Origin of the sequence: Novosphingobium aquimarinum (assembly GCF_009746585.1) — a bacterium.
GTDB classification, from domain to species: domain Bacteria; phylum Pseudomonadota; class Alphaproteobacteria; order Sphingomonadales; family Sphingomonadaceae; genus Novosphingobium; species Novosphingobium aquimarinum.
Map to the genome: position 1 here is coordinate 56,330 of NZ_WRPO01000011.1, position 56,219 is coordinate 112,548.

56 protein-coding genes and 1 tRNA gene (2 of these 57 running past the window's edge) are annotated in these 56,219 nt (G+C 65.5%); 18 read left to right on the forward strand and 39 right to left on the reverse strand.

Translation table 11 applies throughout. The annotated features are described in order from the left end of the window. On the reverse strand, positions 1-1,579 hold the 5' portion of the coding sequence (polA, locus tag GQO94_RS12260) for a DNA polymerase I (protein ID WP_156841851.1). Its footprint begins 1,277 nt before the window's first position; 1,579 of the gene's 2,856 nt are visible here — the first part of the coding sequence; its start codon is at positions 1,577-1,579; the stop codon falls past the left edge of the window. 307 nt (positions 1,580-1,886) lie between these two features. Here polA and GQO94_RS12265 point away from each other — a divergent pair, with 307 nt between their 5' ends. After that, positions 1,887-2,186 carry a hypothetical protein gene (locus GQO94_RS12265; RefSeq protein ID WP_156841853.1) on the forward strand — a complete coding sequence of 100 codons (300 nt, stop codon included), beginning with the start codon at positions 1,887-1,889 and terminating at the stop codon, positions 2,184-2,186. Between the two features lie 99 nt (positions 2,187-2,285). Beyond that, the gene (locus GQO94_RS12270) at positions 2,286-2,561 is read left to right on the forward strand and encodes a nuclear transport factor 2 family protein (RefSeq protein ID WP_156841904.1); all 276 of its coding nucleotides are present in this window, start codon (positions 2,286-2,288) and stop codon (positions 2,559-2,561) included. Here GQO94_RS12270 and GQO94_RS12275 read toward each other — a convergent pair. The 5 genes from GQO94_RS12275 to GQO94_RS12295 all read right to left on the reverse strand — a co-directional run bounded on the left by GQO94_RS12275 (position 2,496) and on the right by GQO94_RS12295 (position 8,891). Further along, the gene (locus tag GQO94_RS12275) at positions 2,496-3,593 is read right to left on the reverse strand and encodes an acyltransferase family protein (protein ID WP_156841854.1); all 1,098 of its coding nucleotides are present in this window, start codon (positions 3,591-3,593) and stop codon (positions 2,496-2,498) included. The genes GQO94_RS12270 and GQO94_RS12275 overlap by 66 nt on opposite strands. 319 nt (positions 3,594-3,912) lie before the next feature. Continuing rightward, on the reverse strand, positions 3,913-4,926 hold the full coding sequence (locus GQO94_RS12280) for a serine hydrolase (protein ID WP_156841855.1): 1,014 nt from the start codon (positions 4,924-4,926) through the stop codon (positions 3,913-3,915). 343 nt (positions 4,927-5,269) lie between these two features. Continuing rightward, positions 5,270-6,916, reverse strand: coding sequence for a chaperonin GroEL (gene groL / locus GQO94_RS12285; protein WP_156841856.1), 1,647 nt, complete (start codon positions 6,914-6,916; stop codon positions 5,270-5,272). Between the two features lie 49 nt (positions 6,917-6,965). Beyond that, positions 6,966-7,271 carry a co-chaperone GroES gene (gene groES / locus GQO94_RS12290; protein WP_156841857.1) on the reverse strand — a complete coding sequence of 102 codons (306 nt, stop codon included), beginning with the start codon at positions 7,269-7,271 and terminating at the stop codon, positions 6,966-6,968. Positions 7,272-7,472: 201 nt separating this feature from the next. Beyond that, the gene (locus GQO94_RS12295; protein ID WP_156841858.1) at positions 7,473-8,891 is read right to left on the reverse strand and encodes an MATE family efflux transporter; all 1,419 of its coding nucleotides are present in this window, start codon (positions 8,889-8,891) and stop codon (positions 7,473-7,475) included. Positions 8,892-9,029: 138 nt separating this feature from the next. Between GQO94_RS12295 and GQO94_RS12300 the strand changes: the two genes are divergently transcribed. Further along, a complete protein-coding gene (locus tag GQO94_RS12300; protein ID WP_198045941.1) occupies positions 9,030-9,569 on the forward strand; it encodes an acyloxyacyl hydrolase in 540 nt (179 codons plus the stop codon). 59 nt (positions 9,570-9,628) lie between these two features. Further along, positions 9,629-10,087: a c-type cytochrome gene (locus tag GQO94_RS12305; RefSeq protein ID WP_156841860.1), complete on the forward strand. Its 459-nt coding sequence runs from the start codon at positions 9,629-9,631 to the stop codon at positions 10,085-10,087. Between the two features lie 55 nt (positions 10,088-10,142). Here GQO94_RS12305 and GQO94_RS12310 read toward each other — a convergent pair whose 3' ends face one another. The 10 genes from GQO94_RS12310 to GQO94_RS12355 form a co-directional block, all read right to left on the reverse strand. After that, the gene (locus GQO94_RS12310; RefSeq protein WP_156841861.1) at positions 10,143-10,604 is read right to left on the reverse strand and encodes a CYTH domain-containing protein; all 462 of its coding nucleotides are present in this window, start codon (positions 10,602-10,604) and stop codon (positions 10,143-10,145) included. A gap of 4 nt (positions 10,605-10,608) precedes the next feature. After that, positions 10,609-11,514, reverse strand: coding sequence for a CHAD domain-containing protein (locus tag GQO94_RS12315; protein WP_156841862.1), 906 nt, complete (start codon positions 11,512-11,514; stop codon positions 10,609-10,611). A gap of 74 nt (positions 11,515-11,588) precedes the next feature. Beyond that, entirely contained in the window at positions 11,589-12,359 is a 771-nt protein-coding gene (locus tag GQO94_RS12320; RefSeq protein ID WP_156841863.1) for a MerR family transcriptional regulator, read from the reverse strand. 58 nt (positions 12,360-12,417) lie between these two features. After that, positions 12,418-13,380 (reverse strand): bifunctional helix-turn-helix transcriptional regulator/GNAT family N-acetyltransferase, encoded by a 963-nt coding sequence (locus GQO94_RS12325; RefSeq protein ID WP_232332911.1) that lies wholly within the window; start codon positions 13,378-13,380, stop codon positions 12,418-12,420. Between the two features lie 138 nt (positions 13,381-13,518). Further along, positions 13,519-13,899 (reverse strand): 50S ribosomal protein L7/L12, encoded by a 381-nt coding sequence (gene rplL / locus GQO94_RS12330; RefSeq protein ID WP_156841865.1) that lies wholly within the window; start codon positions 13,897-13,899, stop codon positions 13,519-13,521. A gap of 66 nt (positions 13,900-13,965) precedes the next feature. Next, positions 13,966-14,481: a 50S ribosomal protein L10 gene (gene rplJ / locus GQO94_RS12335; protein WP_156841866.1), complete on the reverse strand. Its 516-nt coding sequence runs from the start codon at positions 14,479-14,481 to the stop codon at positions 13,966-13,968. A gap of 391 nt (positions 14,482-14,872) precedes the next feature. Beyond that, the gene (locus tag GQO94_RS12340) at positions 14,873-15,142 is read right to left on the reverse strand and encodes a helix-turn-helix domain-containing protein (RefSeq protein WP_232332912.1); all 270 of its coding nucleotides are present in this window, start codon (positions 15,140-15,142) and stop codon (positions 14,873-14,875) included. Further along, entirely contained in the window at positions 15,142-15,699 is a 558-nt protein-coding gene (locus tag GQO94_RS12345; RefSeq protein WP_156841867.1) for a DUF2975 domain-containing protein, read from the reverse strand. The genes GQO94_RS12340 and GQO94_RS12345 overlap by 1 nt, the downstream gene beginning before the upstream one ends. Positions 15,700-15,725: 26 nt before the next feature. Then, positions 15,726-15,887, reverse strand: a complete 162-nt coding sequence (locus tag GQO94_RS12350; RefSeq protein WP_156841868.1) for a hypothetical protein — start codon at positions 15,885-15,887, stop codon at positions 15,726-15,728. A gap of 357 nt (positions 15,888-16,244) precedes the next feature. Further along, a complete protein-coding gene (locus GQO94_RS12355; protein ID WP_156841869.1) occupies positions 16,245-16,919 on the reverse strand; it encodes a hypothetical protein in 675 nt (224 codons plus the stop codon). A 55-nt stretch (positions 16,920-16,974) separates the two neighbouring features. On the opposite strand from GQO94_RS12355, the gene GQO94_RS12360 reads away from it, so the two are divergent. The 4 genes from GQO94_RS12360 (at position 16,975) to GQO94_RS21395 (ending at position 27,133) form a co-directional block, all read left to right on the forward strand. Beyond that, the gene (locus tag GQO94_RS12360) at positions 16,975-17,640 is read left to right on the forward strand and encodes a hypothetical protein (RefSeq protein WP_156841870.1); all 666 of its coding nucleotides are present in this window, start codon (positions 16,975-16,977) and stop codon (positions 17,638-17,640) included. 460 nt (positions 17,641-18,100) lie between these two features. Next, positions 18,101-22,282 carry a DNA-directed RNA polymerase subunit beta gene (gene rpoB, locus GQO94_RS12365; RefSeq protein ID WP_156841871.1) on the forward strand — a complete coding sequence of 1,394 codons (4,182 nt, stop codon included), beginning with the start codon at positions 18,101-18,103 and terminating at the stop codon, positions 22,280-22,282. Positions 22,283-22,419: 137 nt separating this feature from the next. Next, positions 22,420-26,706, forward strand: a complete 4,287-nt coding sequence (gene rpoC, locus GQO94_RS12370; protein WP_156841872.1) for a DNA-directed RNA polymerase subunit beta' — start codon at positions 22,420-22,422, stop codon at positions 26,704-26,706. A gap of 220 nt (positions 26,707-26,926) precedes the next feature. Further along, on the forward strand, positions 26,927-27,133 hold the full coding sequence (locus GQO94_RS21395; RefSeq protein ID WP_408636625.1) for a DUF6980 family protein: 207 nt from the start codon (positions 26,927-26,929) through the stop codon (positions 27,131-27,133). A gap of 275 nt (positions 27,134-27,408) precedes the next feature. Here GQO94_RS21395 and GQO94_RS21260 read toward each other — a convergent pair whose 3' ends face one another. The 7 genes from GQO94_RS21260 to ispG all read right to left on the reverse strand — a co-directional run bounded on the left by GQO94_RS21260 (position 27,409) and on the right by ispG (position 32,699). Continuing rightward, on the reverse strand, positions 27,409-27,543 hold the full coding sequence (locus tag GQO94_RS21260) for a hypothetical protein (protein WP_269748767.1): 135 nt from the start codon (positions 27,541-27,543) through the stop codon (positions 27,409-27,411). Positions 27,544-27,643: 100 nt separating this feature from the next. Next, complete coding sequence (locus GQO94_RS12375) at positions 27,644-28,603, reverse strand: glutaminase (RefSeq protein WP_269748768.1); 960 nt, start codon at positions 28,601-28,603, stop codon at positions 27,644-27,646. Positions 28,604-28,733: 130 nt separating this feature from the next. Beyond that, entirely contained in the window at positions 28,734-29,759 is a 1,026-nt protein-coding gene (locus tag GQO94_RS12380) for a hypothetical protein (RefSeq protein WP_156841874.1), read from the reverse strand. 38 nt (positions 29,760-29,797) lie between these two features. Further along, complete coding sequence (locus GQO94_RS12385; protein WP_156841875.1) at positions 29,798-30,070, reverse strand: hypothetical protein; 273 nt, start codon at positions 30,068-30,070, stop codon at positions 29,798-29,800. Between the two features lie 169 nt (positions 30,071-30,239). Continuing rightward, on the reverse strand, positions 30,240-30,773 hold the full coding sequence (locus tag GQO94_RS12390) for a retropepsin-like aspartic protease family protein (protein WP_156841876.1): 534 nt from the start codon (positions 30,771-30,773) through the stop codon (positions 30,240-30,242). Positions 30,774-30,798: 25 nt separating this feature from the next. Then, the gene (locus GQO94_RS12395) at positions 30,799-31,533 is read right to left on the reverse strand and encodes a hypothetical protein (RefSeq protein ID WP_156841877.1); all 735 of its coding nucleotides are present in this window, start codon (positions 31,531-31,533) and stop codon (positions 30,799-30,801) included. Beyond that, positions 31,530-32,699 carry a flavodoxin-dependent (E)-4-hydroxy-3-methylbut-2-enyl-diphosphate synthase gene (gene ispG / locus GQO94_RS12400; protein WP_156841878.1) on the reverse strand — a complete coding sequence of 390 codons (1,170 nt, stop codon included), beginning with the start codon at positions 32,697-32,699 and terminating at the stop codon, positions 31,530-31,532. Before ispG ends, GQO94_RS12395 begins: the two co-directional genes overlap by 4 nt. A 189-nt stretch (positions 32,700-32,888) precedes the next feature. Between ispG and GQO94_RS12405 the strand changes: the two genes are divergently transcribed. Together GQO94_RS12405 and GQO94_RS12410 are read left to right on the forward strand one after the other, a co-directional pair. Continuing rightward, positions 32,889-33,998 (forward strand): S41 family peptidase, encoded by a 1,110-nt coding sequence (locus tag GQO94_RS12405; RefSeq protein WP_232332918.1) that lies wholly within the window; start codon positions 32,889-32,891, stop codon positions 33,996-33,998. 99 nt (positions 33,999-34,097) lie between these two features. Next, a complete protein-coding gene (locus GQO94_RS12410; protein WP_156841880.1) occupies positions 34,098-35,108 on the forward strand; it encodes a zinc transporter ZntB in 1,011 nt (336 codons plus the stop codon). 4 nt (positions 35,109-35,112) lie between these two features. Here the strand turns inward: GQO94_RS12410 and GQO94_RS12415 are convergent, their stop codons facing one another. The 9 genes from GQO94_RS12415 to GQO94_RS12455 form a co-directional block, all read right to left on the reverse strand. Beyond that, positions 35,113-35,628: a GNAT family N-acetyltransferase gene (locus GQO94_RS12415; RefSeq protein ID WP_156841881.1), complete on the reverse strand. Its 516-nt coding sequence runs from the start codon at positions 35,626-35,628 to the stop codon at positions 35,113-35,115. Between the two features lie 76 nt (positions 35,629-35,704). Continuing rightward, complete coding sequence (locus tag GQO94_RS12420) at positions 35,705-36,181, reverse strand: GNAT family N-acetyltransferase (protein ID WP_198045942.1); 477 nt, start codon at positions 36,179-36,181, stop codon at positions 35,705-35,707. Between the two features lie 2 nt (positions 36,182-36,183). Beyond that, a complete protein-coding gene (locus GQO94_RS12425) occupies positions 36,184-37,113 on the reverse strand; it encodes an RDD family protein (RefSeq protein ID WP_156841882.1) in 930 nt (309 codons plus the stop codon). Beyond that, positions 37,113-38,138, reverse strand: a complete 1,026-nt coding sequence (locus GQO94_RS12430; protein ID WP_156841883.1) for a stage II sporulation protein M — start codon at positions 38,136-38,138, stop codon at positions 37,113-37,115. Before GQO94_RS12430 ends, GQO94_RS12425 begins: the two co-directional genes overlap by 1 nt. Beyond that, a complete protein-coding gene (locus GQO94_RS12435; RefSeq protein ID WP_156841884.1) occupies positions 38,135-39,478 on the reverse strand; it encodes a DUF58 domain-containing protein in 1,344 nt (447 codons plus the stop codon). Before GQO94_RS12435 ends, GQO94_RS12430 begins: the two co-directional genes overlap by 4 nt. 2 nt (positions 39,479-39,480) lie before the next feature. Beyond that, entirely contained in the window at positions 39,481-40,455 is a 975-nt protein-coding gene (locus GQO94_RS12440) for an AAA family ATPase (RefSeq protein WP_156841885.1), read from the reverse strand. Beyond that, positions 40,452-41,753 (reverse strand): DUF4350 domain-containing protein, encoded by a 1,302-nt coding sequence (locus GQO94_RS12445; RefSeq protein WP_156841886.1) that lies wholly within the window; start codon positions 41,751-41,753, stop codon positions 40,452-40,454. Before GQO94_RS12445 ends, GQO94_RS12440 begins: the two co-directional genes overlap by 4 nt. 13 nt (positions 41,754-41,766) lie before the next feature. Continuing rightward, entirely contained in the window at positions 41,767-42,435 is a 669-nt protein-coding gene (locus GQO94_RS12450; RefSeq protein ID WP_232332913.1) for a hypothetical protein, read from the reverse strand. Positions 42,436-42,505: 70 nt separating this feature from the next. Beyond that, positions 42,506-43,399 carry a prephenate dehydratase gene (locus GQO94_RS12455; RefSeq protein ID WP_156841887.1) on the reverse strand — a complete coding sequence of 298 codons (894 nt, stop codon included), beginning with the start codon at positions 43,397-43,399 and terminating at the stop codon, positions 42,506-42,508. A gap of 119 nt (positions 43,400-43,518) precedes the next feature. On the opposite strand from GQO94_RS12455, the gene GQO94_RS12460 reads away from it, so the two are divergent. Continuing rightward, entirely contained in the window at positions 43,519-44,211 is a 693-nt protein-coding gene (locus GQO94_RS12460; RefSeq protein WP_156841888.1) for a c-type cytochrome, read from the forward strand. 31 nt (positions 44,212-44,242) lie between these two features. Here GQO94_RS12460 and GQO94_RS12465 read toward each other — a convergent pair whose 3' ends face one another. After that, positions 44,243-44,905 (reverse strand): RlmE family RNA methyltransferase, encoded by a 663-nt coding sequence (locus tag GQO94_RS12465; protein WP_156841889.1) that lies wholly within the window; start codon positions 44,903-44,905, stop codon positions 44,243-44,245. After that, positions 44,902-46,125, reverse strand: a complete 1,224-nt coding sequence (locus GQO94_RS12470; protein ID WP_232332914.1) for a Ppx/GppA phosphatase family protein — start codon at positions 46,123-46,125, stop codon at positions 44,902-44,904. Before GQO94_RS12470 ends, GQO94_RS12465 begins: the two co-directional genes overlap by 4 nt. A gap of 138 nt (positions 46,126-46,263) precedes the next feature. Here GQO94_RS12470 and GQO94_RS12475 point away from each other — a divergent pair. Together GQO94_RS12475 and GQO94_RS12480 are read left to right on the forward strand one after the other, a co-directional pair. Further along, a tRNA-Gln gene (locus tag GQO94_RS12475) sits at positions 46,264-46,337 on the forward strand. A gap of 439 nt (positions 46,338-46,776) precedes the next feature. Continuing rightward, positions 46,777-47,460, forward strand: a complete 684-nt coding sequence (locus tag GQO94_RS12480; RefSeq protein WP_156841891.1) for a DUF4396 domain-containing protein — start codon at positions 46,777-46,779, stop codon at positions 47,458-47,460. An 8-nt stretch (positions 47,461-47,468) separates the two neighbouring features. Here GQO94_RS12480 and GQO94_RS12485 read toward each other — a convergent pair whose 3' ends face one another. Genes GQO94_RS12485 through GQO94_RS12500 form a run of 4 tightly spaced genes read right to left on the reverse strand, consistent with a single transcriptional unit; the run spans position 47,469 to position 51,551 of the window. Then, positions 47,469-47,849, reverse strand: a complete 381-nt coding sequence (locus GQO94_RS12485) for a cytochrome o ubiquinol oxidase subunit IV (protein WP_198045943.1) — start codon at positions 47,847-47,849, stop codon at positions 47,469-47,471. Continuing rightward, positions 47,846-48,472 (reverse strand): cytochrome c oxidase subunit 3, encoded by a 627-nt coding sequence (locus GQO94_RS12490; protein WP_156841892.1) that lies wholly within the window; start codon positions 48,470-48,472, stop codon positions 47,846-47,848. The genes GQO94_RS12485 and GQO94_RS12490 overlap by 4 nt, the downstream gene beginning before the upstream one ends. Continuing rightward, a complete protein-coding gene (locus GQO94_RS12495; RefSeq protein WP_156841893.1) occupies positions 48,469-50,574 on the reverse strand; it encodes a cbb3-type cytochrome c oxidase subunit I in 2,106 nt (701 codons plus the stop codon). The genes GQO94_RS12490 and GQO94_RS12495 overlap by 4 nt, the downstream gene beginning before the upstream one ends. After that, positions 50,571-51,551 carry a cytochrome ubiquinol oxidase subunit II family protein gene (locus GQO94_RS12500; RefSeq protein ID WP_156841894.1) on the reverse strand — a complete coding sequence of 327 codons (981 nt, stop codon included), beginning with the start codon at positions 51,549-51,551 and terminating at the stop codon, positions 50,571-50,573. Before GQO94_RS12500 ends, GQO94_RS12495 begins: the two co-directional genes overlap by 4 nt. 196 nt (positions 51,552-51,747) lie before the next feature. On the opposite strand from GQO94_RS12500, the gene GQO94_RS12505 reads away from it, so the two are divergent. The 5 genes from GQO94_RS12505 (at position 51,748) to GQO94_RS12525 (ending at position 56,142) form a co-directional block, all read left to right on the forward strand. Then, positions 51,748-52,608 carry a sugar phosphate isomerase/epimerase family protein gene (locus GQO94_RS12505; RefSeq protein ID WP_156841895.1) on the forward strand — a complete coding sequence of 287 codons (861 nt, stop codon included), beginning with the start codon at positions 51,748-51,750 and terminating at the stop codon, positions 52,606-52,608. 264 nt (positions 52,609-52,872) lie between these two features. After that, positions 52,873-54,435 (forward strand): GMC oxidoreductase, encoded by a 1,563-nt coding sequence (locus GQO94_RS12510; RefSeq protein ID WP_156841896.1) that lies wholly within the window; start codon positions 52,873-52,875, stop codon positions 54,433-54,435. Then, positions 54,432-54,890 carry a DoxX family protein gene (locus tag GQO94_RS12515; RefSeq protein WP_156841897.1) on the forward strand — a complete coding sequence of 153 codons (459 nt, stop codon included), beginning with the start codon at positions 54,432-54,434 and terminating at the stop codon, positions 54,888-54,890. The genes GQO94_RS12510 and GQO94_RS12515 overlap by 4 nt, the downstream gene beginning before the upstream one ends. Before the next feature lie 2 nt (positions 54,891-54,892). After that, complete coding sequence (locus tag GQO94_RS12520; RefSeq protein WP_156841898.1) at positions 54,893-55,342, forward strand: cupin domain-containing protein; 450 nt, start codon at positions 54,893-54,895, stop codon at positions 55,340-55,342. After that, positions 55,339-56,142 (forward strand): VOC family protein, encoded by an 804-nt coding sequence (locus GQO94_RS12525; protein WP_156841899.1) that lies wholly within the window; start codon positions 55,339-55,341, stop codon positions 56,140-56,142. Before GQO94_RS12520 ends, GQO94_RS12525 begins: the two co-directional genes overlap by 4 nt. Here the strand turns inward: GQO94_RS12525 and GQO94_RS12530 are convergent. Then, positions 56,132-56,219, reverse strand: the final stretch of a protein-coding gene (locus GQO94_RS12530) for an SMP-30/gluconolactonase/LRE family protein (protein WP_156841900.1). Its footprint extends 920 nt past the window's final position; the window shows 88 of its 1,008 coding nt (coding positions 921-1,008); the start codon falls outside the window, past its right edge; it ends in the stop codon at positions 56,132-56,134. The genes GQO94_RS12525 and GQO94_RS12530 overlap by 11 nt on opposite strands.

Sequence of the window (56,219 nt, forward strand, 5' to 3'; positions counted from 1 at the left end):
TGACGTCGGCATCCTCGGCGGCATATTGCGTCGCGCGATCGAGCGGGACTTCGCCGAAGGGAATCGCCTTCTTGCCGCTGCCGCAGATGTCCTTGAAAGTCAGCGTGGTGTGCGACAAGTGCCGCTCGGACAATTCGTCCATCCCGTGCCCGCCGCCGATGCCTTCGAGCTGGCGGCCTGCATCGAGGCAGAACGAGACGATCATGGTGTCGTCGACCGGCGCCACCTCGATGCCGTGCCGGGCGAGCACGTTGATGTCGTACTTGATGTTCTGCCCGACCTTGAGGATGGCATCGCTTTCCAGCAGCGGTTTCAGCCGCGCGAGCGCTTCGTCCTTCGCAACCTGCTCGGGCTTCTCCGCGAACATGTCGGTCCCGCCATGGCCGAGCGGAATGTAGCAGGCATCGTTGGGGCCGAGCGCCAGGCTGATCCCGGCCAGATCGGCGCGCATCGCATCGAGCGCGGAGGTCTCGGTGTCGATGGCGACCACGCGCGCCGCGGCAGACCGCGCGATCCATTCGTCGAGTTCGCCGACGGTGGTGACGCACTTGTAGGCCTCGCGATCGACCGGCGGCATCTCCGGCAGCGGCTGGCGCGCCGCGCCTTCGGCGGGGGCCGCGCCGGCGGTCACGGCTTTGGCCGGATTGAGCCGAGTCGCCTGTTCGGGGCTGCCCGAGCCGGCATGCAGGCGCTTCAGCAAGCTGGTGAAGCCGTGCGTCTCGAGAAAGGCGCCAAGCGGTTCCGGCGGGATCGCATCGAGCCTGAAGTCCTCGATCGCGATCGGCAGCGAACAATCTTCCTTCAGCGTCACCAGCACGCGCGAGAGGCGCGCCATGTCGGCCTGCTCGATCAAGCGTTCCTGCAGCTTGGACTTCTTCATCTCCGGCGCGGCGGCCAGTGCCGATTCGAGATCGCCGTAGTCCTGGATGAGCTTGGTCGCGGTCTTGGGGCCAACCCCGTAGACGCCGGGGACATTGTCGACCGAATCGCCCATCAGCGCGAGCACGTCGCCCACCTTCTCGGGGGGAACGCCGAACTTCTCGATCACTTCGGGCACGTCGATCCGCGCGTTCTTCATCGTGTCGAGCATGTCGATGCAGCCACCTTCATGGCCGTCGGCGGGATCGCCGCACCGGCCGACGAGCTGCATCAGGTCCTTGTCGGACGAGACGATCGTCACGTCCCAGCCCCGTCGCGTGGCGGCGCGGGCGTAGCTGGCGATGAGATCGTCCGCCTCGAAGCCTTCTTCCTCGATACAGGCCAAGCTGAAAGCGCGGGTCGCGTCGCGAATCAGCGGGAACTGCGGGACGAGGTCCTCAGGCGGCGGCGGGCGATTGGCCTTGTACTGATCGTAGAGCTCGTTGCGGAACGAATGCGACGACTTGTCGAGAATCACTGCGAGATGCGTCGGCCCGTCCGCCTTGTTGAGATCCTCGGCCAGTTTCCACAACATCGTCGTGTAACCGTAGACCGCACCGACCGGGGTGCCTTCCGGGTTCGTCAGCGGCGGGAGGCGATGATAGGCGCGAAAGATATAGGCCGATCCGTCGACCAGGTAGAGATGCTGCTTGGGCTCCATGACCGGTCCCTAGCAGCGCGCGCGCGCAAGGTCATTTCCCATCTGTGGCAATGATCTGGGACAAGAACGACGGGCTCGGAGCGCAATTGGGGCACGTTTCCCGGAAATGGACATATCCTTGCCACAGTTTGCGTTTACTGTCGTAATCTGAGGTGAATTGCGACCGGCTGATGTGCGAATCGTCGGCATGCACTTGCGCCTATGCGACAAGACGTTTATTTCACGCGGCGAAGTCTATCCGATGGGTAGGCTTTCGGGCCGGTCTAAGCCGTGCTCGTTCCAATCGCTGTTCAAGGAATACAACCACATGCGCAAGATCGTTCTCGCCGCTGCCGCTACCATCGGCGCGCTCACTCTCGCTGCTTGCTCGGAAACCACTCAGGACTCCGCTGAAGCCACGGCTTCGTCGGCTGCCGACGACATGGGCATGATGGCGACCGACGCCGCCGACGCCATGGGTGACGCCGCTGCCGACGCTTCGGCCGCCGCCGACGAAATGGGCGAAGCCGCCAAGGACGCTGGCGCCGAAGCCGCCGACGCCGCTGGCGACACCGCCGACGCCGCCGAGAACGCCGCTCGCGACGCCGAAGCTGAGATGAAGCAGTAAGCTTCGATCCGCTTGCAAACGTCGAGGGGCGCTCCGGTCGACCGGAGCGCCCCTCTTCTTTTGTGGGCGCTCCCTGAACCAGAAGGGAGGATCCGAATGATGGCGTCCAAAGCCATCGTCGAAACCTGGGTCGCACGCTATAACGCCAGCGATGCCGAGGGGCTCGCCGCGCTTGACGCGCCGGATGCGGCCAATCACCAGGTCACGCAGGCGCCCGTCCAGGGCCGCGACTTGATCCGCGCGATGTTCGCACGCGAGTTCGCCGACATGACCTGCATTCCCGAAGCGATCCACGAGGCGGGCGACGGCTCACGTTGGCCCGACGCCGAACTCGGCGGTGGCGGGTGCTTGACGGGAACGGCCGAACTGTTCTGAGAGGCGGTGGCCGATGCGGATCCCGGGACGTTCGATAAAGCGGTATGTCCCCCAGGCAAGCAGCGCCGAAATGACGACCGTCGCACCGTAAAGCATTCCCAGCCGGGCGATGGGCGCCAGGTCCTGCGGGACCAGCGCATCCACGTAGTGCAGCACGATGAAGTGCAACAAGTAGATGCTGAAGCTGAGCTCGCCGAGCAGAGACAGCGGTCGGTTGACGATGAGTCTCGGCTCCGTCACGGCAGCCATCCAGGTCAGCGTCCCCAGGATGGGGATCATCAGCAACTGGTCCCCCGGTATCGCGCTGCCCATGGCTCCCAGCGTGACGATCGCCGCGATGATTGCGGCAAGAGCGGCGACGCGCCAGCGCCCGTTCGACGCCGATGCGCCGGTCTTGCGGAGAATGGTGAAGATCAACACCCCGGTCGCGAACGAAGGCAGGTTCGTCAGGAAATTGAAGTGGAAGAAATCCCGCCACATCGGATCCTCGATCCCCATCACGCGCGGGATGGCCGCATTGGCCAGAGCAATGGCGAACGACACCGCGACAATCCCGAGCCATAGCCGAACGCTGCGCGCATGGACCAACACGAGGGGAAACAGCGCGTAGAAGATCGCTTCCGAAGCAATGCTCCAACCACCCGGCACGACATTGTTGATCCCGTGCGGGTTGAAGCCATGCACGAACAAGACGGTCGTGACGGCATCCAGCAGCGTCACCGGAACCGGCGCAAAACTAATGTCGAGTAGCCCGCGGGCGAGCGCATAGAACATCGCCGCGGCGTAGAACATGGGTGCAATGCGGAAGAAGCGTCGCAGATAGAAGCGCCTTAAGTCGAGGCTGTCCGGCTTCGACACGAGGCAGAGCGTGAGCGCGCTGACCATGAAGAACAGCTGCACGCCGCGCAGGCCGCTGCGCGAAAAGGACTCGAGCCCTTGCGGCAGACCTTCGACGGCCAGCCCGGCATGCGTCAGGACGACCCCGAGGATTGCGATCCCGCGCAGACTGTCGAGATATTCATAGCGCTTCATCGCACGGCCCCGGACATCGGATGATCGAAGCGACACCACCCGGCTCCGCCAGGAGCGTGGCTCAAGCCGCGCGCGCCGCTTCGCACTCGACACGGTAGATCGCGACGGGCGGGTCGCTGTAAACCGTCACTCGCGCGGGATCGGAGCGATTCCTGGAATCGCCCGCGCCCTGCTCAGAGGATTCCCGAAGAAATGCGAAGCGATTTGAAAGGGATCGGGGCAGGGTCGAGCGCGCACCCGCGCCGACCAAGGTGGACTGACTCCTTAGGGAGCGCGTCGTGAGCCCGGGCCGCAGCCCGGCGCGGCCAGCGCGCTGGGTTCAGCGCGCCGCGGTGCGGACGACGCCGAATTTGCCTTGTTCGTAGCCGTCGTAGAGCGCGCGGGCGATCGAGGCGATGCGGGCCTCGCGGTTGAGGCGCGTGCCTTGGCCCGTCACATAGATCGCGACTGCGAAGGAACGGCCGTCAGGCGTCTGGATGATGCCGACGTCGCTCGAGGTGTTGAACAGCGATCCAGTCTTGTGCGCGACTCGTGCTTCGCTCGGCAGATTGGCGACGATCCGGCGCTTGCCGGTGACGCAGCGGCCCATGGCGCCGAGAATGACGGCGCGGCTGCGATCGGACAGCCACTTGCCTTCGTGCAGACCTGCGAGCAGCTGAACCATGGCGAGCGGCGTCGCGCTGTCGCGCGTGTCGATCACTTCGGCGGGGTTTATGGCACCGTCGTCGCGCACCAGCGTGGCGATGTCGCGGTCGATCTGCCAGTCCGTAATCCCGGCGCGGCGCGTCCATTCATTGACCGCGCGCGGGCCGCCGACGACGCGCAGCAGGGCGTCGGTGGCGTAATTGTTGCTGCGCGTGAGCATCAGTTCGATCAGGCGCTCGGCCGAATAGTATTCCCCGGCCCGCACCGGCGCGACCGCAGTCGAAAACGGTTCGGAGCGCACCGGCATCATCATCGGGAATTCGCTGGTGAGGCTCCAGCGGCCCTGCTCGACGCCTTCCATGAAGGTTGCGGCGATCGCGATCTTGCTGGTGCTGGCCATCGGAAAGCGCTGGTCGCCCAGTACGTCGACGACCTTGCCGGTCTTGAGATCCATCGCAGCCACGCCGATGCGGCCTTGCGAGGCGTTGGCGAGGCTGGCGATGCGCGCTTCGAACGCAGTGTCGTAGACCCGCGGGCCGCGCTGTTCGGTGCCGAACGTCTTGTCGAACGCGAGCTCGACTTCGCTGCCCGCCGCCTGCGCCGTGCCCAGCGGCGCCAGCGCAGCCGCGCTCAGCGCCAGGGCTGCGACGACGCGTTTGAAAACAGATATGTTGCCTGCCAGTGCCATGCAGGAGTTACCCTATCCTAGGCCACCTGAGGAAAAGCTTAACCGCCGCACCGACGAAAACGCGCATCGGGTTTCGGACGGGGCGGTCGCGGCTTTCACCATGGGTAGCGCGTTGATCCCTCGTGATAAGAGACTACGCACAAAGGCCTTGAGACACAATCCTGCGCCGCCGCGAACGATCGTGGCAGGCGCACCATTCGTCGATGACAAACCACGCTTTGTCGGCGAATGTCGGGCTTATGCCCATCCCGCGCGATGCGAGCAAAACGTTGGAGACACGAAAACGGGCCGGAGAGCGAACTCTCCGACCCGGATTCGGTTTCGGTAGAATGGACGTCGGGACTTAGAAGCCCATGTCGCCCATGCCACCCATGCCACCGCCCGGCATGGCGGGCATGGCGGGCATGTCGTCCGGACGCTCGCTCACCGCCGCTTCGGTGGTGATGAGCAGGCCGGCGACCGAGGCCGCATCCTGCAGCGCGGTGCGCACGACCTTGGTCGGGTCGATCACGCCCGCGGCGACGAGGTCTTCATAGACGTCGGTCGCAGCGTTGAAGCCCTGCTTCTCGTCGTTGCCGTCGATCAGCTTGCCCGCAACGACGGCGCCGTCGAAGCCGGCGTTCTCGGCGATCTGGCGGATCGGGGACTGAAGCGCGCGACGAACGATGTCGATGCCGCGAGTCTGGTCCTCGTTCTCACCGGTCAGGCCTTCGAGCGCCTTGGTGGCGTAGAGCAGCGCGGTACCGCCGCCGGGGACGATGCCTTCTTCAACCGCGGCGCGAGTCGCATGCAGCGCGTCGTCGACGCGATCCTTGCGCTCCTTCACTTCGACTTCAGTGGCACCGCCAACCTTGATCACGGCCACACCGCCGGCGAGCTTGGCGAGGCGCTCCTGGAGCTTCTCGCGGTCGTAGTCGCTCGTGGTGTTCTCGATCTGCGAACGGATCTGCTCGACGCGAGCCTTGATCTCTTCGCTCGAACCGGCGCCGTCGACGATCGTCGTGTTGTCCTTGTCGATCGTGACCTTCTTGGCTTCGCCAAGCATGCCGACGGTAACGCTCTCGAGCTTGATGCCGAGGTCCTCGGAGATCATCTCGCCCTGGGTCAGGGTGGCGATGTCGCCGAGCATGGCCTTGCGACGGTCACCGAAGCCAGGCGCCTTCACGGCCGCGACCTTGAGGCCGCCGCGCAGCTTGTTGACGACGAGCGTGGCCAGAGCCTCGCCCTCGATGTCCTCGGCGATGATGAGGAGCGGACGGCCAGACTGCACCACGGCTTCGAGGATCGGCAGCATCGACTGCAGATTCGAGAGCTTCTTCTCGTGGATCAGGATGTACGGGTTCTCGAGCTCGACCGTCATCTTGTCGGGGTTGGTGACGAAGTAGGGCGAGAGGTAGCCGCGGTCGAACTGCATGCCTTCGACGACGTCGAGTTCGAATTCAAGACCCTTGGCCTCTTCGACGGTGATCACGCCTTCCTTGCCAACCTTTTCCATGGCCTCGGCGATCTTCTCGCCGACTTCACGGTCGCCATTGGCGGAAATCACGCCGACCTGGGCGATCTCGGACGAGCCCGAAACGTCCTTCGAACGGTTCTTGAGGTTCTCGACGACCTTGATCACGGCCTGATCGATGCCGCGCTTGAGGTCCATCGGGTTCATGCCGGCCGAAACCGACTTCATGCCTTCGCGCACGATCGACTGCGCGAGCACGGTCGCCGTGGTGGTGCCGTCACCGGCGGCATCGTTCGCCTTCGAGGCCACTTCGCGCAGCATCTGCGCGCCCATGTTCTCGAACTTGTCCTTGAGCTCGATTTCCTTGGCGACGGTCACGCCGTCCTTGGTGATGCGGGGCGCACCGAAGCTCTTCTCGATGACGACGTTGCGGCCCTTGGGGCCGAGCGTCACTTTTACCGCGTTCGCGAGCGTATCCACGCCGCGCAGGATGCCTTCGCGTGCGTCACGCGAGAACTTGACGTCCTTGGCTGCCATATCTTTGTTCCTCTTGAATTCGTGTTGAGACTGAAGGAGTCGCGGCCGATCAGGCCGGAGCCATCGCCTTCTCGATCACACCGAGAATGTCGCTTTCCTTCATGATCAGCAGGTCTTCACCGTCGACCTTGACCTCGGTGCCGGACCACTTGCCGAACAGCACGCGGTCACCCACCTTGACGTCGAGCGGCGTGATCTTGCCATCGTCCGAGCGAGCGCCGTTGCCAGCAGCAACGATCTCGCCTTCGGCGGGCTTTTCCTTGGCGCTGTCAGGAATGATGATGCCGCCGGCCGTCTTTTCCTCGGCCTCGACGCGGCGCACGAGAACACGGTCGTGCAACGGACGAAAACTCATGGGGGTTCTCCCTCATCCAATGGTCTAAAAAACTGGGGTTGGCACTCATGGATGGAGAGTGCCAACGGCCCGCATATGTGCCTGCGGGACATGTGCGTCAACACCCGCGCGACAAGATTTTTTTCGCGCGGCGGCCCCTTTTTCGGGACAGGACGAGGGCAATAACCGGTAAATGTCGCGCTGCGTTCGCGGCGCGCGCGGTCAGAGTGGAGGGACGGGCCCGTGCGTGCGCTCGAACAAGCCGAGACGCTCGCGCCGTTGCCAGCGCGTGACCAGCAGCACCGCAGCAACGATCAGTCCGATGGCAAGCCCGAGCCACACGCCCACGCCGCGCAACGGCGTGCCGAAGCCGAGCACCATGGCGGTGCCGAAGCCGGGCAGCCAGTAGGCGAAGATCGCGATGAACATCGGCGCGCGCGTGTCCTGCAAGCCGCGCAGGACCCCGGCCGCCACCGACTGAATGCCGTCGAACAACTGGAACGCGGCGGCGACTCCGAGGTACCGCAGCGCCAGCGCGACCAACGCGGCGTTCGCCGGGTCCCACGGATCGATGTACAGCGTCAGCAGCCACTGAGGCACCAGGAGCATGGCAAGCGCGGTCGAGGCCATGAAGCCGGTGCCGATCGCCAGCGCGCTCCAGCCCGCGCGTGTCACACCGTCGCGATCGCGCGCGCCGAAGAAATAGCCGACCCGGATCGTCGCGGCCTGGCTGACCCCGAACGGCACCTGGAAGGCCAGCGCAGCAAGCTGCAGCGCGATCGTGTGCGCGGCCAACTCGGTCGGGCCGAGCCGGCCCATCATGAACGCGGCCGCGGCGAAGATGCCGCCCTCGGCGACGACCGTGAGCCCGATGGGAGACCCGACCCGGATCAGCTGGCGCATCCGCGGCCAGTCCGCCCGCCACCAGAACCCGAGGATGTGATAGCGATGCATCCGCGGGTCCAACGCGATCGCCACGAAGTAAGCCGCGACGATCGCCAGCGAGGTCGTCAGCGTGGCAAGCGCGGCGCCCGTCAGGCCGAGTGCAGGCGCGCCGAGATTGCCGAAGATCAGCGCGTAGTTGCCCAGCGCGTTGACGCCGATCCCGCCTGCCGTGATCACGGTCGCGATCACCGGGCGACCGAGCGCCGAAACGAACGAGCGCAGCACATTGGCGACGATCATCGGGATCGTCGAGAGCAGCAGCACGCCCATGTATTCGCGCGCCATGCCGATGATCCGCGGATCCTGCCCGGTCGCGGTCATCAGCTCGTCGGCGAAAAGGCACACGATCATTCCCAGCGCGCCGGAAAGCACCGCGAGCCACAACCCCATGCGCATCACGCGCCGCACCGGACGCAGCGCAGGCGCGCGCGCGCCGAGCTCTGAGGACATTAGCGGCGCCACCGCGCCGGTCAGCCCGACCAGCCCCCAGGTCACCAGCGCGAAGTACGAAACGCACAGCGACGATGCGGCAAGCTCCAGCGGGCCGAGCCGGGCGATGAAGATCACGTCGACCGCATACGTCAACATCTGCAGCAGGTTGGCGAGCGCCAGCGGCCACGACAGCGCGAACGTCGCGGCGAACTCGCCGCGCCAGGGCCGCTCTTCGGGCAATTCGAGGAAATCGGTGTCGCGCATGGCGGCCCCGCGCCTATAATGCCCCGCGCGCCGGGGCTACCGCTTTTCTGCCCACCGGGCCATTTCGCTTCAGCTTGCGGCAAGCAAAACACGGGCAGGAGCGAGCGCGTTCCTGCCGGAGTTTGCCCGAAGATGCGCTTGTCCCGCCTTGCTTTGCTCGTCCTGTCCTCCACGGCCGCGTTGCCCGTCACCGCGCATGCGCAGGAGGTGTTCGCGGGCGCTTATGTCCACGCAGTCGATACGCCGTTGACGTTCTATACGGGAGAGAGCGGCGCGGATATCGCGGCCGGCTATCGCTTCGCACCGATCGAAAGCCTCGGCGCAATCGGCAAACCGGCGCCTTACCTGATCGGCAGCGTGAACACGGCGGGCGACACTTCGTTCGCGGGTGGAGGGCTCAGCTGGACCATCGGCAAGCGCCGCGTCTACCTGCGTCCGGCAGTCGGCCTCGTGGTGCACGATGGCCCGTCCTCGCGCTTCGATCCGGTGCGCGGGCGCGAGACCGATCTCGGCAGCCGCGTGCTGTTCGAACCGGAGATCGGGCTCGGCTATCGCGTGACCGAGCGGCTGGCGGTGGAAGCGAGCTGGATGCACATCAGCCACGCGCGCCTGTTCAACTCCAAGCAGAACCCCGGCATCGACATGATGGGCGTGCGCCTTGGCTGGAAGATCAAGTAGCGCCTCTTGACGCTGCGGCGCGGCGCAATAGGAACGGCCGCCGCGAGGTGCCCTTGATCATGAATCTGCGACTTTTACCTGTCATTCTACCCGCCGTGTTCCTGCTCCAGGCCTGTGGCGGCGAGCCCGCATCCGAAAGCACATCGCCCGACACTGCAACCGAGCCGACACCGTCGGCCGGCAGCCCGTCGAAGGCCACGCCGACCCCGGTCGCCATAGCCGCTGCCGGTACGCCGCCAGCCGAATTCGCCGTGTGCCGAGCCTGCCATTCGGTCGAGCCGGGCAAGAACGGCATTGGGCCGAGCCTGCACGGCATCGTCGGCGAAAAGGCGGGCGCGGTGCCGGGCTATGCCTTCAGCGCGCCGCTGAAGGCTTCGGGCATCGTCTGGAACCGCGCGACGCTCGATCAATGGCTGACCAATCCGATGAAGATGGTGCCGGGCACCAGGATGGCCCTCCCGGTCTCCGATCCGGCCAAGCGCAAGGCGATCATCGATTATCTCGTCACGCTGAAGTGAGCGATCCGCGCGGGAAGCGCTGGCCTCATGAAACCGTCATGCGCCTGCGAACGCCTCAACTGCGCCGCGTGAGCGCGAGCGCGGCGTTGGAATAGCGCGGATCGCCGGTCACTTCGTCGCCGAGCCAGTCGGGCTTCGCGAACGCGGCATGTTTGTCGGTCAGTTCGATTTCGGCGAGCACGAAGCCATGCTGCGCCTCACCGAAGACGTCGATCTCCCACGTAAGGCCGTTCCCGGCCGGCAAACGGTGGCGCCGCTTGGCGATCACGTCGCCTGTGCGCAACGCCAGCATCGCTTCGGCATCGGCAAGGGGAATGGCGTATTCGAACTCCTGCCGTTCGAGCCCGGGCTTGCCGGACTTCACTGTCAGCCGCGCTTCGCGATCATCGAGGATCCGCACCCGGATCTCCGCGGTGCCGCGCGCCAGATAGGCCTGGCGAATGCTGCGGCCCGCATCGGCGAGCGCGCGCCAGCCCGTGCCGCGCACGAGAAACTTGCGTTCGATTTCCTGGCCCATGATCTCAGGCCGTCGTCTCGCGCGGCGTCTTCCAGATGTGCCACAAGGCACCGATCTGCGCCGTGAGCGCCTTTGGCTCCTGCGCGAGCAGGCGATCGCACAAGGGCCAGGCTTCCGCCTCGATCCGAGCGCGGCGACCCCGCGCCAGGCCGATCGCTGTCTCGACGTCGCGCGGCGCGCCATAGCGTTCGGGATCGGCGGCGAGGTACGCTTCGAACACCGCAAGATCGTGATGATTGCCTAGCTCGTCCGCCAGCGTCTTGGCGCTCGCTTCGCGCACCGCCATCAGCTCGGGCCAGACGTCCGAGAGCAGCCGCGTGTGGTACCAATGGTACTTGATGCGCTTGCGCAGATCGTGAAAGTCCTCGCTGGAGCCGCTTTCGCGGGCCTTCGCCGCGGCTTTGCGCGCCTTCGCATAGGTCTTGGCGAAGCCTTTCCGGAGGGCGTCCCAACTGCCTGCATCGAGCGTCCATTCCGCCGCGCGCTCGCGCGCCGCGCGCAGCTCGCTTTCAACCTCGCCCAGCGCATCGCCCAGCCCGTCCTGTCGCGTCGCCTTGAGGTCGAGCGTGAACCGGCGCCGGATCGAACCGAGCGCGCTGCGATCGACCTGAGCCGCAAAGTGCTCCATCAGCGCGTCGTACGTATCCTGCATAACTTTGGCGTCGCGAGCTTGCGAAATGCGCCCGGCGATGTCGCGGAAGGCCGCGTTCTCCGTCGCGAAATCGGAAAAGGCGGGCCGCACCATCCGGGCGAGGCCGCGCAACTTCTTGCAGCGCTTGCGCACGTCGTGCACCGCCACGGCGGTCTCGGCTTCCGCGATCGCGCGAAGCCCGCGATCGATCTGCTCGCACGCTATTCGTCGCAAGGCGTCCTCGACGGACTTGTCCTTGCGTTTCAGTCTGTATGCCATGCCAGAGCCCTTAGCCCGCCACGAGTGCGGACCAAGGGTTAGCACGCATTGTCATGGATTCGTAATATAGTTGCTTAGGCGGCGGGGCGTGCCTTCGCGGCGGCGTGGATGAACTGCCAAACCTCGTGATCGAAACCGGGGCTCGGCGCGCCGTCGGACCAATTGCGAATGTCGTCGTACATCCGGACCACGCTTTCGCGCATCGCCGGGGTCGCAACCGCCGCGAAGGGCTGGAGCAGCGCGTTCCATTCGTCGAGCAGCGCCTGCGCCTCGCCGCTCGCCGGATCGAGCGGTAGCGCCGCCTTTATTTTGGCGCCGAGGTCGGCCCAGGCCTTGCCATAGCTTTCCTGGTCGAACCCCTCGGGCATTCGCGGTCGGGCTGCGGCGAAATCGGCCTTCGCTTGATCGGTCATATAAGGCTCGCTCAAGGCGTCCCACGCGTCTTTCTGGGTCATGATCGTATCTCCATGTCGGATCAGCGAGCAGAGAGTCGCGGTGTCGAGGGGCTCGCCGCCCTCGATGCGGGACAAGGCGGCGCGCAGCGCATGTGCCGCAGCGTCGATCTGGGCGCGCTGCGCTTCGAGCGCGGCAAGCTGCACTTCGAGAACCGGCGCGATCGGAACCGATTGGTGCGACAACAGCCGGGCAATGTCGGACAAGGCGAAACCGGCGCGCTTCAGCGCGACGATGCGATGCAGGCGTTCGAGATCAGCACGCGAATAGAGCCGGCGTCCGGAGCCGGTCCGCAGTGGCGCGACCAGCTTGCGCCCCTCGTAAAAGCGCAGCGCGCGCGGCGTCAGCCCGGTGCGGCGGGCAACTTCGTCGATGGTCAGCGAATCGGTCATGACGCTTTGCTAGCGCTTGACGCTGCGTCAACTGCAAGCCCGAAAGTCGAGACGGCGTTTACGAACGAGCGGGCGGCTCGCCGGGAAAGCGCATCGCAACATTGCATCGCTCGTAGCGCGCGCCGTAGCGCTGCATGATTTCCTCGTCGTGGCGGAAACCCAGCTTCTCGTAGAGGTGGATCGCGGCCCGATTGCGCGCATTGGTGAGCAGGTAGAGCGGGTCGGCACCCAGTTCGAGACCGCGCCGGATCGCGGCATCGAGCAGGAACTCGCCGGCCTTGAGCCCTCGCGCCGCTTCCAGCACCCCCATCTTGGTCAGTTCGAACGCCTTGCCGCCGGTGTTTCGCAGCGCGCACGTGCCCACGATCCCCAAGCCCTCGATCGCCACGAACAGGATGGAGCCGCCCGGATCGATGATCGCCCGGCGCGGGTTTTCCAGTACGTCGCGATCGGCTTGTTCCATCGTGAACATGGCCTCGATCCATTCGCGGTTGATGTCGCGAAACGCGCCGGCCAGATCGTCGCTGTATTCCACGAGGCTGAGGCGCGGCTTCATCGCGCGAACCCGGTCGAGCATGGACCGCTCGGCCAGCGCCGTCTCGAGCGCCGCCAGCCGCGCGAGAAGCGGCGCGGCGTCTCCCCCGCACAAGTCCTCGACGGCTTGGCCCACCGGCGGCCAGACGCGCGCGCGGACCCGCGCCATCGCCGCTTCGCCGGCGGAGGTGAGCGCCACCAGCCGCGTGCGCGCATCCTTACCCGCCCGGGATTCGACGAAGCCCAGTTTGGCGAGCTGCCCCACGCCGCGGGTGACGCCCGGCTGGCTGGACCCGACGGCTTCGGCCAATTGACCGACCGTCATCGCCCCCTCGGCGAGCGCCGCCAGCAGCGGCATGTGCGTCGGCTGGGTCGGGAGCCCGGCATCGGAAATGATCTGCGCGGCATCGACCTGCAAGCGCTCGCCCAGGCGTTTCAGGCGCGAGCCCAGGAACACGCCGCCCATGTCGGCAACAACGTCACGCACGCGAATCTCCATAACACGTTATATATCGCGTTATGAACGCACCGCCGGTCCTTCGCAAGCGCAAACGAAAAGGGCGGCCCCGCGAGGAGCCGCCCTTTCCTGTATCATCCCGTCCGGCGGACCGGATGGGAAGGAAGATTACTTCAGCTCGACGGTGCCGCCGGCTTCTTCGATCTTCTTCTTCAGTTCCTCGGCCTCGGCCTTGTTCACGCCTTCCTTGACCGGCTTCGGGGCGCCTTCGACGAGAGCCTTGGCTTCGGCGAGGCCCAGACCGGTGATGGCGCGGACTTCCTTAATGACCTGGATCTTCTTGCCGCCGTCACCGGTAAGGATGACGTCGAACTCGTCCTTCTCTTCAGCGGCGGCTTCGCCACCGGCGCCACCGGCGGCGGGGCCAGCAACGGCAACAGCGGCAGCGGCGGAAACGCCCCATGCCTCTTCGAGCGCCTTGGCGAGGTCGGCCGCCTCGAGGACGGTCAGCTGCGACAGTTCTTCAACAAGCTTGGCAATATCGGCCATGGTACTTCACTCCTGGATTTGTGGGCCCGGCAAATTGCGCCGGGTGAAATCGTCTTTCGAAACGGCTCAGGCCGCATCCTTGGTGGCGTAGGCGTTGAAGACGCGTGCCAGCTTGGCCGCCGGAGCGGTCGAAAGCTGAGCGATCTTGGTCGCCGGAGCCTGGATGAGACCAACCAGCTTGCCGCGCAGTTCGTCGAGCGAGGGCATCGAGGCGAGAGCCTTGACGCCGTCGGCGTTCAGAACCTGCGAACCCATTGCACCGCCGACGATCTCGATCTTGTCGGTGGTCTTGGCGAAATCGACGACGGCCTTGGCGGCAGCAACGGGGTCGACCGAAGTCGCCAGAGCCGTCGGGCCGGTCAGGAATTCGCCGATACCGTCATAGTCGGTATCCGCAATGGCAAGCTTGGCGAGACGGTTCTTAGCAACCTTGTACGACGCACCGGCTTCGCGGACCTTGTTGCGCAAGTCGGTGGACTGAGCCACCGTCATGCCGAGATTGCGAGTGACAACCACCACGCCGACCTCGTTGAAGACCGCATTGAGCTGGGCGACCGAATCGGCTTTCTGCGAACGATCCATGCCTTACTCCTTCACAATGGCCGCAAGGGGGTGTGAGCCCCCGAACGACCGGCTACGTTTGTCCGCTCCGCTCGAAAGCGGGGCGGGCGAGTCCGTTCGAAGGGGAAGGAGCTCGCAGGGACAAACCCTGCGAAAGTGGCACCACCTCGCGAGGAGGAGCGGGCCGAAAGTAATTCCTGTTCCCCGTCTAGGCTGGAAATTAAGAGGGAAGCCCTCACCAACTGTCTCGGACGGATGAACGGCGGGCACGAGTCCCACCGGTCGGGGCGGGCCACTGGCGTATGGAGCCCGCGAAGTCAAGCTTTGAGGCGTAGTAGCGCCGGCAAAAGCAGGTGCGCCGCCTGCAAATTGCAAGCGGCGCTATTCCGGGGGAGCGCTCCGGTGGCGGAGCTCAGTCCTCGCCGAGACCTTCCTGCGGAACGTAGGCGAGCAAGTCGCCCGGCTGGCAATCGAGTTCGCGGCAGATCGCTTCGAGCGTCGAGAAGCGGATTGCCTTGGCCTTGCCGGTCTTGAGGATCGAAAGGTTGGCGATCGTGATGCCGATCCGCTCGGCCAGTTCGGTGAGCGTCATGCGGCGCTCGTAAAGGACATCGTCGAGTTTCACCATGATCGTGCCTCCTTCGTCGGGGGTCTGTTCTTCGGACGTCTGATCCTTGGGCATCACACGGTGCCTTCGAGTTCGGCGCGCATCTCGGCGCCCTTGCGGAACACGCGGGCCAGGATGAAGAGGATGAGCATCAGCAGCAGGCCGTTGCCGTCGATACCGCCGTCGAAGGTGAAAGCGTCGCCAGGATCCTTGTCGCGGATCGCCTCGGTGATGTTGTAAATGTAGAGGCCGATGCCCGCCATCGGGAAGGTGACGATCTGCACCCCGAGCGTCAGCCAGGCCATCTGCGTGAGCCGCGTCGCATTGATCGGGACGAAGGGATCGCCTTCCCCGACGGTGTCGACCACGCGCTTCAGCAGCTGAAAGATGCGGAAGATCATCGCCAGCATCGCCACGACGAGCAGCAACAGCCCCGAAATCGCGCCCAGCAGCGTCGCCACCGGGTAGTTGCTGGCTTTCTCGGCAATTTCGATCGTGATCGAACTTTGGAAAATCCACATCCCCGGGACCGCGACGAGACAGACGACCGCCGCGAAGGCCATCACTCCCATGAGAAAAAGGAGGAGGCCTTTCGCGATGGCCAGCAGCGGATCACGGGTAAGCGAAGTCATGTCGGGTCTCCCTGTTTGCCGTGCGCTTACATCAGCACCGGCTGGGGCGAGCCGGCCACGATGGTGATCTGGATCGGGTTCGCCTGGGCCGCTTCGGCAGGATCCGACAGCGTCGGGATCCAGAAGGTCGCCATCGCGGCGACAGCCATTACGAAAGCCAGGGGGCGGTTGGATTGGGTCTTGGTCATTGTCGTTCTCCGATATGCTTGATATCGACATTCAATAAATTCGATCCGGCATATCGTCAATCGATAAATATCGAAAAACGATATGTTGATCGTCGTTTATCGACATGCGGCACATCGAATATCGAGCATGGTCGGCCATAAATCACTCAAATCGCTGGTTTTCCCGAGGGCGGCGGCCCGCCGACCATCCGACCGAAAAATTTTTGCAAAATGATGGTCCGCGGGCCTGGTCACGGCGTGAATGCCCTTCCTGACGACCGAATCAGTCTCGTGATGGACCCGTCGCGCATACGAAATGGGCGGCTCCGCGAGGAGCCGCCCATGAAGCCTGCCGGACGGCAGGCGGGATCGACGCGATCAGGCCGGGATCATCGGGGTATCGGCAGGCGTCGAGGACTTTGTCGTCGGGCGATACGTCCGCCAATCGAAGCGCGCATCCGAGCTGTGGCGTTGCAGGAACGCGCGATGCTGGAGAATGACGCGTGCGCGACGGCGACGGGCCTTGGGCGAAACGAAGGGATTCGATTCGTCGGGCGCTGCGGCAACCATCCGGTTGAGCAGGTCCGCACGCGCAGCGCCGGTGGGCACGGGGCCCTCGAGATCCCGAGGGGCGATCGGACGATGCGCGCGGGGCGAAGGTTCGCGGTCGAGGACCTGCGTATCGCGGCTTTCCGCCATGGCGGTCGCAGCGACGGGGCGCGGCTCGGCCACGGTGGTCGATGTCGCGGGATAGCGCACGCGCTCTACGATCTCGACAACCGGCTTGGGCGCGAACGTCGGCTGCGGTGTCGCTTGCGGCCCTGCAACCTCCCGATCCGCAACCTCGCGGTCGGCAACCATGCGATCGCCGGAAATGCGGGGGGCCGGAACGGGATCGCTGGTGGGTGCCGGAATGGTAGTCGGCGCGTCGCCCTTCACTGGCGCACGGCGACGGCGCGACCGCATGGCGAGGATCCCGGCCCCGCCGATCCCGAGCAGGCCGAGCAGCCCGAAGATGGCTGCCGTGGGTATGCCATTGCCCTCGTCAGACACCGTGGCGATGCTGCCATCGTCAAGCGCAGTCGAAGGCGCGGCAGCGACCGGCGCCGTGTCGACCGGCGATGCCGCGGGAGCGCTCGCATCGACCGGGCCGGCGAGCGTGCTGTCGACCGTTTCAGGCGCAACGCCAGCTGCCGAGGGAATGGAAGCAGACGGCGCTGCTGCCGCCGCGCGCGGCGTGACGGACGCGGCGTTCGAGCCCGAGGAGAGCGACGTGGTCGGCGTCCGCGTCGTCGTCGACGTGGGGGCCGGAGCCTCGGGTAGAGCGATGGTCGGGCCCGGTGAAGACGTCGACGTCACGGGCGACGACATGCTGGGCAGGCTCGTGGAAGGGATGCTCGCGGAGGGCGTGGGCACTGTCGGCAGCACGATCGTCGGCGTGCTCGAAGTCGTGGAGCGGAGCGAAGTCGAGTTGGGCGGGGTAATCGTCGTCGTTGAAGGCAGAGCCGATGTTGAAGGCAGCGTCGTGGTGGTCGGCGGGGAAACCGAACTTGGCAGGGCGATCGTGGGCGACGCCTGCTGGGCCATGGCCGAGGTGGGACCAAGCGCGAGGACGGCTGCGATAGCCGCACTGGCACGAAGCGAGCGGGTGGGGACTTGGTGTGTCATGAACACAACAATGCGCCGAAAATCGAAAGGTGACAGCTTGACATGCGCAGTTTGGGGCAAGTCGAGCCAAATAAAACGACGAACAGCATTTCACTATGCTAGGTGAGTATTCCCGATTCCATTCGTCGCTCGCACAGCACGTCTTGCGCTCGCCGTTTCTGTCGGTTTATTCATCAACTGTTCATCGCGCGAGCAAGTTATCACTTGGTAATCTGCTTCAGTCGCCAACGCGGAGCCCAACCGACATTTCGAGTCTCTCATCCGCGGGCGCAAAGACGGCGCCATTTCATCCGCCGCAGTTTGACAGGACAGGGACCTGCTCCTATATCGCGGTCCTGCTCGTCGCTTCGAGCAAGGCGTGTCCGTTGCGCGGGGATATGTCCAGGAAGGAAGCGGCGGGTCATCCATCTGACGCTTGAGGCTGTTGGCAGCATCGTTTCCCCCAGGGATTCGCATGCGCGCCGTACGGCCTTTTGTCGTTCCATGGATCGTCACGCGTGACGAACCCTGGCGGCGGATCTTGCGAGAGCCGCCGCATTGCAAAGCGAAGAGGCTCTATACTCCCTATGGCGACCCAGCCCCTCGAGACCGGCCGCACGGCCAAGAAGCGCATCCGCAAGATCTTCGGCGACGCTCACGAAGTCGTCCAGATGCCGAACCTCATCGAGGTTCAGCGCGAAAGCTACGAACAGTTCCTGCGTTCCGATCCCGCGACGGGCTACGTCTCCGGGCTCGAGAAGACGCTGCGTTCGGTCTTTCCGATTCGCGACTTCGCCGGCACCAGCGAGCTCGACTTCGTGCACTACGAGCTGGAAGACCCCAAGTACGACACGACCGAATGCCGCCAGCGCGGCATCACCTATGCGGCGCCGATGAAGGTGACGCTGCGTCTGATCGTGTTCGAGGTCGACGCCGAGACCGAGACCCGCTCCGTGCTCGATATCAAGGAGCAGGACGTCTACATGGGCGACATGCCGCTGATGACGGACAACGGCACCTTCATCGTCAACGGCACCGAGCGCGTCATCGTTTCGCAGATGCACCGTTCGCCGGGCGTGCTGTTCGACCATGACCGCGGCAAGACCCACTCCTCGGGCAAGTTCCTGTTCGCGGCGCGCGTCATTCCCTATCGCGGCTCGTGGCTGGACTTCGAGTTCGACGCCAAGGACATCGTCAACGTGCGTATCGACCGCAAGCGCAAGCTGCCGGTCACCGCGCTGCTGTATGGCCTCGGCCTCGATTCCGAGCAGATCCTCGATCACTTCTACGACACCGTCGTGTGGAAGCGCGGTACCAGCGACGCCGAGGGCGGCGGCTGGCGCCTGCCCTTCGTGCCCGAGCAGTGGCGCGGCACCAAGCCGGCCTTCGACATCGTCGATGCCAAGTCGGGCGAAGTCATCTTCCCCGCCGGGCAGAAGATCAGCCCGCGCGCGGCGACCAAGTCGCTCAAGGACGGCCTTGAAGAGCTGCTGATCCCGACCGAGGAAATCTTCGGCCGCTTCGCCGCCAAGGATCTGATCGACGAGAGCACCGGCCGCATCTGGATCGAAGCGGGCGACGAAGTCACGCCCGAGAACCTCGAGACGCTCGACCAGGCCGGTATCGACCAGCTCGAGCTGCTCGACATCGACGACATCAACACCGGTCCGTGGATCCGCAATACGCTGAAGGCCGACAAGGCCGAAAACCGCGAGATGGGCCTCGAGGCGATCTACAAGGTCATGCGCCCGGGTGAGCCGCCGACGAAGGAAACCGCCGAATCGCTGTTCGACGGCCTGTTCTTCGACGCCGACCGCTACGACCTTTCGGCCGTCGGCCGCGTCAAGCTCAACATGCGTCTCGGCCTCGATGCCGAGGACACCGTCACCACGCTGCGCACCGAGGACATCCTCGCCGTGGTCAAGGAGCTGGTGAACCTCAAGGACGGCAAGGGCGAGATCGACGACATCGACAATCTCGGCAATCGCCGCGTGCGTTCGGTGGGCGAACTGCTCGAGAACCAGTACCGCGTCGGCCTGCTGCGCATGGAACGCGCGGTGAAGGAGCGCATGAGCTCGGTCGACGTGTCGACCGTGATGCCGAACGACCTCATCAACGCCAAGCCCGCTGTGGCTGCGGTGCGCGAGTTCTTCGGTTCCTCGCAGCTCTCGCAGTTCATGGACCAGACCAACCCGCTGTCCGAAGTGACGCACAAGCGCCGTGTCTCGGCGCTCGGGCCGGGTGGTCTGACGCGTGAGCGCGCGGGCTTCGAAGTCCGCGACGTTCACCCGACGCACTATGGTCGTATCTGCCCGATCGAGACGCCGGAAGGTCCGAACATCGGCCTGATCAACTCGCTCTCGACATTCGCGCGGGTCAACAAGTACGGCTTCATCGAGACGCCGTACCGCAAGATCATCGATGGCAAGGTCACGAGCGACGTGATCTACCTTTCGGCGATGGAAGAGCAGAAGCACACGGTCGCGCAGGCTTCGGCCGAACTGACCGGCGACGGTTCGTTCGTCGAGGAACTCGTCTCGACGCGTGAAGCGGGCGAATTCGTCCTGGCGCCGCGCGAGAACGTCACGCTGATGGACGTTTCGCCCAAGCAGCTCGTCTCGGTTGCGGCCTCGCTGATCCCGTTCCTGGAGAACGACGACGCGAACCGCGCGCTCATGGGTTCGAACATGCAGCGTCAGGCCGTGCCGCTCGTGAAGGCGGACGCTCCGTTCGTGGGCACTGGCATGGAAGAGACGGTTGCGCGCGATTCGGGCGCGGCGATCGGTGCCCTGCGCGCGGGTATCGTCGACCAGGTCGACGCGACGCGTATCGTCATCCGCGCCTCGGGCGACATCGAGGCCGGTCGTTCGGGCGTCGACATCTATCGTCTGCAGAAGTTCGAGCGCTCGAACCAGTCGACCTGCATCAACCAGCGTCCGCTGGTGAAGGTCGGCGAGATGGTGAAGGAAGGCGACATCATCGCCGACGGTCCTTCGACCGAGTACGGCGAACTCGCGCTCGGCCGGAACGTGCTCGTCGCGTTCATGCCGTGGAACGGCTACAACTACGAGGACTCCATCCTGATCTCCGAGCGGATCGTGAAGGACGACGTCTTCACCTCGATCCACATCGACGAGTTCGAGATCATGGCCCGCGACACCAAGCTGGGCCCCGAGGACATCACCCGCGACATCCCGAACGTCGGCGAGGAAGCCCTGCGCAACCTCGACGAAGCGGGGATCGTCTACATCGGCGCCGAAGTGCACCCGGGCGACATCCTCGTCGGCAAGATCACGCCGAAGGGCGAATCGCCGATGACGCCGGAGGAAAAGCTCCTGCGCGCGATCTTCGGTGAAAAGGCTTCGGACGTGCGCGACACCTCGCTGCGTCTGCCGCCGGGCGTTTCGGGCACGATCGTCGACGTTCGCGTGTTCAACCGTCACGGCATCGAGATCGACGACCGTACCCGCGCGATCCAGAACGAGGAAATCGAACGCCTCGCCAAGGACCGCGAGGACGAGCGCGCCATTCTCAACCGTGCGACGTACAACCGCCTGCGCGACATGCTGATGGGGCAAGTCGCGGCCGCGGCGCCCAAGGGCGTCAAGAAGGGTGGCGAGATCACCGAGGACATGCTCGGCGAAGTCGAGAAGCACGAGTGGTGGAAGTTCGCGGTCGCCGACGACCACGTTCAGTCGCAGCTCGAAGCGGTCAAGACCCAGTACGACGAGACCGTCAAGGCGATCCAGGAGAAGTTCGAGGACCGCAAGGAGAAGCTCGAGCGCGGTGACGAACTCGCCCCGGGCGTGCTCAAGATGGTCAAGGTGTTCGTCGCGGTGAAGCGCAAGCTGCAGCCGGGCGACAAGATGGCCGGCCGTCACGGCCATAAGGGCATCATCAGCCGCATCCTGCCGCTGGAGGATATGCCGTTCCTTGAGGACGGGACTCCGGTCGACTTCGTGATGAACCCGCTGGGCGTGCCTTCGCGCATGAACGTCGGGCAGATCTTCGAAACGCACTTGGGCTGGGCCGCACGCGGTCTGGGCGCGCAGATCGGTGAAGCACTCGACGCCTGGCGCGCAGCCAATCCGGATCCGGAAGCGGGCCAGCCGCCCGAAGCCGTCCGGCAGCGCCTGACCGAAATCTATGGCGACAAGTACGCCGCCGAGATCGCGGACCGCACCGACGGCCAGATCATCGAGTTCGCCGAATCGGTCCGCAAGGGCGTGCCGATGGCCTCTCCGGTGTTCGACGGCGCGGTCGAATCCGACGTGACCGACATGCTGCGGGCGGCGGGCCTCGACGAAAGCGGTCAGGTGGACCTGTTCGACGGACGTACCGGCGACAAGTTCGACCGCAAGGTGACCGTGGGCATGAAGTACGTGCTCAAGCTGCACCACTTGGTCGACGACAAGATCCACGCTCGCTCGATCGGCCCTTACAGCCTCGTCACCCAGCAGCCGCTGGGCGGTAAGGCGCAGTTCGGCGGCCAGCGCTTCGGCGAAATGGAGGTCTGGGCGCTCCAGGCCTACGGCGCGGCCTATACCTTGCAGGAAATGCTGACGGTGAAGTCCGACGACGTGGTCGGCCGCACCAAGGTCTACGAAGCGATCGTCAAGGGCGACGACACCTTCGAGGCCGGCATTCCCGAGAGCTTCAACGTGCTCGTCAAGGAAATGCGATCGCTGGGCCTCAACGTCGAGCTCTCCTCGCTGACCGAGGCGGGCGACGACGAGGACGGCGACGGCGTGGCCATCGCAGCGGAGTAAAGGGAGCGCCATCCCTCCCCTCCCGCATGCGGGAGGGGCCGGGGGTGGGCCAGTGCTAAGCCAGCGCTGAGGCCCACCCGGACAAGACCCACCCCTAACCCCTCCCGCAGGCGGGAGGGGGACAAAGGAAAAAGACCATGAACGACCTGACCAAGTTCACCAACCAGATGGCGAAGCCCGAAACCTTCGACCAGATCCAGATCGGCCTCGCGAGCCCCGAGCGCATCCGCTCGTGGTCGTTCGGCGAGATCAAGAAGCCCGAGACGATCAACTACCGCACGTTCAAGCCCGAGCGTGACGGCCTGTTCTGCGCGCGCATCTTCGGTCCGGTGAAGGACTACGAGTGCCTTTGCGGCAAGTACAAGCGCATGAAGTACAAGGGCGTCGTCTGCGAGAAGTGCGGCGTCGAAGTGACCGTGACCAAGGTCCGTCGCGAGCGCATGGGCCACATCGAACTGGCCGCGCCGGTCGCGCACATCTGGTTCCTGAAGTCGCTGCCGTCGCGCATCGGCCTGCTGCTCGACATGCAGCTGAAGCAGCTCGAGCGCATCCTGTACTTCGAAAGCTACGTCGTGATCGAGCCGGGCCTGACCCCGCTCGAGAAGTACCAGCTTCTGACCGAAGACGAGATGCTCGACGCGCAGGACGAGTACGGCGAAGACGCGTTCTCCGCCGGCATCGGCGCCGAGGCGGTCAAGATCATGCTCATGGATCTCGATCTCGAGCAGGAACGCGCCGACCTTCTCCAGGAACTCGAGACCACCAAGTCCGAGCTCAAGCCCAAGAAGATCATCAAGCGCCTCAAGGTCGTGGAATCGTTCATCGATTCGGGCAACCGCCCCGAGTGGATGATCCTCGAAGTCGTGCCGGTCATCCCGCCCGAACTGCGCCCGCTGGTGCCGCTCGACGGTGGCCGCTTCGCGACGTCGGATCTCAACGATCTCTATCGCCGCGTGATCAACCGTAACAACCGCTTGAAGCGCCTGATCGAGCTGCGTGCGCCGGACATCATTGTGCGCAACGAAAAGCGCATGCTGCAAGAAGCGGTCGACGCGCTGTTCGACAACGGCCGCCGTGGCCGCGTCATCACCGGCGCCAACAAGCGTCCGCTGAAATCGCTGTCCGATATGCTCAAGGGCAAGCAGGGCCGCTTCCGTCAGAACCTGCTCGGCAAGCGCGTCGACTATTCAGGCCGTTCGGTCATCGTGACCGGGCCTGAGCTCAAGCTGCACCAGTGCGGCTTGCCCAAGAAGATGGCGCTCGAGCTGTTCAAGCCGTTCATCTACGCCCGCCTCGACGCCAAGGGTCTTTCGATGACTCTGAAGCAGGCGAAGAAGTGGGTTGAAAAGGAGCGCAAGGAAGTCTGGGACATTCTGGATGAAGTCATCCGCGAGCACCCGGTCCTCCTGAACCGCGCGCCCACGCTTCACCGTCTCGGCATCCAGGCGTTCGAGCCCGTGCTGATCGAGGGCAAGGCGATCCAGCTGCACCCGCTCGTCTGCTCGGCGTTCAACGCCGACTTCGACGGTGACCAGATGGCCGTCCACGTCCCGCTCAGCCTCGAAGCGCAGCTCGAAGCGCGCGTGCTGATGATGTCGACCAACAACATCCTCTCGCCCGCGCACGGGAAGCCGATCATCGTGCCGTCGCAGGACATGGTGCTGGGCCTCTACTATCTGTCGATGGACCGCGACGGCGAGCCCGGCGAAGGCATGCTGCTCGCCGACATGGCCGAAGTGCACCAGGCGCTCGAAGTCGGGGCAGTGACGCTCCACTCGAAGATCACCACCCGCGTCCCGCAGACCGACGAGGCGGGCAAGCAGTACCTGCAGCGGATCGAGACGACGCCGGGCCGCATGCTCATCGGCGAATGCTTGCCGAAGAGCCACAAGGTGCCGTTCGACATCATCAACCGTCTCCTCACCAAGAAGGAGATCGCGGACGTCATCGATCAGGTCTATCGCCACACCGGCCAGAAGGACACGGTGCTGTTCGCCGATGCGATCATGTCGCTGGGCTTCCGCCACGCGTTCAAGGCCGGCATCTCGTTCGGCAAGGACGACATGATCATTCCGGACAGCAAGGTGGCGCTGGTCGCCGAGACCAAGGACCTGGTTGCCGACTACGAGCAGCAGTACCAGGACGGCCTGATCACGCAGCAGGAAAAGTACAACAAGGTGATCGACGCCTGGAGCCGTTGCGGCGACCAGGTCGCGAACGCCATGATGGACGAGATCAAGGCTCAGCCGAAGGACGAGGAAACCGGGCGTCTTGCCCCGATCAACTCGATCTACATGATGAGCCACTCCGGTGCGCGTGGTTCGCCGGCGCAGATGAAGCAGCTCGCGGGTATGCGCGGCCTGATGGCCAAGCCTTCGGGCGAGATCATCGAGACCCCGATCATCTCGAACTTCAAGGAAGGCCTGACCGTTCTTGAATACTTCAACTCGACCCACGGCGCTCGTAAGGGCCTCGCGGACACCGCGTTGAAGACCGCCAACTCGGGCTACCTCACCCGCCGTCTGGTCGACGTGTCGCAGGATTGCGTCGTCGTCGTCGAGGATTGCGGGACCGAGCGTGCGCTGGAAATGCGCGCGATCGTGCAGGGCGGTTCGGTGATCGCCTCGCTCGCCGAGCGTATCCTGGGCCGCACCATGGCCGAGGACATCGTCGACAAGGAAGGCCAGGTCATCATCGCCAACGGCACCCTGCTCGACGAGCCGGCAGTCAAGGTGATCGAGGACGCAGGCGTCCAGTCGGCGCGCATCCGCTCGCCGCTGGTCTGCGAAGCCGAGCAGGGCGTGTGCGCCAAGTGCTACGGTCGCGACCTGGCACGCGGTACGCCGGTCAACATCGGTGAAGCCGTCGGCGTCATCGCGGCGCAGTCGATCGGCGAGCCGGGCACGCAGCTCACCATGCGGACCTTCCACATCGGCGGCGCGGCGCAGGTCAACGAGACCAGCCACCTCGAAGCCATCTCGGACGGCACGGTCGAGTACCGCGACATCCCGACGATCGTCGACAAGCGCGGCCGTCGTCTGTCGCTTGCCCGCAACGGCGAGATCGTGGTGATCGATACCGAAGGTCGCGAGCGCGCGTTGCACCGCGTGCCTTACGGCACCGTGCTGCTTCACGAGAGCGGCGCGTCGATCAAGGAAGGCGAACGCCTGGCCGAGTGGGATCCGTTCACCCTGCCGATCATCACCGAGACGAGCGGCATCGTGAAGTACCAGGACCTGATCGACGGCAAGACGCTGACTGAGCAGGCCGACGAAGCGACCGGCATGACCAGCCGCGTCGTCATCGAGAACCGCTCGAGCAGCCGCTCCAAGAAGGAAGACCTGCGTCCGCGCATCACCCTGCTCGACGAAGACTCGGGCGAGGCGGCGCGCTACATGCTGGCGCCGGGTGCGACCATCTCGGTCGAGGACGGCCAGATGATCGAAGCGGGCGACATCGTCGCACGTGCCAGCCGCGAGGCGGCCAAGACCCGCGACATCACCGGCGGTCTGCCGCGCGTCGCGGAGCTGTTCGAGGCGCGCAAGCCCAAGGACAACGCGATCATCGCCAAGGTCTCGGGCCGCATCGAGTTCGTTCGCGACTACAAGGCCAAGCGCAAGATCGCGATCATCCCCGAGGAAGGCGATCCGGTGGAATACCTGATCCCCAAGTCCAAGGTGATCGACGTTCAGGAAGGCGACTGGGTCAAGAAGGGCGACAACCTGATTTCCGGCTCGCCCGATCCGCACGATATTCTCGAAGTCCTCGGGGTCGAGGCGCTGGCGGAATATCTCGGTTCGGAGATTCAGGAAGTCTATCGTCTGCAGGGCGTGAAGATCAACGACAAGCACATCGAGGTGATCGTTCGCCAGATGCTGCAGAAGGTCGAGATCACCGATGGCGGCGACACCACGCTGCTGGCGGGCGAGCAGGTCGACTACGAGGAAATGAACGAGTACAACGCGAAGCTGAACGCGAACCAGAAGCCGGCCGAAGGCAAGCCGATCCTGCTGGGCATCACCAAGGCTTCGTTGCAGACGCGTTCGTTCATCTCGGCCGCTTCGTTCCAGGAGACCACCCGCGTGCTCACGCAGGCGGCGGTCGAGGGCAAGAAGGACTCGCTGATCGGGCTCAAGGAAAACGTGATCGTCGGGCGTCTGATCCCGGCCGGCACGGGCGCGGGCATGAACCGCGTGCGCGTCGCCGCCTCCAGCCGCGATGCTGCGCTGCGCGCGCAGTACAAGAAGCTGCAGGAATCGCTGATCGCCCCTGAAAGCGCCGCCGCCGAACACGCCGCCGAACTCAAGCGCGACCCCGCCGACGACCTCGGCGACGACGTGCTGGCGACCGTCGAGGGCGAAACCCACGGTACCGACGCCGACGCGGGCGAGTACCTCAACAAGGACGCCGCCGAAGGCGAATAAGCCGACGGTTCGGTAGTGCTAAAAGACAAGGCCCCGTCGGAGCGATCCGGCGGGGCTTTTTCGTTTCGGGCGGTGGCGATGGAGTTGGACCAAACGCGAGTGGTAGTGGATTAGCGCTGATTGATTACCGGACGGTCGCAACATGCGATCCGCCGTTGAAAGGCGACATGCTGGATACGGCGGCATTGCGGACATGCCGACATTATGAGATTTTCTGACGATGGAGCACTGTTGCGAAATTATGCGGGCGAATGTCGCGAACAACTGCGGTCAGCACGCGGATCGTTTCGATTGTCCAGATTGCCTGATCCATTACTCAGTTGAGGCCGACAGCTACGGATTGATCATTCATGACGGTGGGGCTTCAGTCATAACGATCTTGTTTTGCCCTTGGTGTGCTGCGAAACTACCGAACGGTTTGGACTAACGGTCTGCATTCCACAAACTTCGCGACATTCGCCATCTGCAGCGCTTCCCGCGAAACCTGCCGTCACCCCGGACTTGATCCGGGGTCCCGCTTTCGCGGTCTCGATTAAAGGATAGCGGGATCCCGGCTCAAGGCCGGGATGACGAATTGGGGAGGCGCAGATAAGGTTTATCGTTGGCTCCGCCAGCCTTCCCCCTGCCCAGCACCACCACCCACCAACGAAAAGAGCCGCCCACACAGGCGGCTCTTCCGTTTTCGCACGGGCTATCAGTGGATCAGCAGTTGCCCTTCACGCCGTCGACGCAATCACCGACTGATTCCACGTCGTTGGCCGCACCGCGCACGGTGTTGCAAGCCTGGAGGAGGACCATGGTGCTACCAAGGGCCAGGACGGTCAGAAGCTTCTTCATATTTGCTCTCCCCTAGGGCGAAACCGCTGCGGTTGCGCTTGCCTGTGGATCGGGTCGAAACGCTTTTTCGAGGCGGTGGTTCCGGGATGACCGCAGCCGTCTAAGGGCGGTTGTCCGGCATCACGCAGGCCATCGGCTCGAACACCGACCAGCCGGTGTGCTGCACCAGCCGCTCGAGCGCGCGGCGGCCGAGCAGGGAATTGCCCTTGGCGTCGAGTCCCGGCGACCACACCGCGATCGAGGCCGAGCCCGGCGCGATCGCGAGGATACCGCCACCGACGCCCGACTTGCCCGGCAGGCCGACACGGAACGCGAAGTCACCCGAGGCATCGTAATGCCCACAAGTCAGCATCAGCGCGAGAATGCGGCGCGCGCGCTGCGACGTGACGACCGAGCGGCCGGTCTCCGGGTCGGTCCCGCCCATCATCAGGTAACGACCCGCCATCGCGAGTTGGCGGCAGTCCATCGCCAGCGCGCACTGGTGGAAATAGGTGCCGAGCACCTTTTCCACCGGATGCCGGATATTGCCGAAAGCGCGCATGTAGTTCGCCAGCGCGACGTTGCGATAGCCGGTCGCCTGCTCGCCCGCCGCGACGTGGCGATCGATGACGATGCTGTCGTCGCCGGTCAGCTGGCGTATGAAGCGCACGAACTCGGCGATCGTCTCGCGCGGTTCGTGCCGCGCGAGCAGCACGTCGGCGATGACGATCGCGCCCGCATTGATGAAGGGATTGCGCGGGATTCCCTGCTCGGTCTCGAGCTGGACGATCGAGTTGAACGCAGTGCCCGAAGGTTCGCGCCCGACCCGCTGCCACAAGGCATCGCCGGTCGTGCCCAGCGCCATCGTCAGACTGAAGACCTTGGTGATCGACTGCACGGAGAAGCGCGTGGTGGCATCGCCGGCCAGAAACGTGCGCCCATCCGCATCGACCACCGCGATGCCGAAATGCCGGGGATCGACGGCGGCGAGATCGGGAATGTAGTCGGCGATGCGCCCACGCTCGGTCGCTCCCGCCATGTCGTGGGCAATGTCGTCGAGGATGTGCTGCAAGTCCGCCACGGCGCCTGCTTGCAACGACGCGAGGCGCGTGGCCAGTGGCAATCGCAGCGATGTCGGCAAACACCTGGGAGCGAACCGCCAAGGCGCGCCGGCCATTACGCGACAATGCGGTGGCCGCGATCGGCGAGGGCTAGGTCGCCTTCGGGGCGGCGTTGCGTAAGCTGCTGCCGGCGGCGCGCATCCGAGCGGTGTGCTCGACGGAGGGATCGCGTCGATCCTCGTGTCTGATCGCCTCGCCGCCAACCGTGCGAATGGCGTCGAGACTGGCATCGGCGTAAGCGCCTTTGGCGTAACGATGGGTGCCGACGAAGTGGACGAAAGCCGCTTCCGGGCCGATCGGCTCGCCCCAGTAATTGAGGTAGCGCCGCGAGGGCAGCAGCAGCGGATCGGGCTCGTTGGCGATGTGGAAGTTCGAGGCGATCTGCTCGGTGCCCCAGATCGGCTTGCTCTCCGCGCCGATGAGATCGACCAGCAGCGCCAGGAACTGGGAAGCCCGTTCGCGCCCGGCGCCGCCCGCGGCGAACCCCGTAAACCCGGCGCAGCCGCGCACATAGCGCCAGCCCGGCGCGCCATCGGCCTGGCCCAGCCGCGATTCGAAGCGTGCCTGAACATGTCCGCCCTCGGGACCGCCCGGATAAAGCGTGCGCGCAATTTCGTGAAGCGGCAGCGCGCCGATCTCGCCGTCCGTGCCGCCCAGCAGTGTGAAACTGCGATTGGCGGTGATGGCATCGGTAAGTTCGGGCACGGGGCCGAGCGTAACCGTGTCGCTGTCGAGCTGGATCCAGTATTCGTCGGCACGACGATCGAGGATGGTCAGGAAGCGCTCCCAGCATCCACCATGGGGAAATTCGCCGGTGTCGACCGTGGCGATCGGGATCACTTCGGGGCGCCCGCAGTGCAGGTCGAGCAGCGCCTTGTCGTGCGCCGTCAGCGAGCCATCGTCGAGAATCACGATGCGTCCGCGATCAAGCTGATGCCACAGCGATTTCACCGCGACCAGATAGGGCAGCAGGACGCGCGTTCCGATCATCGAGAACAGCACCACGCCATCGTCGGCTGCGCGGACAGGCGGCGTATCGAGCACCGCGCGAATGCTGCGGTCGTGCCGCTTGGCGGCAACCTTGGTGCGCCACGAGTAGGGGAGAATACGATTCAACACGCCCCGATCCCTAACAGGGCTCGGATAAGGTGCAGTTAACGCAGGTTCAGCCAGTCAACTCGACGGACGACATAGCTGCGCCGACCGGTGACATGGCCAAACGACGCAAATGGAACCATATGCAGGTCATAGCTTACACGCACACGAAAGATTATTCCGATGTTCCCTTCGATTTCCAAAGTGACCAGCGCTGCGATTGCGTCGGTCCTCGCCATGTCCGCGTTCGTCGCGACGACGAGCCTTCCCACTTCCTCGACCGAAACCCCGTCGGCCGAGGTTGCAGCCGCGTCGTTCGCGACGCCTGCCAAGGCCGGCTGACCCACCCCCACCCAGCACGGCCTCCCCGACCGGCCCGCCTGCCGCCAGCGCCCTCCCCCGAGCGCCCGGCACGCGGGCCGGTTTCGTTTTTCTGGGGGGTGGTGGAATGCTACGGGCAAGATGGTGAGGGCGACAGGTTTCCTGCCCCTCCCGCTCAGCCTACCCGCCGCCCAGCATCATCCGGTCGCCGTCGATGCGCACGCCGGGAAGCTGGGACAGGAACGACTGGCCGAGCAGCGACACGTCGAGCCCCTCGGGTACGATCGCGGCGCGTATATTGCGCGCCTCTAGGCCGCCAAGCTCGATCCGATCGAGCATAACCGGAACGCCCTGGACCGGCCCGCTGGCCCCGCGCCCGATCTCGCGCAAGTCGGCATCGCTCCAGGTGAGGCCGATCGCCTCGGCATCCTCGCCGGTCAGCGCGACCACGCTCGCGCCCGTATCGACAAGCATGCGCAAATCGCGCGAATCGATCTGGACATTGGCGTAGAAGTGGCCGTCGCCGCTTCGCGGCAGCACCGTTTCGCCGGAAAGCCATGCCTCGCGCGCCGATTCGCGGTCCTGCGGCGGCGTGACGAGCGCGATGCGGTCGCTTTGCGCGGTGTCGTCCTGCTCCAGGCGCGAGAGATCGGGCATCATCCATCCGACCAGGGCCGCGCTGACAAGGAGGGCGAGGATCGGCAGCTTGCGCATGCCGGTTTGTGTAAGCGCAGTCGGCTTAAGTCCGCGTAAAGCGCGCGGGCGCCTCGCCACTGCCGACATAGCCGTGGTGCGACGCCGTGCCCAGGAAAGCGGCGATGAAGCCGACCACCAGCGAATCCCAGCCGAGCAGCAGCCACAGCACCACGGGATGCGAGCCGATCGCCAGCAGGTGATCCCACAAGTGCAGCACCTGCAGCGGGACGAAGCCGATCGCCATCAGCAGAAGGATGCGCAAGCCTTTGCCCCAACCGCTGCGATAGACACCCACCACAGTCGCCGAATCGTCGCCGAGGATGCCGGCCATCATCAGCACCAGCAGCGGCAGCGTCACCACATAGACCAGCACCGTGAGCGGGGCGACCAGGGCGGGCGGCATCGCGACGCCCGGCAGCAGGGGAACCGAAAGCAAGGTCGTCAGCACGAAGCCGACGAGGAACGGCCGCCAGGCGATCGAGGCGAGACTCCACCAGGGCTTGCCGTCACGGTGGTTGACCCAGACGCGCGAGGCGAGGAACGCCGCGAGCGTCATCATCGCGACCTTGATATAGCCGATCTCGAGCCGCATCGGATCAAGCGAAAGGCGGTTGAACGCTTGCGCGTCGGCAAACATCCCGAGCCGCACTTCGACGACATGCTGCGCGAACTCGGCAGCGACCACGACCAGCCAGATCGCCGGCGCCAGCGAAAACAGCCGCAGCGAATCGCTCAGGGTTCCGGTCAGCAGCCGGCCGAACGCTTTCAGTCGCGTCATTCGGCGGGTTCGGCTGCCACCTCGTCCACTTGTGCAGTCGAGGCCTTGCCCGCGTCGGTCATGTCCGCCTCGGCCTCGATCGCGGCCGCCTTCGCTTCGACCAGGCTGACGATGTGTTCGAGCATGTCGGCACTTTGCACGTGGTGATCTGTCACGCCCGAGAGGTAGACCATGTGCTTGCCGTTGCCGCCGCCGGTCACGCCGATGTCGGTCTCGCGCGCTTCGCCAGGCCCGTTCACGACACAGCCGAGGACCGAGAGCGAAAGCGGCGTCTTGATGTGCTGCAGCCGTTCCTCGAGCGCGGCGACGGTGCGGATGACGTCGAACCCCTGCCGCGCGCACGAGGGGCACGACACCACGCGCACGCCGCGCGTCCTGAGGCCGAGCGACTTCAGGATTTCGAACCCGACGCGCACTTCCTGTTCGGGTTCGGCCGAAAGCGAGACGCGGATGGTATCGCCGATCCCTGCCCACAGCATGTTGCCGATGCCGAGCGCGGACTTCACCGTGCCGCCGATCAGCCCGCCTGCTTCGGTGATGCCCAAGTGCAGCGGACAATCGACCGCGTCGGCCAGACCCTGATAAGCCGCGACCGCGAGGAACACGTCGGAGGCCTTCACCGCCACTTTGTATTCGTGGAAGTCGTGATCCTGCAGCAGCTTGATGTGATCGAGCGCCGATTCGACCAGCGCCTCGGGGCAAGGCTCACCGTACTTTTCGAGCAAGTCCTTCTCGAGGCTGCCGGCGTTGACGCCGATGCGGATCGCGCAGCCGTTGCCCTTGGCCGCGCGCACCACTTCGGCGACTCGCTCGTCCGAGCCGATGTTGCCGGGGTTGATGCGCAGGCACGCCGCGCCGGCGTCCGCCGCCTCGAGCGCGCGCTTGTAGTGGAAATGGATGTCCGCGATCAGCGGCACCCGCGCGGCGCGCGCGATCTCGCGGAACGCCGTGGTGCTCTCGACATCGGGGCACGACACGCGAATCAGATCAGCGCCGGCGTCCTCGCAGCGGCGGATCTGGTCGATCGTCGCGCCCGCGTCGGAGGTGGGCGTATTGGTCATGGTCTGGACCGTGATCGGGGCATCGCCGCCGACGGGAACGTTGCCGACCATGATCTGGCGGCTCTTGCGGCGCTCGATATCGCGCCAGGGACGTATGGAAGACATGTTGGCGCTTATACGCGCTTGGTGTGGCACATGAAAGGCATCTGCCGCACCGCGCCGTCGGACGGCGACCTGAGGGCGAAATTACGGGCGGCAACCGGGGCGGCTGGGGCCGGATCGACAAAGAGACGACACGACTAGACCGGCGCATTTGCCCGAAGCCGCGCGGTCGCGCATGCCAATGTCGTGCCTATGCAAGAGGACCTGACCGCCATGTATGCCCATCGCTTCGCCGCGTGGTTCGCCCCGCTGCTCGCCGGCGCGCTCGTACCGGCATCCGCGTCCGTCGCCGCCGAGCCGTCTCCTTGCGCCGCACCCGCGGCGCAGAGCGGCGAGGCCGCGGCCTGCGATCTCGCGGGCCGGCTCGAGCGGCAGTACACCTTCCCCGAGATCGGGGCGCGCTATGCCGCCGCCTTGCGCCAGGGTGTCGCCACCGGTCGTTATGCCGGGACCGACAAGCAGGCGGTTGCCGAAGCGATGACCGCGGATCTCCAGGCGGTCGCCCCCGACGGGCATCTCAGGGTGCGCCTGCGCGAAGACGCGAAGGCCACCGATACCGCCGCCGCGCCGAAGGAGCCCTTCCCCATCCTGGAGGAGGCGGACTGGATCGCGCCCGGCATCGCCTACATGCGGATCAACGAGTTTCCCTACAACGAGGACATAACCCGAAGCGTCGCGGCCTTCATGGCGGACCATGCCGATGCCAGAGCGCTGATCTTCGACTTGCGCACGCACCACGGCGGCGGCGTCGAGCAGATGGACGTGATCCTCCCCTGGCTCTTCGCCGAGCCGACTCACCTCGTCACCATGGAAACCAGCTGGGACGTCGAGCGCGAACTCGGCTCGCCGGTCGATGGCGTGCCTTCGATGCGCCTGCTCGACGACAAGACGATGGCGCGACGCGAGCATTGGGTCACGCCCAACGCCGACACTCGGCTACGCGATGCCAAAGTCTACCTGCTCACCGGCCCGCGCACGGCATCCGCCGCCGAGCATTTCGCGCTGGCGATGAAGCGGACGGGCCGCGCGACGCTGGTCGGCGGCGCGACTCGCGGGGCCAATCACTTCGGCGGCCAGGCGGACTTGCCGGGCGGCTACTATGCCTTCGTACCGGTCGGTCGGACTTTCGATCCCGATACGGGCGAAGACTGGGAGAGCGACGGCGTCGCGCCCGATATCGCGGTCGACCCGGCGCTGGCGCTCGAACGGGCGCTGACGGACTTCGGGATCGCGCCCGACAAGGCCCATGCCCTGTCCGAAGCGCACAAGCCCACTCTGCCGTTGGAGCGGTCCCAGCCCTGATGCACGCGCAGATGCCGCGCGGAACCGAACGGCAGCGGAACACGAAATAAGCTGATCGCGCCCTTGTTTCGCAGCCATATTGCGGCAAATGCTGCCGCGATGCTCGACCGAAAGACTACCGACGACTGCGATTCCGGTCCGCCGATGCTGTTCGGTCGAGTGCTCGACGGGCATGGCGGCGGCAGGACCGTAAGCTGGGACGAGGCGCGAGAGTGGCGGCCGGGGAAACCGGGCGAAGTGTTATGGGTGCACTTGTGCCGCAATCGTCCCGGCGTGCAGGAATGGCTCGAACACGAACTCAAGGTGCCCGAGCCCACCGCCGAACTGCTGGTCAGCGACGACACCCGCCCCCGCGCCTTTCGCGAGGGCAACGCGATCGTCGCGACGCTGCGGGGCATCAACTTCAATCCCGGCGCCGAACCCGAAGACATGGTCTCGATGCAGCTGTGGTGCGACGGGCGCCGGCTCGTGACCTTGCGGCGCAATCCCTTGCAGACCCCGCGCGAAATTCTTGCCACGATCGACGCGGGGGACGGGCCGACCGATGCCGGGGCGACGATCACGCAGCTGATCGAGGCGATGGTCGCGCGCATGAACCGCTCGATCGTCGACATGAACGACCACATCGACCAGCTCGAAGAGCTCGATGTCGAGAAGGAGGATACCGACATGCTGCTCGACCGCATCTCGATCATCCGCCGCAACTGCCTTGCGCTCAAACGCCACATGTCGCCGCAGCACGAGGCGCTGGAAAAGATTTCGCGCGACGCGCCCGACTGGTTCGAGGATCACGATCGCCGCGAGACCGCCGAGACGATCGAACGCTTGCGCCGCTATCTCGACGATCTCGACATTTCCAAGGAAAGCGCGGTCGTGCTGCAGGACGATCTGCGCGCCCGCACGCTCGCCAGCAGCGAGCGGACGCAGTACTTGCTGACGATCGTCGCGGCGATCTTCCTGCCGCTCGGCTTCGTGACCGGGCTGCTGGGGATCAACGTCGGCGGCATCCCCGGCGTGAACGACAGCCACGCCTTCTGGATCGTGGTCGCGATGTGTTCGGCGATCCTGTTCGTCCAGCTTCTGCTGTTCAAGAAATGGGACTGGTTCTGATCGGCTAGAGCATGCGCGCGAACAGGAATTCCTCGTCGCGCTGAGTGCCGACCCAGAATTCGGTGTCGGCGACTTTGGCAAAGCCGTGCCGAGCGTAGAAGCGCTGGGCGCGGTGGTTGCCGCTCCAGACCGAAAGCTGGATCTCGTCGGCGCCACAATGCCGTGCCTCGGCCTCGGCCCAGGCCATCAGTGCCGCGCCGATGCCGCCACTGGTCCGATCGGGCGCGGTGTAAAGCTGCTTGAGCTCGATGACGCGCGATCCGCGCGCCTCCTCGGGCCAGCCGCAAGCGAGACGCAGCTTGCAGTACCCTGCCAGCGCCCCGTCGTCGTCCTCGGCTAGCTGCACCCGGATCGCCGGATCGGCGAGTTCCCCAGCCACACGCGGCGGATCGTAGACTTGCGCGAGAAACGCATCGAGGTCCGATGCTGCGTAGAGATGCGCGAAGGCCGCGCAGAATGCCTCGCGTCCCAGGTGTGCGAGTGCGGGGGCGTCGTCAGGTCCGGCAGCGCGCAGTTTCATGGCATGCCCGATCGTTCGAGGGCGAGGCGATTGCAAGTGCCGATTGCGGCTTTCCGGCCCGGACGTGGCGATCCGGTCAGAGTTGCCGGGTCATGCACATGCTGAAATCGTCGAGAACGTAGTCGGCGAAGGCTTCGCACGGCTCGAATCCATGGGCCCGGTAGAGCGACTGGGCCGGCAGGAACTCACTCGTACCCCCGGTTTCGAGACTGACGCGCCGATATCCGCGCGCCTTCGCTTCGGCGAGGAGATGGAGCAGGATCGCCCGGCCGACGCCGCGGCCGCGGTATTCGGGTGCGGCGCGCATCGACTTGAGTTCGCCGTGAGTCTCGTCGAGATGCTTGAGCGCACCGCAGCCGGCGAGACGCTCGCCATCCCAGGCGGCGTAGAACGTGACGTCGCTCGCCCGCAGCCGCTCGGCGGGCATCGCATGGACTTTGCAGGCCGGCGACCAGCGGTGCATTTCATCGAGGTGCAGCTGCAACAGGGCCAGGATCTCGGCCCCGGTCAGATCGTCGGAGACGATCCGCAAGTCGACGATCTCGCTGGCCATGCTCAATGCTCCTGCGCGTATTTGTCGGCCTTGCGCCGCCCCATTCGCATGCCGCTTTCCAGCCGGGCGCGCAACTGCGCGTAATAGGCTTCGAGGAACGCCTGCTCGTCGCCGACGCCGCTCTCGCGCGGCCCCTCGCGCCCGATCTTGCGAACAATGGTTTCGTGGACGGGAAGGATCGATTTGCGCGCACCGAGGCGCAGCACCCGCTCGAGCGTCTGCAGTTCGTATTCGCCGTAAACCGCCAGTTCCTCGTCACTAAAGCGGTAACTTTGCGGCGCGACCTCGGCCGCCGTGGTCATCGCCGCATGCAGCTTCTGGCGCGGCCCCTCGACCACCCAGGTCCCCGCGATCATGTCGCCTGCGCGCAACCGGTCGCGATTGAACAATGGCAGCAGCGGGAAGACGAGAATCCAGGCGGTCGCCGCCAGCCAGGCGGCGCCGCTCTCCGCTCCCGCCGAGGCGAGGAACACCAGAGGCAGGAACAGTTCGATGTCGCGCAGCAAGTTGCGCGCGATCACCATTTCGGCGGTGAGACGACCGCCGTCGCGCGCGGCGATGCGGATCCCGGCCAGCCGCTTGCCCGGTGTCGCGCCGCGCGGGCCGAGTTCGAAGAACAGGAAATAGGCGTTGCGAAACAGGAACATCAGGATGATCCACAAGACGACCAGCAGTTCCAGCATTTGCGCCGCGCCCGAACCATCCTCGACCGACCGCACCAGCGCGGCAGTCCCGCCCGCGATCGAGATCAGAGCGATCGTCGTCGCGGTCATCAGTACGCCGACCAGCAGCAGATCGAGGATCAGCGCGCCTGCCCGCGCGCCGCGCGAGGCAATCGTGAGCGGCAGGCTGACGCCTTCGGGCGTCACCAGTTCGCGATTCCGCGAGGTGTCGCGGCGGTAGCGCTTCGGGGCTTTGGCCGCCCGCGCCATCACCGGGCTCGCTTCCCGAAGCCGAACAGGTAGATGATCCAGAACGCCAGCATCGATCCGCCGATCGCGAAGCGACCCGGCGTATGGCCGACGAGCTGGCGCGCATAGCCTTCGAGCAAGGCCGCCACGACCAGCATCAGCACAACGCCCGTCATCACCAGCGCGGCGCAGCGCCCTGCCTCGGACGCGGCTTCGAGCACCGGGCGGTCGCCGGGAAAGGCCATCGCCCGCCCGATATGCAGGCCGGCTCCGCCCGCCAGCAGGATCGCGAACAATTCGGTGGTGCCGTGCACCCCGATCCAGCCGACGAAATCGATGGTCAGACCGGCGCCGTGGTAAAGCCACAGCATCGCGCCGAGCACTGCCGTGTTCTTCACCAGCAGCAGCAGCGACGGCAGTCCGAAGGCGAAGCCCAGCGCGAAAGCCATGATCGAGACTTGCGCGTTGTTGCTGAACAGGAAGGCCGCGAAGGCGCCGAGGCCTTTCTGCCCTTCGTTGCCGAACAGCGTGTTGCGCAGGACCTCCGCGCTTGCGCCCGGTACGCGGGCATCCGCGAATTGGCCCGGCACCAGCGCATAGTACCATTCGGTGTCACTCGCGGAGAGCAGCCAGCCGACCACCGTGCCGGCGATCATGACGGCGAGCGCGATCAGCACGTCGAGCTTGATCGTCTGCACCGCGCGGCTCCAACCGCCGCCCAGGAAGCCGCGCAGCCAGGCGACGAGCGAGGTCCGCGGGCCATAGACCACGAACCAGGCGCGCTTCACCAGCGCTTCGAGATAGGCCAGCGTGGCGGCATCGAGCGACGTCTCGCGCGCGATCGAAAGGCTGGAGGCGACCGTGCGATAGAGCCCCGGCAATGCCAGAAGATCCTCGTCGGAGACGCGGCGCAAGCGGCCCTTCTCCATGTTGACGACGATGTCCTCGAGCCGCTTCCAGTCCGCCTCGCGCTCCAGCCGGAAACGGTCGGAGCGCAGTGCGGCGGCGGCGATGGTCTGATGGTTGGCAGAGCCGGCTTCGCTCATCCCAGCGCTCCCGTCCGCTTGATCGCAAGGTAGGCGTCGATCAGCCGCGTGCCGACCAGCGCATGCGGCGCCTCGATCACGTCGACCCCAAGCTGACGCAGCCGCCGCGTGACCAGCGCCCGCTGGCGCAGCAGCAAGTCGGCCGAGACCGCCATCGACAGCGTCTGGATATCGCCGGGCCGGTCCGAAGACAGCTCCTCCAGTTCTTCGTCGACCATCGTCACGAACAGCACAAGGTGGCGCGCAGTGAGCCGTCCGACCGATTCGATCATCAACTCGGCGCTGGTCGGGTCGGTGAAGTCCGAGAATACCACCACCAGCGAACGGCGCTGCAACCGGCTGGCGATCGTCGCCAGCGCGAGCGTGAAGTTGGGCTCCTCGCTACGATATTCGAGCGAGGCGGCGGCCTGTTGCAAGCGAATGAAGTCTCGCGGGGCAGTGACGAACGGGCTCGAAAGCTGCGGCTGCGCAGCGAAGCCGAACAGCGACACGCGATCGCCGCCCTTGAGCGCGACATACGCCGTAGTCAGCGCGGCGGACACGGCGCGGTCGAGCCGGGGCATGCCCGCAATCGGCTCGCACATCGCCTGCCCGCAATCGAAGGCGAAGACGATCTGATTGTTGCGCTCGGTCTCGTTTTCCTTGGCGTAGAGCTGCCAGTGGCGGGCCGAGGCCTTCCAGTCGATGCGGCGGCGATCCATGCCGGGCTGGTAATCGGTGAGCGCTTCGAACTGCGTGCCTTCGCCGCGGATTCGCCGCGCAATCAGGCCGAACTGGGCATCGCGCAGGAACGCCTGGAGCGCAGGCGAACGGACATCGCCGACATTGGGCCGGATGCGTACGTGTCGATCGAGGTCTCGCGTGATCTGCCGCGCGCCAAGGCCGAGCGGTCCGGTCCAGCGCAGCCAGACCCGCTCGACGGGCGCGGTACCGCGGCGGGCCGGGCGGACATCGGTGTCGCCCGCGACCTCGTCCTCATTCGGTGAGAGCGCGATCCGCAACCGTCCACCCGGCGCAAGCCGGGTATCACACGCGAACACGGCTTCGGCGGATTGCGGTGCCCGCCCGCGAAAGCGCGCAGCGGCATGAATCGTCTCGCTCGCGCCGACTTCCATGTCGGTGGCAATGTCGCAATGAAAGCGCTCGCAGCGCCCCGCCGCGACGAGGTCGTAGCCCACGAGCATGAGCACAATGATGCCCAGCACCGGCGCCGCAATCCAGGCGCCCGGCGCCACCGCGCCGATCAGCAGCGCGACCGGCGCGGCGAGCGCGAGCAGCACTGCCGCGCGCGTCGTCGGCACGAAAGCCTGTCGGTCGCGGGGGACGGGCGCCGAAGACATCCTCAGCGAGGCGCCTCGGTCTGCTCGACCATCTGCGCCACCAGCGCCTCGACCTGCTTGCCCTCGATCTCCGCCGCCGGGCTCAGCAGCAAACGGTGGCGCAGCACCGCCGTGGCGAGCGCCTTGACGTCGTCCGGCACGACGTAGTCCCGCCCATCGAGCGCGGCGCGGGCGCGCGAAGCACCTGCCAGCAGCACCGCCGCTCGCGGGCTGGCGCCGCTCGACAAATCGGGCGATTCGCGGGTCGCGCGCACGAGCCGGACGATGTAGTCGACCACGCTTTCCGCCAGCGTCACTTGCTGCACCGCGCTGGTCGCCGCCTCCAGCGTGGCGGCGTCCGCCACGGCGGCGATCCCCAGCGCCTGCGGGCTCGGCAGACCGCGATTTTCGCCGAAACGGGTGACGATCGCGTGCTCCTCCTCGAGGCTGGGGTAGGCCACCAGCAGCTTGAACAGGAAGCGATCGAGTTGCGCTTCGGGCAGCGGATAGACGCCCTGGCTCTCGATGGGATTCTGCGTCGCGACGACCAGGAAATGATCGGGCAGCGCATGCGGTTTGCCGTCGAGCGTGACGCGCCGCTCCTGCATCGCTTCGAGCAGCGCGGCCTGGGTCTTGGGCGGGGTGCGGTTGATCTCGTCGGCGAGCAACACGTCGCAGAAGATCGGGCCGCGCGTCAGCGTGAACTGGCTGGTCTGGAAGTTGAACAGGTTGGAACCCAGAATATCGCCCGGCATCAGGTCGGGCGTGAACTGGATTCGCGCGAAATCGAGGCCGAGCGTGGCCGCGAAGCATTGCGCGAGGAAGGTCTTGGCCGTCCCCGGCGGGCCTTCGAGCAGCACGTGACCACGCGCGAGCATCGCGATCAGCAAGCGCTCGACCGTTTCGGTCTGACCGACGATCGCCTTGCCGACTTCGGCGCGGATCGCCTCGGCGAGGCGGCCGACGCCGGAGACGTCGAGCGGCGGGTTATCCATCATCGGACCAGTTTCCTTTCGAGGGCATGGAGGTCGAGCGCGGCGCGCACCATCTGGTGCGGCTCGCGCGCGGAGAGCAATCGGCCGGCCGCGCCGCTGAACGCGTCCGCGCCTTCGCCGCGCGAGGCGGCGGCGCGATCGATCGCGGCATCGGCAGCGGCGCTGTCGAGCGTGCGCGGCAAAGCGAGGCCCGCGATCAGGCGCGACCGCGTGCGCTCGACATAAGGCCGGCCGAGCAAGTGAAAGCGGCGGGCGCGCAGCACCAATCCCGCAGAATTGGCGACCAGCGCCTGCTTGCCGAACGCGATCGCGCGCTCCGGACGAAGCGGAGGGCCGAAGCGCACGAAGGCGCGCCAGGCGATCACCAGTGCGGCCAGCAGCAGGCACAGCGTCGCCGCCAGAAACGGCGGCGTGAAGGCCAGCGCGAGCAGATTGGCGGAGTGGCCCAGACCATTGAGCGTCAGGTCGAAATTCACCGGCATGCGTTCGCCGCCGGTCGCGGCATTCAGCAGCGAGAGCATGGCCATCGCCCGCCCCTGCTCGGCCATGCCCCAATTGTCCATGAGATCGGGCTCGGCGACGACGATCACCGGATATCGCACCCTCACTTGCAAGCCGGCTTCGGGTTCGCGCCCGGCCGCGACTTCCAGATCGGGAGTGGCCGTCCCGTCATCGAGGAAGCCGGCCGCCGTCTGCCCGCGCGCATCGCGCACGACCGCGACGACCCGCCCACTCGACACGGTCTGGACCGCGCGCGCATCCGGCAGTCGCCCGGCCCGGCCGAACCCTCGCCAGCCCGCCTCGCGGGAATCGAGTTTGTCGACCTCGACGTCGAGATCGCCGAGGGAGGAGACCTCGTCGGCCCAGGGTGGCGGAGCTGCGCCCGAAAGGATCACCCAGCCCTCCTTCGTCTTGGTCAGGCCCGGCAACATGCTGGCATCGACGCCGATCCACTTGGGCAAGACCAGGATCGTCGGTCCTTGCAGACGATGGTGATCGATGGCCGACGCGATCTTGTCAGGGTCCGCCATGTGCGGCGGGGTGAGGACCAGCAGCCCAGGCTGCTCGAACGCGCCTTCGCTGCGCGACCGGCGCACGGTATAACCGCGACGCTCGGCGAGATCGGCGAAGGCGGCAAAACCGTTGATGCCGCGCGAACCGGCATGGCCGCCGCCGTCGTTGATGTCCCCGGTGCCGGCATCGAAGGCGGACATCAACAGGATCGCCAGGAAGACGAGGCTGCCGAACGCGACGAGCAACAGCGCCGCGCGGCGCGAAAAGGGCTCGCCTGCAGCGCTCATGCGCCGATCTCTCTCATGCTTCCAATCCGTCGAGCGCGAACTGCGAATAGGCGCCGCGCGCCGCCTGCCAGTCTCGCGCGTCGAGCTCCCGCTGGGCGAACGCGCTGCGTTCGACCCGCCCGGCGATGATCGCGAACGCCCCCCGCGCTCGCTCGGACAGCATCGGGAAGGCGGAAATCTCGCGCGCGGTGCTTGCGGGCAACAGCCACTCGGGGCGCGCTTCCGCGATGTGCTCGACGCTGCGCTGAAGCAGGAGATGAGCCGCTTCGCCGTAGCGCCCCTCGGCGGCCAGCCGGTCCGCCTCTTCGAGCAGTGCCGCGGCGTCGCGGGCGCCGGGCGTCCAGTCTTCGGTTTCCGGCTCCGACATCCGCCAACGCTCGAGCAGCGGCGCGAGGACCAACCGCCAGAGCGCCAGCAGCAACAGCGTGAAGCCTAACGCAATGAGGATCCATTTGACCGGCTCGGCAGCCGCGCCGAGCGCCTTGCCGATCGGTCCGAACACGCTTTCCAGCATGCGATAGAACCATTCCAGCCAGGGGGGCGTCTGCGGCGGCTGAGGCGGCGGCAGCGGCGCGTACTGGATCGAATCGGAAGCGCGAATGGCCGCCCAGTCGTCGAGCGCACCGCGAGCCGCGTCCCTCGTTGCCGTCGCTCCCGCGATCTGTGGGCCGTCCAGCGTCACGCGCGTCTAGGTGGCATGGCGTGACGAGACGTGCAAGCCGGGCCCGCTTCGACCGGCGAGGATCCCGCGATCAGCCGCGCGGGCGGGCCTGCGCATAGCTGCCGAGGAGGCGCACGTACTTGCAGTGGAACGCGAGCTCTTCCATCGCGCGATCCACCCGGATGTCGCCGGGAGCGCCTTCGATGTCGGCATAGAACCGGCTCGCGGCAAAGCTCGCGCCGACCTGATAGCTTTCCAGCTTGGTCATGTTGACGCCGTTGGTCGCGAATCCGCCAAGCGCCTTGAACAGCGCGGCGGGCACGTTCTTCACTTCGAAAATGAACGTCGTCATCGCCGGTCGCCCGGAGAGTTCCGGCAGCTCGATCGGCTCGCGCGAGAGCACCACGAAGCGGGTGGTGTTGTCTTCGGCATCGGCGACATCGTCATCGACGATCTTCAAACCGTAGATCTCTGCCGCGAGCGAAGGCGAAACCGCGCAGGCACGCGGATCGCCCTGTTCCTTCACGAAAGCGGCCGCGCCCGCAGTGTCGGCATAGGACATCGGCACGATCCCGCGCTGGCGCAGGTAGTGGCGCGTTTGTCCGAGCGCCTGCGGATGGCTGTAGGCCGCATCGAACGGACCGTCGCCCAGCGCCATGATCGCATAGCGGATCGGCAGGAAGTGCTCGCCGACGATCGAAAGGCCGCTTTCGGGAAGCAGGAAATGGATGTCCGCGACGCGCCCGTTCTTCGAATTCTCGATCGGAATCATCGCCCGATCGCACCGCCCGTCCTTCACGGCATCGAGCGCATCCTCGAAGGCGAAGCAGGGCAAAGGCACGCAATCGGGAGCGTATTCGCAAGCCGCGCGGTGCGAATTGCAGCCCGGCGCGCCCTGAAACGAAACCGCCCGCGCGGGATCGGCAGCGGCGGCTTCGCTCATTTCGGCAACGAGCTTCAAGGCGGGTTCGGGAAAGGAGTGCATGACGGCTGCGCGCTTAGTCGCCTCACAACCTGTCCGCAATGGCTCTTGCACTCGCGAGCCTGCGACACTAGAGCCCAGCCAACTTCAGGGGCCAACAATCCTAGCGGAACACGCAATCGATGGACGACCGTTTCAATACTACCGCCGGCTGGGTTCTGTTCTCCGGCATCGTCGCGCTGGGACTGACGAGCCTGAGCCACCACTATTTCTCCGCCGACAAGCCGCATCGCCCGCACGAGATGGGCTATGCGATCGAAGGCGTTGAGGAAGAAGGCGGCGCAGGCGAAGTTCCCATCGCGACGCTGCTGGCCGCGGGCGATCCCGCCAAGGGCGAGGCGATCTTCGCCAAGTGCGCCTCGTGCCACACGGTGAACGCCGGCGGCGCCAACGGCATCGGCCCGAACCTGCACGGCGTGCTGGGCGAGGCGATCGGCCAGGGTGTGGGCGGGTTCGCCTTCTCCGACGCGCTCAAGAGCGTTGGCGGAACCTGGAACTTCGACAACATGAACGAGTGGTTGAAGAGCCCCAAGGCTTTCGCGCCCGGGACCAAGATGACCTTCGCGGGCCTCTCCAAGCCCGAAGATCGCGCCAACATCATGCTCTACCTGAACTCGCAGGGCTCGAATCTGCCGCTTCCCGCAGCGCCCGCACCGGAGGCCGCGGCGGCTGAAGGCGAGGCGCCCGCCGGAGGCGAAGCCGCGGAAACCGCAGGGACGCCGCCCGAAGGAGGCGCCGCTGCCGCCGACGCCAGCACGCAAGGGGCTCCCGTCGGCGCGACCAACGCCGCGGTCGGCAACGCTGGGCAGGAATAACCGGTAGCGGGCATCGATAAGGGGCGCGCTTTCAGCGCCCCTTGAAGCCTTTCGCAATCACGTACCATTCCGAGGAGCCCTTGCGGCTCGCCGGGGGCTTGGCGTGCTTGACGCTGGCAAAGTGCCGCTTGAGCAGCGCCAACAGCGTCGTATCGGTCCCTCCGGCCAGGACCTTAGCGATGAAGGTACCGCCCGGCGCCAATGTCGCGATCGCGAAGTCGGCGGCGGTCTCCACCAGTCCCATCGTGCGCAAATGGTCGGTCTGCTTGTGGCCGACGGTATTGGCCGCCATGTCCGACAGCACCAGATCGGGCGGGCCATCGAGCGCGCCTTCGAGCGCCGCCGGAGCCTCGTCCGCCATGAAATCCATCTGCAGGATGGTGACCCCTTCGATCGGCTCGGTCGGCAGCAAGTCGATGCCGACAATGCGCGCGTTCGGGCAGCGCTGCCGCAGCACCTGGCTCCAGCCGCCCGGCGCGATACCGAGGTCGACCGCGCGCGCCACGCCTTTGAGCACCGCGAACTTCTCGTCGAGCTCGATCAGCTTGTAGGCCGCACGGCTGCGATAGCCGTCCGCCTTGGCCTGCTTGACGTACGGATCGTTGATCTGCCGCTGCAGCCAGCGTGCCGAACTGGTGGTGCGCTTCTTCGCCGAGCGCAGCCGCTCCCCCGGATCGCGGCCAGAGCGGCTCATGGCTGATTCGCGCGGATGTCGCGCGCCTTCGGCTGCAAGCGCTCGCCATGGCCGTGCGACGAAATCAGACTGCGCAAAATGCCTTCGCGGATACCGCGATCGGCCACGCCGAGACGATGCGCCGGCCACAAATCGAGGATCGATTCGAGAATCGCGCAGCCCGCCACCACGAGGTCCGCCCGTTCGCGGCCGATGCAGTTGACTTGCCGCCGCTCCTCGATCGACATCGAGGACAAGCGCGTGCTGATGTCGCGCATCGAACTGGCAGGCACGATCAGCCCGTCGACGGCACGCCGATCGTACTGGGGCAGCTCGAGATGCAGGCTCGCCAGCGTGGTGACGGTGCCGCTGGTCCCGAGCAGGCGCAGCGCGCCCAGACTTCCGGCATCGGCCCGCGTCGCTTGCGTGCGGCGCGCGAACCCGGCGAAACTCTCGGACACGAGAGAATGCATGTGGCGATAGCGCGCCAGGCGGTCTTCCAGGCTATTGCCCTCGCCGCCGCAGGTTTCGGTCAGCGAGACCACGCCCCAGGGGACCGATTGCCAGTCGAGAATGCGCGGGACCGTGTCGGTGCTCTCGATCAGGACGAGTTCGGTGGAGCCGCCGCCGATGTCGAAGATCATCGCCGGGCCGCGGCCTTCCTCGAGCAGGACATGACAGCCCAGCACGGCCAGACGCGCTTCTTCGCGCGCACTGATGATATCGAGCGCGATGCCGGTTTCGCGGCGGACCCGCTCGATGAATTCGGCGCCGTTGACGGCGCGGCGACACGCCTCCGTCGCGACCGAACGCGCCAGGAAGACGTTGCGACGCATGAGCTTTTCCGCGCAGACGCGCAGCGCCGCCATCGTCCGCTCCATCGCCTGATCGGACAAGCGCCCGGTCTGCGCGATCCCTTCGCCCAATCGGACGACGCGGCTGAAGGCATCGATGACGGTAAAGTTCTCGCCCGATGGCCGCGCGATCAAAAGCCGACAATTGTTCGTGCCGAGATCGATCGCGGCGTAGGACTGCCGCCCACCTCCTGCGGGCTTCGGTCTGTTTGGCGGTTCGGCCCGACGCGGTCCCGCGTCCTGCCCTCCGCCACTTGGCTGACCACCGACACTGTCGCCGCCTGCGGCAGACCGGAATCGGGGCGCCCCACCCCGGCGCGGCCTGGACCGCGCGTTTCCCCAATCCGGCCCGCGGGCCTTGTGCATCGGCGGATCCTGATCCGCCATATATTCCTACTTCTCACTGCTTACGCATCACGTCCGCGAGCGCGGACACCTGCCAACGATGCTAACGATCCGTGAACCAACCGGCAAGTCCGCGATAGCTTGACCCGAATCGGCTTCCCCCCTAGAGGGGCGCGCTCCTGCCCCGTCGTCTAAAGGTAAGACTACGGACTCTGACTCCGTCAATCGAGGTTCGAATCCTCGCGGGGCATCCAAGCTGCGGTCGCAAGCGATCGCATGGAAGCGTAAAAACCTATTCAATCCGGCCCTTTCCGGCGAGGTGCACCCGCGTGTCGTCGTCTCCGGCGTGCTTGGGCGATGGGATAGCGGGGTATCGTTCAGCGCCGCGCTTGGCCGTACGGCCCGCCCCATCTCCGAATCGGCTGAGGACTGCGCCAGGCGCTCGCTTGCAGCCCGGACGATTTGACATTTGTCCGCGAACGGTTTGGCCACGCGTGCGTTTGGTTGGTTTGCGTCGCGGCAGCGGCTGGTTTCGGTCGTCAGGCCGTTGGCGGAAAAGGAGCGCGGGATGGCCAGCAAACTCATCGGCGAAGTCGGATCGTGCCTGCGGTACGGCAGGCCACCCGGAAACGATTCCGATGAACGCACCTTGCAACGCGGTTTCGCCGGCGCCAGCGCTGGGGGCCCTCCGCGATGATCCCGATCTGGTTCAAGGTGGTGGCGATCGCGCTGCTGCTGATCGGGGTGGTCAGCGCGCTCTACATGGCCGTGGTGATGCGGCGCCATCCGCCGAAGATGGCGGTCATGCAATTCGTCTGGCCACTTTGCGCGCTGTTTGCCGGGCCGCTGCTGATCTGGTTTTACCGGCGTTACGCTGCGCCCGGCACCGACGAAGCGCCGTTCGCCGCAAAAGTCGCCAAGGGCACGCTGCACTGCGGGGCGGGATGTACGCTCGCCGATCTCGTGAGCGAGAATGTCGCGCATCATTTTCCGGGCGTGCTCAAGCTCTTCGGATTGGGCTCGCTGTTTTCTCAGCACATCTTCGCGACGTGGGTGATGGACTACGTCCTCGCACTCGGGACAGGCATCGTCTTTCAGTATTTCGCCATCGTACCGATGCGCGATTTGTCGTTCGGCAACGGCATCGTGACGGCGGCGAAGGCGGACTTCCTTTCGCTGACGAGCTGGCAGGTCGGCATGTACGGTCTGATGGGGCTGGCGCACTTCCTCCTGTTTCCCGCGTGGTTCGGAACCAGGGTCGATGCGGGAAGTCCGATCTTCTGGGCCGCGATGCAATTCGCGATGATGGCGGGCTTCGCTACCGCTTATCTGCCCAACTGGATGCTGATCCGTACGGGCGTGAAAGAGGAGATGTAGCGCGGTCCTCAGCCGCCCGCCGGCATGCCCTCCATGTCCTGCGTATCCCGCATATCGTGCATCCGGCCATCGAGGTCGGCCATGATGAAATAGGTCCCGCCCGCCATGATCGCGAGCAGGATGGTGGAGAACATCACCAGCAGCAGATCTTCTCGCGATTGTCGGCCGGATAGGCTGAGGTGCAGGAAATTGCGCGCGTGAGTCATGACCTGCAGCAAGGCGGCGATGCAGATGGCGCTGACTTTCCACACGGTCGGCAAGTGCGACAGGAGCGCCGCGAATGCGCCGACGGTCAGCAGCAGGCTGACGCCGAAGCCGATCGCATAGTTGCGCAATTCGTGGCTGGCGCCATCGTCGGGATCGAGCATGTCGGTATTGGATTTGGTCATGCGAGCGGCACCAGAAACACGAAGGAGAAGATCCCGATCCACACCAGATCGAGGAAATGCCAGAACACGCCCAGCATCGACAGGCGGATCTTCACCGCGTCATCGATGCCGCGCCACACGATCTGCCCCATCATCGCGATGATCCAGACGATGCCGGAAGAGACATGGACGCCGTGCAGGCCGACGAGCGCCCAGTAGGAACTGAGCCAGCCGCTGGCCTGCGGCACCCCGCCCTCACCCGCCTGGCTGACGAAGTCCTTGATCTCGAAGAACAGGAACCCCGCGCCCAATGCGGCGCACACCGCCAGCCAGCCGAGAACCCTGGCCCGGCTGCAGTTGTATTTCACCGAGAGCGAGACGCCCCCGTAAGCGGTGCCGCCCAAGAGCAGAAGCCCCGTCTGGATGGCGACGCTGCGGATGTCGAACAGGTCCTTCGGCCCCGGTGCGCCGGCCAAGCCGAGCGGATCGAGGTAGGAGGCGTAAGCAGCGAAAAGGATGCCGAAGATGATGAGGTCGCTCATCACGAAGACCCAGAACCCGAACACGGTCGTCTCGGCACCGACATGCGCTTCGCCATGCGAATCGCCAAGGTTCAGGCCGGGGTAGAGGGTGTTGTCGCTCATCCCGCGAACTCCGACAGATCGGGCACACCCTGATTGCGTTCGCTCGCCTCGTCGGCGCGCGTGACCGGGGTCAGGCTTGCGACGCGTTCGCGGAATTTCCGGTCCTCTTCGCGCACTTGGGAGGCGGGAATGATCTTCGGCTCGATTTCGCGCATGCCGCGCACTGCCATGATGCCGGGGATGGCGAGGAAGCTGACGATCGCCAGCCACCAGATATGCCAGACCATGGCGAAGCCCAGGCCGAAGCTCGCCGCCGCGATCAGCAGGCCGTGCAGGGTGTTCGCGGGCATTTCGATGTCGGAATAAGTATCGGGCGCGCGCCAGGGATCGCCGGCGCGCTTGGTCTCGCCCCAATCGTCCCGCGCGGTCACTTCGGGGATGCACGGGAAGGTCCATTCGGGCACGGGGGCGGGCGTCGACCATTCGAGCGTGGCCCCATTCCAGGGATCGCCGCCCGGCACCGCCAGCTTCGTGCGGTTCTTGAAGCTGGTGCGGAATGTCCAAAACAGGCTCGCAAGCGCGGCCAGCATCAGACAGGCACCGACTTCGGCGACGATCATCCAGGGCATGAACGCGGGGTTCTGGAACGTGGGCGAGCGCCGGGGCAGGCCCATCAGGCCCAGCACGTAGAGCGGCAGGAAGGTGAGCATGAAGCCCGCCACGAACAGCAGCGCGGTGCGCCGCCCCCAGGTCTCGTCCAGGCGATAGCCGAAGGCCTTGGGGTACCAGTAGTGAATGCCCGCGAGCATGCCGAACAGCGTGCCGGGAATGATGACGTTGTGAAAATGCGCGACCAGGAACGTGGTGTTGTGCACCTGATAATCGATCGAGGGATTGGCGAGGATAATGCCCGAAAGTCCGCCGATCACGAACAGCAGGAAAAAGCCGGTGAGATAGACGATCGGCGTGGTGAGGCGCACCCGGCCGCGCCACATCGTCGCCATCCAGTCGTAGATCTTCACGCCCGTGGGAATGGCGATGATCATCGTGGCGATGCCGAAGGCAATGTTGACGCCCGCGCTCTGCCCCATCGTGAAGAAGTGGTGCAGCCACACGGTGAAGCTGATCACCGCGATGCTCATGCTGGCGATCACCAGCGAGGTATAACCGTAGAGCTTCTTGCCCGAGAAGGTGGAGCTGATCTCTGAAAAAACGCCGAACGCCGGAAGGATCAGGATGTAGACTTCGGGATGCCCGAACATCCAGAAGATGTTGGCGTAATTCATCATGTTGCCGCCGCCGTCATTGGCGAAGAAGCGGAAGCCGGCGTAGCGATCGAGCGCGAGCATGGCGCTTGAGACGGTCAGCGCGGGCATGGCGTAAATCAGCATGATCGCGACGCACAGACTGGTCCAGCAGAACAGCGGCATGCGCATGAACTCCATGCCCGGCGCGCGGTTCTTGAAAATGGTGACCGCGAAGTTCATCCCCGTGAGCGTCGATCCAAGGCCCGAAATCAGGATCGCCCAGACCCAGTAGTCGACGCCCTCGCCCGGACTGTATGTGATGCCGGTGTAAGGCGGGTACATCGTCCAGCCACCGGTGCCGAACTTGCCGATCAGCAGCGAGATCATCACCAATCCCGCGCCCGCCGCCGTAAGGCCGAGGCTCACTTGGTTGAGCACCGGGAACGCCATGTCGCGCGCGCCGAGCTGTTGCGGCAGCACGAAGTTGATGAGCCCGATGAGCAGCGGCATCGCCACGAAAAATATCATGATCGTGCCGTGCGTACTGAACAGCTGCGAGAAATGCTCGGGCGCGACGAGACCTTTTTCGGGCTCCGCGAGCGTCCCCAGCGCGGTCGTCTGATGCGTGCGCATGACGAAGCCCTCGGCGATGCCGCGCGCCATCATCACCAGTCCCAACACGATATACATGATGCCGATCTTCTTGGCGTCGGGCGACGTCAGCCAGTCCTTGAACAGCGGCCCCCACCACTTCTTCCAGGTGATCAGCGCGATCGTGACGATTGCACCGAGCACCAGCACGGTTGCCGCGCCGGCGCCGACCAGGGAGTTGCTGTCCACCTTGCGCAGCAGGTCGGTATAGGGCGTGACCGACCAGTCGAGCCGGCCGAAGATCGGGCTGGTGGTGCGTGTCACTGGCCGCTCTCCTTGCTCGAGCCGTAGTGCGAGCCGGAGTCTTGCGGCATTCCGGTTCCGCCCCAGCGTGCAGTCAGCGCCTTTCCGTCACGATGGTATTTGGCGATGATCTTGTCGAACACGTCCTGCCCCTCGAGCGCCATCGTGATCGGTTGGGCACTGCCTCCCAGGCCCAGTTCGCGGCGAGCCTGGGCCAACACCGATCGCCGGCGCAATGTCGCATAAGTCGCCTCGTTCAACGGCACGTCGCGGCTGCGCTTGGTCCAGGCGGTGAAATCGTTGCCGCCAAGCGCTCTCACGGTGAATTTCTGCCGCCCGAAGCCGTTGCCGTTGAATTGCGTGTTCTCGCCCTCGGCGACGCCGGGGCGCACGGCGGAGAAGTTCAGCTTGGTCCGCATGCCGGGCATGGCATAGATCTGCCCGGTCAGCGGCGCGATCAGCAGGCTTTGCATTACCGTGTCGGTGGTCAGCGTCATTTCGATCGGGCGCCCCACCGGCAAGGCCAGTTCGTTCACGGTCGCGATCCCCTGATCGGGATAGATGAAGACCCATTTCCAATCGAGCCCGATCGCCTGGACCCGCAAGGGATCGGGCCCCATGCTGGCATAGGGATCGAGCTTTTGCGTGGAATGCCACAACCATCCCGCCAGCATCGCGACCACCAGCATCGGCACGCCCCACAGCGCGAATTCGAGCGGCTTGGAAAACTCCCAGCGCGGCTCGTACCGGCCTTTTGCGCCGGCATAGCGATAGCGCCAGAGGATGAGCGGCACGCCGATCAGCACCGGCAGGATCACGATCATCGCCATCCCGATCACACGCAACAAGTGCGCCGACTGCTCCTGCGAAACCGGCCCCATCGGCTGCAGGAAGCTTTCCCGCGCTTGTGCCAACACGCTGGCCGGCATGGCGCAGGAGGCGATCAGCAGCAAAACGGCTAGCCATCGCCCCAGCGGCAGTCTCGTGGTTCTTGCCAAGGCGTCTTTCTCCGCTATCTCGCGCGCCCGCTGCACCGGAAGTGCGAGAGGGCGCATGCCACGCCAATCCCCTCTCGAACAAGGCGAATTGTGTCTGCCCGTTGCCGGCAGAGCCGAAGCGCCGCAAAGTCGGGAACCGCCGCGTCGAGCGACACGTTCCTCACCGCGCAACAGGGCAAGACAGGCAGACAATGCGATGAGCCCGCATCTCTTTACCCTCGGTATCAGCGAATTCACCACCCTGCCCTGGACGTTCGACGAAGACGTCGAACGCTACGCGCGCCTCGGTATCGATGCGATCGAAGTGGTCGAGGCCAAGCTCGATGACGGTCGCTACGCCGAACAGATGCAATCCATCGCTGCGGCGGGCCTTATCATAAGCGCGGTGCAGCCCCGGGTGCGGACGTTCTTCGACAGCCGGATGATGCCGACGCCCACGGCGCTCGACGAACGCGTCGCGTGTCTGCGCGCTTCGATCGAACGTCTCGCGAGGTTCGCGCCCGGCGCGCCGTTCATCACCAATACCGGCGCGCACCCCAAGGGCGACATGGCCGAAGCGATGACCGTCGTGGCCGAAAAGCTGGGTGAACTGGGCACGATCGCGGCCGATCACGGCGTCCTCCTCGCGCTCGAACCGCTGAACCCGACTTCGGTCAATGTCGAAAGCGCGATCTGGACGGTCGATCAGGGCCTGGAGATCATCGAGCGATCGGGCAGCGATACGGTCGGCCTGTGCCTCGATTTCTGGAACGTGTGGCAGAACGCCGGGATCGAGGGCGCGATCGCGCGCGCCGGAAATCGGATTTTCACCGTGCAGGCGAGCGACTGGCGCGCGCCGCGTTCATTTGCCGACCGCATCGTGCCGGGCGCTGGCGTCATCCCGCTCGATCGCCTCATCGCCGCGACGCGCAAGGCCGGCTACGACAAGCCCTGGGTGGTCGAGATCTTTTCCAACGACGTCGCGGATTCGCTGTACGAGACCGATCTCGAATCGGTGATCCAGCAGTCCCGCGCGGGCATGACGGCCGCCTGGCAGGCCTCCGAAGCGCTGCTGTGATCGCTTTTCTTTTGTCAGGCAGGAGCGATCGTATTGCTGGCGCGTTTCAAAACCGTGCCCGACGCACACGGGGCTAACGCAAGCCCAGACTGAACACATCGAACGACATCTTCCCGTGTCGAACGCCGGATCGAGCCGGTGACTGGCAGGCCCTGCGCATCATGGGCTTGGCAGTTGTGAGCGATCGCGATCCGATCCGCGTTTCGAACCGGGGCGCCCCCGCTGAAACCGGGAGCGGCATCCAGCGATCCGGAGAATGCGACCATGACCGAGACTTATGACCTCATCGTCATCGGCAGCGGCCCCGGCGGCGCTTCGCTCGCGCAGCGCCTTGCGCCCACCGGCAAGCGCATCCTGATCCTGGAACGCGGCGACTATCTCCCTCGCGAGGAAGCGAACTGGAGTTCCAAGGCGGTCTTCGTCGAAGGGCGCTACCAGGCCGATGAGACCTGGACCAATGCCAAGGGCGATACCTTCAGCCCGCAGCTCCATTACAACGTCGGCGGCAATTCCAAGGTCTATGGCGCGGCGCTGTTCCGCTTGCGCGAGCGCGACTTCGAGGAAGTGCGGCACGCCGGCGGCGTCTCGCCCGCCTGGCCGCTGTCCTACGCCGATTTCGCGCCGTTCTACGACGAGGCGGAGCGGCTGTACCACGTCCATGGCGCGCGCGGCGAAGACCCGCTCGAGCCGCCTTGCGACACCCCCTACCCCTTCGCCCCGGTGCAGCACGAGCCGAAGATCGCCGAACTTTCCGACCGTCTGACCAATATCGGCCTGCATCCCTTCCACCTGCCGCTCGGCATCCTGCTCGACCAGCAGCCGGACGGGAAACCGACGCCGACCAGCGTGTGCATGCGCTGTTCCTATTTCGACGGCTTCCCCTGCCTGCTGAACGGCAAGGCCGATGCGCAAGTGATCTGCATCGATCCGATGCTGGCCAAGTACGACAACGTGACGATGCTGACGGGCGCTTACGTCTCGCGGCTCGATACCGATGCCAGCGGCCGCAAGATCGAGACGGTGCACGTGACCCGCGACGGCAAGGAAGAAACCTACACCGCACCCGTGATCGTCGTCGCCTGCGGATCGCTGTCTTCGGCGTTGCTCCTGCTGCGATCGGCCAACGACCAGCATCCCAACGGCCTGGCCAACGGATCGGGACAAGTGGGGCGCAACTACATGCGCCATGAAATGTCGGTGTTGATGGCGGTGATGAAGGAGCCGAACGAGACGGTGTTCCAAAAGACGCTCGCCTTCAGCGACTTCTACTTCGGATCGGACGACTGGGACTATCCGCTGGGCCTGGTGCAGATGATGGCGGCCAGCCACCCCGAACAAGTGAAGGGCGAATCGATGCCGCAGTGGCTCGATTGGCTACCCGACATGCCGTTCGAGGAAATCGCGCGTCATTCGATGGATTTCTGGCTGCAGGCCGAAGACCTCCCGCATGCCGACAACCGCGTCTACTACAAGGACGGCAAAGTCCATCTCGACCTCGTCGAGACCAATCCCGAGGCGCTTTCCCATCTCAAGCGCAAGCTCAAGCAAGTGCTGTCGGATGCTGGCCTGCCCGCCGTATTGCTCGACCGCTCTTTGTACCTCGGCAAGGACATTCCGCTCTCGGGGACCGCGCATCAGGCCGGGACCTGCCGTTTCGGTACGGACCCCGCGACATCTGTCCTGAACCTCGATTGCCGGGCGCATGAAGTCGACAATCTCTACATCACCGATGCCAGCTTCTTCCCCTCGATCGGCGCGGTGAACCCCACGCTGACGATCATCGCCAACGCCTTGCGGGTCGCCTCGATCCTGGAGGACCGGCTGTGAACGAAGCGCACGTCGCGGCTTTCGTGGTGCGTTGCGGGCTGGTGCTGCTGTTCTTCCCGTTCAGCGCGCTCGACAAGGTACTGAACTTTCCCCACGCGGTCGGCCAGGCGCAGGAGATCTTCAAGCCGAAGCCGCTTGCCGCCCTCGTCATCCTGATCGGGCTCGGCATCGAGGTGTTCGGCTCGCTCGGGGTCATCACCGGTATCGCCGACCGGATCTGCGCGCTCATTATCGCCGGCTATTGCGCGGCGACGGCGGTGCTCTTCAAGCAGTTCTGGGCGCAGGGCGATTTCTGGAGCGATCCGGATGGCAAGGGCCGCACGCTGCTGTGGGATTTCCTCAAGAACCTGTCGCTGGGCGCGGGTTTCCTGCTGATCGTCATCGGCACGGATGGCAGCAGCCTCGCCCAATTTCTTGCCCACCCCTTCGCATCCAGCAACCCTTACGGAGGTTAATCATGAGCGACGATGCCGGCCCCCGGCCTTCCACGTCCTTTGCCCATCTCTACGTCGATGCTGACGGTGTCAGTCGCTTCAAGCACTGCGAGTTGACCGGGTACGAGAAGAAAAGCATGGGCCCCGCCGATCCGCAGTGGAATGACGAAATGGCGCGCGGCGAGGCGACCGTGGTCTTCACCGTCCAGCCCGTCGGCTGGGTGGGCGAATGGCACGAGAACCCGGCACCGCAATGGATCGTCGTGCTGTCCGGCCGCTGGTTCATCGAAGCCATGGATGGCACCCGGATCGAGCAGGGCCCGGGCGAATTCTCTTTCGGCGAGGATCAGAATTGCACGGAAACCGATGGCAAGAAGGGCCACCGCTCCGGCACCATCGGCGATGAACCCTGCCGGCTGATGTGCGTGCAACTGCATCGCGCGCCCAATCGCGAGCCGTGCAAGGTCTCATGACCTGGCGCGCGATCGCCGGTTTCCGGCTGGTCAGCGCCGATCCAGAAAAGCTGGCCGGGTTCTATTGCGCGCTGGGATTCGAAGCGGGCGAGCGTGTGCCGATTTCACGGGACGAGATGGCGGTGCTGGGTCTCACGGGGCGCGGGTGGCGACTGCCGCTGACGCTGGGTCCGAGCCGCCTCGATCTCGATGCCTTCGAATTGCCGGGCGAAGCCTATCCGCAAGACACGCGGGCATCGGACGTTATCTTCCAGCATTGCGCCCTCGTCACCGACGACGCGGCGCACTGGTGGCACCGGGCGCAAGCGGCAGGAGCCTTGCCGATCAGCCGCGACGGCCCGGTTACGCTTCCCAAGTCCTCGGGCGGCGTCACCGCAATCAAGTTGCGCGATCCGGAAGGTCATCCGCTCGAACTGCTGCAGTTTCCGGAAGGCTCACGATCCGACTGGCGGGGGCGGGGCATGCTCGGCATCGATCACAGCGCCATTGCGGTAAGCGATGTGGACGAGAGCTGCCGCTTCTATGCCGCGCGGGGCCTGACGACCGGTGATCCGTCGCTGAACGAAGGTCCGGAGCAAGCCGCGCTGGATGGCCTCGACGATCCGAAAGTCGATGTCGTTCCCATGAACCCCGCGAGTATGCCGCCGCATCTCGAACTGCTCCGCTATCGACAGCCCAAGGGTCGCGCGCATGCGCCGTTGTCGGCGAACGACATCGCCGCCACGCGGGTGGTGTGGCCGGCCGGAACGGACGCGCTCGTTCGCGATCCGGACGGGCACTTGCATCAGCTTATTCGATAAGGTCGATTGCCAGCAGGAAGCTGCTTGCCGCAATGAACAGCCGCTGCCCACTCTCGCCGCCAAACGCGCAGTTCGAG

Coding starts and splice junctions, on each gene's coding strand:
- GQO94_RS12265 (WP_156841853.1), top strand. CDS start 1,887: ATGCGCAAGATCGTTCTCGCCGCTGCCGCTACCATCGGCGCGCTCACT.
- GQO94_RS12270 (WP_156841904.1), top strand. CDS start 2,286: ATGGCGTCCAAAGCCATCGTCGAAACCTGGGTCGCACGCTATAACGCC.
- GQO94_RS12275 (WP_156841854.1), bottom strand. CDS start 3,593: ATGAAGCGCTATGAATATCTCGACAGTCTGCGCGGGATCGCAATCCTC.
- GQO94_RS12280 (WP_156841855.1), bottom strand. CDS start 4,926: ATGGCACTGGCAGGCAACATATCTGTTTTCAAACGCGTCGTCGCAGCC.
- groL (WP_156841856.1), bottom strand. CDS start 6,916: ATGGCAGCCAAGGACGTCAAGTTCTCGCGTGACGCACGCGAAGGCATC.
- groES (WP_156841857.1), bottom strand. CDS start 7,271: ATGAGTTTTCGTCCGTTGCACGACCGTGTTCTCGTGCGCCGCGTCGAG.
- GQO94_RS12295 (WP_156841858.1), bottom strand. CDS start 8,891: ATGCGCGACACCGATTTCCTCGAATTGCCCGAAGAGCGGCCCTGGCGC.
- GQO94_RS12305 (WP_156841860.1), top strand. CDS start 9,629: ATGAATCTGCGACTTTTACCTGTCATTCTACCCGCCGTGTTCCTGCTC.
- GQO94_RS12310 (WP_156841861.1), bottom strand. CDS start 10,604: ATGGGCCAGGAAATCGAACGCAAGTTTCTCGTGCGCGGCACGGGCTGG.
- GQO94_RS12315 (WP_156841862.1), bottom strand. CDS start 11,514: ATGGCATACAGACTGAAACGCAAGGACAAGTCCGTCGAGGACGCCTTG.
- GQO94_RS12320 (WP_156841863.1), bottom strand. CDS start 12,359: ATGACCGATTCGCTGACCATCGACGAAGTTGCCCGCCGCACCGGGCTG.
- rplL (WP_156841865.1), bottom strand. CDS start 13,899: ATGGCCGATATTGCCAAGCTTGTTGAAGAACTGTCGCAGCTGACCGTC.
- rplJ (WP_156841866.1), bottom strand. CDS start 14,481: ATGGATCGTTCGCAGAAAGCCGATTCGGTCGCCCAGCTCAATGCGGTC.
- GQO94_RS12340 (WP_232332912.1), bottom strand. CDS start 15,142: ATGCCCAAGGATCAGACGTCCGAAGAACAGACCCCCGACGAAGGAGGC.
- GQO94_RS12345 (WP_156841867.1), bottom strand. CDS start 15,699: ATGACTTCGCTTACCCGTGATCCGCTGCTGGCCATCGCGAAAGGCCTC.
- GQO94_RS12350 (WP_156841868.1), bottom strand. CDS start 15,887: ATGACCAAGACCCAATCCAACCGCCCCCTGGCTTTCGTAATGGCTGTC.
- rpoB (WP_156841871.1), top strand. CDS start 18,101: ATGGCGACCCAGCCCCTCGAGACCGGCCGCACGGCCAAGAAGCGCATC.
- rpoC (WP_156841872.1), top strand. CDS start 22,420: ATGAACGACCTGACCAAGTTCACCAACCAGATGGCGAAGCCCGAAACC.
- GQO94_RS21395 (WP_408636625.1), top strand. CDS start 26,927: ATGGAGCACTGTTGCGAAATTATGCGGGCGAATGTCGCGAACAACTGC.
- GQO94_RS21260 (WP_269748767.1), bottom strand. CDS start 27,543: ATGAAGAAGCTTCTGACCGTCCTGGCCCTTGGTAGCACCATGGTCCTC.
- GQO94_RS12390 (WP_156841876.1), bottom strand. CDS start 30,773: ATGCGCAAGCTGCCGATCCTCGCCCTCCTTGTCAGCGCGGCCCTGGTC.
- GQO94_RS12395 (WP_156841877.1), bottom strand. CDS start 31,533: ATGACGCGACTGAAAGCGTTCGGCCGGCTGCTGACCGGAACCCTGAGC.
- ispG (WP_156841878.1), bottom strand. CDS start 32,699: ATGTCTTCCATACGTCCCTGGCGCGATATCGAGCGCCGCAAGAGCCGC.
- GQO94_RS12405 (WP_232332918.1), top strand. CDS start 32,889: ATGCAAGAGGACCTGACCGCCATGTATGCCCATCGCTTCGCCGCGTGG.
- GQO94_RS12410 (WP_156841880.1), top strand. CDS start 34,098: ATGCTCGACCGAAAGACTACCGACGACTGCGATTCCGGTCCGCCGATG.
- GQO94_RS12415 (WP_156841881.1), bottom strand. CDS start 35,628: ATGAAACTGCGCGCTGCCGGACCTGACGACGCCCCCGCACTCGCACAC.
- GQO94_RS12420 (WP_198045942.1), bottom strand. CDS start 36,181: ATGGCCAGCGAGATCGTCGACTTGCGGATCGTCTCCGACGATCTGACC.
- GQO94_RS12425 (WP_156841882.1), bottom strand. CDS start 37,113: ATGGCGCGGGCGGCCAAAGCCCCGAAGCGCTACCGCCGCGACACCTCG.
- GQO94_RS12430 (WP_156841883.1), bottom strand. CDS start 38,138: ATGAGCGAAGCCGGCTCTGCCAACCATCAGACCATCGCCGCCGCCGCA.
- GQO94_RS12435 (WP_156841884.1), bottom strand. CDS start 39,478: ATGTCTTCGGCGCCCGTCCCCCGCGACCGACAGGCTTTCGTGCCGACG.
- GQO94_RS12440 (WP_156841885.1), bottom strand. CDS start 40,455: ATGATGGATAACCCGCCGCTCGACGTCTCCGGCGTCGGCCGCCTCGCC.
- GQO94_RS12445 (WP_156841886.1), bottom strand. CDS start 41,753: ATGAGCGCTGCAGGCGAGCCCTTTTCGCGCCGCGCGGCGCTGTTGCTC.
- GQO94_RS12455 (WP_156841887.1), bottom strand. CDS start 43,399: ATGCACTCCTTTCCCGAACCCGCCTTGAAGCTCGTTGCCGAAATGAGC.
- GQO94_RS12460 (WP_156841888.1), top strand. CDS start 43,519: ATGGACGACCGTTTCAATACTACCGCCGGCTGGGTTCTGTTCTCCGGC.
- GQO94_RS12465 (WP_156841889.1), bottom strand. CDS start 44,905: ATGAGCCGCTCTGGCCGCGATCCGGGGGAGCGGCTGCGCTCGGCGAAG.
- GQO94_RS12470 (WP_232332914.1), bottom strand. CDS start 46,125: ATGGCGGATCAGGATCCGCCGATGCACAAGGCCCGCGGGCCGGATTGG.
- GQO94_RS12480 (WP_156841891.1), top strand. CDS start 46,777: ATGATCCCGATCTGGTTCAAGGTGGTGGCGATCGCGCTGCTGCTGATC.
- GQO94_RS12485 (WP_198045943.1), bottom strand. CDS start 47,849: ATGACCAAATCCAATACCGACATGCTCGATCCCGACGATGGCGCCAGC.
- GQO94_RS12490 (WP_156841892.1), bottom strand. CDS start 48,472: ATGAGCGACAACACCCTCTACCCCGGCCTGAACCTTGGCGATTCGCAT.
- GQO94_RS12505 (WP_156841895.1), top strand. CDS start 51,748: ATGAGCCCGCATCTCTTTACCCTCGGTATCAGCGAATTCACCACCCTG.
- GQO94_RS12510 (WP_156841896.1), top strand. CDS start 52,873: ATGACCGAGACTTATGACCTCATCGTCATCGGCAGCGGCCCCGGCGGC.
- GQO94_RS12520 (WP_156841898.1), top strand. CDS start 54,893: ATGAGCGACGATGCCGGCCCCCGGCCTTCCACGTCCTTTGCCCATCTC.
- GQO94_RS12525 (WP_156841899.1), top strand. CDS start 55,339: ATGACCTGGCGCGCGATCGCCGGTTTCCGGCTGGTCAGCGCCGATCCA.